Genomic DNA, 57671 nt, shown 5'->3' with positions numbered 1-57671 from the left:
ATCGGGACCGGTAAACACGGGCGTAAAGGCCCCAGTCCAACCGTATTTCCTACCTGATCTTTTTCCCCGCGAGGAGCCCGGCCACAATGTGTTCCAGCGCGCTCTTCTTGGGCTCGACGATGGGCTTCACCTCTTTTTGGCTCCACACCGTTTCAGGCCGGCCCTGGAGAATGAACACCTCCCCTTTGTACGGGAGTGATTTTTCCGTAGCCCATTCGATGTCCATGGGCTTTCCGTAGTGCTTCTCTATCCGTTTGGCCAGCTTGGCCAGATCCAAGATCTCCGCGTCCAGGAGGCTTTGCTGCACCCGGCGCTCAGCGTCGACTTCCAGTTTTTTCACCTCATCCGTCTCTGGATCGGTAGTGTAGTAGACCGCCTTGTCAGACACGGTCTTCTTTGTGATTTCCATTGTGATCTTGTTAACCTGGAACTGATCCGGAGTGACCTCTCCGGACACCACGCTCTCCCCATAGCCCCAGTTGGAATCGATAACCACGGTTGCAGGGTCGCCTGTCGAGGGGTTCAGAGTGAACATCACCCCTGCGGTAAAAGACCTGACCATCTTCTGGACGGCCACACTTATCAGGACCTTGGAGTGATCGAAGCCCATCTTGATCCGGTACGAGATGGCCCGAGGCGTGAACAGGCTCGACCAGCACTTGCGTATCTTGTCGAGCAGATCGTCCACTCCTCTCACCCAAAGGTATGTATCCTGCTGGCCGGCAAAGCTCGCGTTGGGAAGGTCTTCCGCAGTGGCCGACGATCGGACCGCGACTGGAGCCGCTGGGGTTCTGGCCCTTCGAGACAGCAGTCGGTAGTGCTCAGCTACAATGTCCTCCATTGGCAGGCTGATGGTCCCGGCTTCTATCCAGGATCTAATGTCGGCCGAGGCGCTATTGACTTCATTGATGTTGAGTTCATCCAGATTGTCCAATCTTGCCAATACCTTCCGCGAAAGGCCGTTTTCCTCCAGGAAATGCTCATAAGCGTCGGTGGTGATCGCATAGCCTGGAGGAACGGGGATCTGTGCTCTTAGCAGTTCGCCGAGGCTGGCGCACTTCCCTCCGACCCTGTTCACCATGGTCAGATCGCATGCCTCGAAAGGGAGCACGCATTCGCGGATTTCCATGGATAGATCCTCCGCCCTTGAAGGCTCACGAGATGATGTCTATTTCCCCTGTGGCCCCATCTACCCTGATCCTCTGGCCGGTCTTGATCCTCGATGTCGCCGAGCCCGTCCCCACCACCGCGGGGAGGCCGTATTCACGACATACGATGGCGGCATGACACATGACACCGCCCACATCGGTCACCGCTGCCTTGATCTTCTGGAACGCGGGCGCCCAGCTCGGCGAGGTCGTGGTAGCCACAAGGATCTCTCCTTCTTGGAGTTCTGCAATTTCCCTGACATTACGGCAAACGCGAGCCGGACCCTCAACGGTCCCCGGTGAGCCGGCGAACCCGACGATCTTCGAGACGTCCCCTTCCTTTATCGCTTTTAGCTTGGCCCAATTGGCCATGGACTCGGAAGTGATTCCCCAGAGCAGAATGGTGAAGGGCTCGTTAATCATTTCAGGAACCGTGCCCATAGCAGAAGGCGGAGTCCATTCCCGGAACCTTTCCATGCACTGTTTACGCCAGGCAATTTCTTTGGGCCAAACGAGAGGTCCGCGTGGTTTGCAGCCTGTGGCCCATGATGTGACCACGTCCCAGAGTGCGTCCTTGATCTCTGCACGGGTCATGAACCACATGTCCTCGACATCCGTGATGAACTGGAATTCCAAAAGGATCTTGGCCACGTCTCGCATCTTGTTCCAGAAGATGCTGTGGAACCAATGCTCCACGTAAAACAGGTGGTTCTCGACGTAAGGGAAAACGGTCCTGGCTTGAGTCAGCATCTGATCGAAAGTAGCCCGGTCCTCGTCTGTCTTGAGCAGCGCCCGATAGCCTTCAGTCAACCTATCGCGTTCCTCCTGCACTTTCCGCATGGGACGCTCGATAGACTCTCCAGCCTTGAGCTTATCGATGTAGATGTTCATGAAGGAGAGAGGCAGGTTCAAGTCGTCGTTCCAGGAAAAATCGGTGTGATACCACCCGGTGCCGGAAGACACATAGAACCACGGATCACGAGCCTTCTCGAAAGCCTCCAGCCACTTCTTGCCGTTATCCGAACCCTGCATTGCCTTCAGCACGGTCTCGCAATCGCCTTTCCGGCAGAGGTCGTCCACGCCTAATTCAACGGCAAGTTTTGCCAGTTTCTTCAGTTCATCGTCCGGCCTGTACATAATCACGTCGATTCCACTCACCATCTGGGTAAGCTTCTGCGGGGGCGTGTCCGGGAAGGCCTTCTGGCAAAAATCCATAAAGAAAACGTACGCCGCATACCCCAGGTTCAGGAACTCGAAGTGGTACTGCCAGCAGAGGATGCCGAGGTCTATGAGCTTGTCGTAGGCATTGAGCAACCTGTAGCCGGTTGAAATCCCCTTGCCCTCGAAAACCACCGATTCCTCTTCCATTTCGGGTAGGGTCGGGATCTCGATGTCGACGAGTTGCTGAATAATCCCTCGCATCTTTCCTTCCCAGGCTTTCTCGAGATCAACCCAGTTCTGGTAGTAGTAACCAGCGCGTTTCATGAACTCTTCCACGCGCTTGGGGATCTCTTCCTGGTTGGTCACCGGCAGAGGCGTGATGTAGATGTAGCCGTTGACAATGCGGTGATCGATACCCTTTGCCGGCGGCACAATGAAAATACGGTTGTTGTACTGTGACAATGCCAGGAACCAAGCCTCGTCCCAGATAATGTCAAAGGGATACATGGGTTCCGGATAGTGCAGCCCGTCGTAGAACCAGAACATGCCCTCTTCGTAACTCTTTCGTTCCAGGTTCTCGGTGCTGAACTGATAGTGATTCGGGTACATCCGCTCCCATCCGTCGGTTCCTGGAAGTCTTTCCACCTCATGAGGACTAGGGAACTTTAGGTCAGCCATCTCTCCTCCTCCTGTTGGTTGGGGCGGGTGTCAGGCTGCCATCGCGAAGAGTGAAACCCCGCGTTTCGCGGAAATTCGGGCTTCCGCCCTCGCAATGACATTCTTTCGCCACCCATGATGGGATCGTTACAGGGCCGCACGCATCGACTGCGCTTTCACCAATCTCAAGCCAAAGTCGGTTCTCCGACTGATTGCCCTTCCCGAACTTCCAGTTGCCATCTGGTTCCGAAGCCGGCTTCATTGTTAACGTAAAGGATTCGCTCCGGCCGGAAGAGGTAGAGTTCGATTTTTGACATCTTCTTGGCCACGCTCACGCCAACGGACAGAGGGGACGAGAAGAACTCGCTGACAAAGGGATAGCGTTTCAAATAAAGCGATAGAGCACGACCGCGGGCTGATCTGCCGGAAACCGGCTCCACGCGGCCGTTCATTTGTAATCCTTTAATCTCCTTCCATCCTCGATAGTCGCCATGTATGGTCGCGGCTGCGGTGGGTTTTTCCGAAATGGCCTTGGAGTGCCTCGATGTCCGTGATGAGAAGAAAATCAAATCCAAACCGTCGCGGGCGTAGAAAACAGCTGCCGCCCAAGGTTGGCCCTCGGAAGTGCACGCCAAAGTCATCGTAGTGTAAGAGTCCATATAGCCGGTCACTATCTGCTCCAGCTCTTGCCTGTTCATCCGCCTCCCCAACGATCGAAAAGCTCGTGGTTCACACCGACCTGGTCCAGGGCTTTGCCCACAGTCTGATTTATGATGTCGTCAATGTTTCGCGGATGATGGTAGAAGGACGGGACCGGAGGCAAAATCACGCCGCCCATCTCCGTGACGGCCGTCATGGCCCTGAGGTGTCCCAAATGAAGAGGGGTCTCTCTCGGCATGAGAACCAACCTGCGCCGCTCTTTGAGGGTCACATCCGCGGCTCGGACAAGCAAATTGTCGTTGAGCGACATTGCGATCATGGAGAGGCTTTTCATGGAACACGGAGCGACGATCATTCCCTCTGTTCTAAAAGACCCGCTGGACAGCGGAGCAGCGAGGTCCTCCGGAGGATAGGCCTTGTCGGCCAGCCCTTCCACCTGCTCCGGGCTCATGGATGTCTCAAGCTCCATTGTGATGCGTGCCCCGCGGCTGATAATCAGATGAGTCTCTATCTCCTCGATGTCCTTGAGGACTTCCAGGACGCGGACGCCGTAAATTACTCCGCTGGCGCCGCTGATTGCGACAATGATTCTTCTCAAGCAAATCCCTTTCTGCTATTCCGAGGCCGGTTTGAGCTTTCATTTATCCTACGGCCCGGAACAGCCACCAAAAAGAGTTGATGGTACCCCGTCAAGCGGACACCGTCTTACTCTCCTAATGGGAAGACGGTACGGTCATACGAGGACATGCCCGTACTTTTAGCACAGAGACCCAGTGAAATTGCGGATTATGATAAGTTGCTAAAAAAGTCGCCCAAGAACCTGCTTCTTAATACTGCCGAAGGCGTTCAGCCTTGATTGCTCGCATCGAAACAGAACGGGACCGGAGGATTGAAATTCTATTCATGAGAATCCGGGAAGTAGCGACCCGAAGGTGGGCCACAAGTCTGCAATAAATAAAATTCTCAAGTAATCTTGTATAGAAGTCAAGTCATAAAAAGTTATGGATCTATTAGATTAACTTATACTACAATGGTATCATCCTTCTTTTCCAGGTCACCCATGAACCTCAATCATCTGGAGACATTCCACCACTTCTGCCGATACCTGAACATGAGCCGGACCGCGGACCACCTTCATATCACGCAACCGGCAGTGTCTCAGCAGCTTCGCTCTTTTCAGGCTGAATGCGGGGTTCAACTGTTTTACCGCCAGGCCCAGGAGTACAAGCTGACGGAAACAGGAGAGGCCCTGTACTTGCTGACCAAGCGGATCTTCCTGCGAATCGGGCAGATGGAGGACTTGCTGGCGAAAAGAAGGGAAGACACTTCCGAGACGCTTAGAATCGGCATTACCAAGGCTTACGCGCGCATCATCATGCCGGACATCATTGCCAAGTTTCAGCAGAAATACCCGAGAACACACGTTAGCCTCAGTGAAGGGAATTCCGCCGATCTCCTGAACAGGCTGCGCAGCAGGAAGGAAGATCTGGTCGTGGTGGCTCGCCAAGAATACGGTTCGCAGCTTAAGGCTGTTCCGTTTGGCAAGGCTGTGTTTATGCTTGTGGCCAGACCGGATCATCCTCTGGCGCTTCAGGGAACTGTATCCATTCAGGCGCTGAATGGGGAATCCATGATCACCCGGGAACCCGGCTCAGGGTCCCGCAACGCGATCATCCAGACGCTTAAACGCTATAACGTTACCCCTTCGGTCCTGGTGGATTCCGAAAGCCTCAGCTTCATACTCAGTTACATAGAGCGGCGTATGGGCGTTTCATTCATCCTGTCCCACGAGATAGACCAGGAGCTGGCTCAAGGAGTGCTCAAGCAAATACACCTTGTGGAAGGCGAAATAGCCTTCCAGTCCGACATTGTAATGCGCCGCGATGAGCCGGTCTCTCTGCCCCTGGGCTATTTTCTGGAAATCCTGAAGAAACACGGGGAAGGGTTTCTGCCTCAATAAAAGCCCGTGCAGGACGTGGTGACCCCGTGCGGAAGCCGGGGCAACCGCATCGGTTTTGCGAAAGAGGCTGCCGAGGGAAAGCGAACAAAAATGAAAGACAATGACAAACCGGAAAGTAAGTCAGATGACGAGCCATTGTTTGTCTTGAGGTACCGAAAGTTCCATGTGCTCTTAAGAGCATTTTGCTTTGCCGTACTCGCTCTATTTTTGGGTGGAATGTCTTTCATTCCGCCATACACCGGCCCGCTGGACTTACTTTTTAGACCTTTTTCTGTCTTTCTGTTTCTTGTATTCATTCTTTCACTTATCGATCTGCTGCTCTTTAAGGAAGTGCGGCTCCACAAGGACAGGATCGTCCTAGTTCGGAGATTCACGGGGCAAATCGGAATAGATCTTGGGAAATTAAGGTTGGTGAACACTTCCACTGGAATGGCTAGGAAAAGTTTCTTCAAACAGGATGCCAGTTATCTCTTGGCCTGGATTTTCAGCGTATTTCTTTTCAGAGGTTTCTCTTACTACGAAGATTTGGCGGACCCGCAGGATGCAAGAAAACTTAATGCCTTTCTGGCATTAATGTCAGGGAGAAAGAGCACAGAACTCAATCAACCGGGGATGATGTTCAGATTTATTAAGGAGGGGGCCAAACCACTAGTTGTAGACCTACACGCGCTCGATGATGCTTTGTTTCAGGACGCGGAGCCGACTGACTTCGACCGGATAGCAAATATAGGACTTCTAATAGTAGGCCTGCTGATAATGCTGGGAAACGCGATACTCCTGTGGCCTTTCATCCGGTCCGCCTTTCGATAGCCGCGTAGGATGCGGTGAGCGAAGCGAACCGCATCGCTCGCGCAAAAAAAGAACCCCCAAGAGAGGTTCGCCGATGACCGAATACCGCCGTGCCTGGCTGCCCGGAGGCACATGGTTCTTCACAGTCAATCTTGCCGAACGGCTGGGGAATCGACTTTTGGTCGAGCGGATCGACTTATTGCGGGCAGCATTTCGAAGCGTTCGGCTGCGACTCCCCTTTCAACTGGAAGCGGTCGTCGTTCTGCCGGACCATCTACATTGCATATGGACGTTGCCGCCTGAAGATACAGATTTTTCGAGCCGCTGGAGCTTGATCAAAGGCCAGTTCTCCCGTGCAATTGACAAAGGGGAACGTATCTCTCAAAGCCGATCTCAAAGAGGTGAACGCGGCATTTGGCAGCGCCGCTTTTGGGAACACCTGATTCGGGACGATGAGGATTTTAACCGGCATGTGGATTATATCCATTGGAATCCGGTCAAACACGGATGGGTTCGCCGCGTGGGTGATTGGCCACATTCCAGTTTCCATGATTATGTGCGGCGTGGTTTGTATCCGGAAGACTGGGGTGGTGAGGATATTGCTAGCCTTGAAGCTGCGGAGTGACTCGAACGATGCGGTTCCCGCTGGTCACCGCATCCTACGGGAGCTAATCCTTCACCGGTGATGCTGTCTCATCCGCTTTTGTTAGGGGAAGAGAAGCCTGGCACAAGGAACCCACCCTGGGGGAAAGGCACCCCCGCGGGTGAAAGCCCATGTAGGATGTGGTGAGCGAAGCGAACCGCATCGCTCACGAGAGCCCCGCAACGGAACGACATGGTTCCCGCTGGTCACCGCATCCTACGTGCGGTTTCCTGATCGCCTCCTCGCGCCCTTTACCTTCTTTCTCCCGGTGTTGCCAGGGCCTTTATACCCATTATGTCAATGAGTTTGTTGATATCCGTGGTCTTTAGGTTCATGCCGCCTTCTGACATTGGCAGCAACACAATTTTCTTGTCCTGGAGGGCCTCCGCAATTCTCAGCTTTACCAGGGCCTCGCCTCCCGAGCCGATAAGGGCTTTGTTCATTTGCCGGATGCCTTCGGCCTCTGCGACACCTTCTGCCCTGGTTGCCTGAGCCAAGAGCGATTGTTTTTCAAAGTAAGCGTCAGCCTCGATCTTGGCTCTCCGAAACTCGCCATCGACGTTGGCCACCAGCTTGTTGACTTCACCCTTGGCGTCTTCAAGCTTTCGCTTGTATTCCTCGAAGGCCACGTGCTGGGCCGACCTGTTCTTTTCGACCCTCTGGTCCGCAATCTTCTTGTCCTCAATGGCCTTCTGGTATTCCTTATTGAACCGGTAGTCTTTAGTAAGAACCCGCTCCACGATAATACCCATAGGGCCGAGGATCTCCTGCATCACCTCTTTGGCAACCTGTGCCTTGGCTTCCCTTTTCGCGGCCACGTAAAATTCCTCGGTCTTCAGCTCTCCGAAGATGTCTCTCGGCTTGCTCCTTGCCACCGTCCTCACGACCTTCTCCCGAAGAGTTCGGTTGTCTTTGGCCACGTACTGAAGGATATACGGCGCCTTGCTGGGATCGATCCGGTAAGCGATGATCACGTCCAGGCCGATGTCGTTCCCATCAACGGTCTTGAAGAGCAGATCATCCCGCGCTTTTCGATCTCCCGTGGCCGGGTTCATCGTCATCTCCAGGTTCTGGAGTTTGGTGTCGAAGGTGTGCCAATCGTTTACAAAGGGCAGGAATAAATAGGTAGAACCCGGCGCATACACCTTGTCTTCAACGCCTTTTTTGGCGAATACCCCCAATTTGATCGTCCTTACTCCGACTTCGGTCCCACCTGTGGTTCGCGGAACGCACCCTGCGAACACCATGCAAGCCAGGAGGAGTGCCGACAGCAGCAAGCGCTTCATTTGGCACCTCCTTTGCGTACATCAAACAGGTTCAAGGTCTTGCCGAGGCTCAGCGGGTTAACGCCGTTCGGCCCATCGCTTGGCAGAATAATCGTATGCAACCCTTTATACACGTCGGCCATTTTCAGCCCAACCATGCGCTCCGCGCCCTCGCCTTCCAAGGCCTCATTCTTGAGTTTGACCCGCTCGGCCTCCGCGATCCTCACCAGCAGGTCGGCTTCGGCCTTTTTCTTGCGGACATAAAGGTCTTTTTCAGCCCTCTTCCTGGTGACGTAAGCCTGCCCTTCCTCCATCTTTACCGCTACCGTGGCTTCGCCTTCCTGGGTGATCTTCTTTATGATTGCCTCTTCCGTGGCAGCCCGTGCTTCAGCCTGGTTCTTGAACACAAGCTGGTCTTTGAGCTTCTTTTCCTCAATGTTCTTTTGAATTTCGTTACTGTATTTGAAATAGCGCACCATGACCTGTTCGACCTTGATCCCCTTCGGATTCAGCTCCCGGTTCAAGATCTCCTTGGCGGCATTGGTTCTCTTCACACGAAGCGGGCTGTTGTAAAACTCCTCGGTGGTAAGCTCACCCAGGGTTGCCTTCAGGATCGGCTCGGCCTTGGGGATGATTCCATTGTCCTCGTACAGGGTCCCGGGGCCTATCATGGTGAAAACCAAGTACGGATCGGCAATTCGGTACAGGATCGACACATCGACATCAACGAAAAAGCCGTCCGAGGTTTGGATGTGGGCCGCTTTTTCTTGCCGCGAGGCGAGAGCCGCTGTCTGCGGAGTATTAGTGAGTTCCAGCACCTGGACTCCCATGGGTAGGCGGTGCATCTCGTGCATGCCCGGAACCACCGCGTAAAACCCCGGACCGTAAACCTCCTTATGTACACCACGGTCAGCCCCGAGTCGCACCACCTTGATGCCGAACTCTTCGGGTTGAACATAGACCAGACAGACTCCGTACAAGATGATTACGAGGATCAGGATTGCGATCAAAAACTTTCCCTTGTTCGGGAATTTCGGGACCGTGTAACGGTTCTTGAGTTGCTCCAACCGAAGCGCTATTGCCTTTTGCGGTTCCTCCATCAGTTTCCCCTCCACTAGCGGGTCTTTGTGGGCCTAAGCCTTCCAGCTCATGGTATTCGGCCGGTTCGGGGGCGTAACCCCTCAGTTATGTGCAAGAATTGGAATCGTATATTAGGAATCAGCTGCAGTTGCCCGTGCGGTCTACACCCAACTAAACCATTACCTCATCCGCGGTTCGCGCGCAAGCGGGAATCCGGAAGGAATTGTGGTGGGTAAAGAGTTCGATGCCTACATTTCGATGAGGTCAGTACAGCGGAACTTTCCATCATGACCCGGCCTGCCAAGCCCGGGTGGGATGCGGCGAATGAAGCGAACCGCATCCTACGGGTTCTCCGTTCGACGATCGTTGGTTCATTCAAGTCGCTCCAATTTGACTGGATGGACTCTCACCTCTTGGGGTCCCAAGCTTTAATAGCTTTCTCAACACCTTCCGGACCGAGAGGTGCGGCTAATGACTCAAAAATAGATGCGAATTCTGCGACTTTCCCTGAGGTTTCCAGCGGGTCCGGTTGACCGAGGATGAATTGTACATTGACCATTAGCGTTGTTCCAATTTTGGCGTAGGTGGCGCGTTCGTCTTTGCCCTCACCTTCAATATAAGCTTTAATGGCTTTCTCAACGCCTTCCGGACCGAGCGGTTCAGCTATCCGCCGAAAAGCGGCCGCAATTTGTACTAAGTCGGCTGAATGGTCTTTCCATGAATTCGCTTGATTCATGGAATCTATGAGGTGCGTTAACACTGCTCCAATCCAGGAATACCCTTTAGAATCTGGCATTTCTTCATCTCCTTGGAAGCTTACCGGTCTTTGGAACATCCGACACTGAAATATTTTATACGTGTCGGTTGCAAGGCGCTAGGATTTTAAGAAGGGGTTGGAACTGCGCTTCTCCTTGCGGTCTCGCCAACACGCAACATTTCCCTACAAGGAGGGGCGCGGAGCACTCAGGCACAAACCCACCAAATCATCTATCACTGCCGTTCCCATGCAAACTACGGTATCGGCCCCACCCCAATAGATCTTCACAGTGCCGTCGTCTTCGGGGATCGCTCCACACGTGAAGACCACATTGTGTACATAGCCCGTCACCTCCCACGGGTCCTCGGGTTGAAGAATCCACTCGTCGGCAACTCCCAGAATCTTTGCCGGATCTTCAAGATCGTGCAGAGCCGCGCCCAGTCTATAAATTGCTCCATCCATGGTTTCGAACACTCCGTGATAGATATGAAGCCACCCTTTGGATGTCCGAAAAGGCGGCGCTCCCGGGCCGATTTTCATTTGATCCCAATGGTACGGGGCCGGCTGCATGATCCGGCGAGAATCCCCCCAGTGGATGAGGTCGGGAGAATACGAAATCCAGATGGACCATGGCGCTATCTGCGTGTGCGGACGGTCAAGACGAGCAAATCGTCCTTGAAACTTCGCTGGGAAAAGCGCCACATTGCGATAATCCGCTTGCGTGATCAGAGCTACTCGTTCAACGGACCTAAAATCCGAAGTCTTGGCAAGCCCTATTCGTACGCCATGCCGGGAATAAGCGCTGTAAGTGACCAGAAAATCACTGTCAATTTGACATATACGAGGATCTTCAATTCCGAATTCTTCGTACTGAGCGAAAAGGCCTTTTGTAGCGGGAACCATAAAGGGCTCGGGGGCGACAACAAAATTACAGCCGTCTTTGCTAGTCGCTAATCCAAGTATGGAACGGCCATTTCTGAGATGCGAACGGAATACCAACATGTATTCACCACGGAATTTGACTGCCGCTGCATTATGAACTGTCTCAACCGGGTATGGGACATGCCCCTTGGTGAGGATCGGGTTCCCTTCGAAGCGACTCACCATGGGCTTTTGGGGGTACATGGCCATTGGCTACTCCCGGCCGAAGTCGTCTTCAAAACGTTCTATGTCATCTTCGCCGAAGTAATCACCTGTTTGTACCTCGATGAAGACCACATCGCTGGTGCCTGGATTGAAGATGCGGTGTCTCGCATCCATGGAAATCCGTATAGAATCACCCGGACTTAACGGAATCTGTTCATCGCCGCGTGTAACAATTGCTCGGCCTTGTACCATTGTCCAATTCTCCCGCCGGCGTTGATGGCTTTGTAAACTGAGTCTCTTGCCCGGATAGACGACAATGCGTTTAACCTTGTGATCCGGAAAGTCGGAAAGAACCTCATAGTATCCCCATGGACGACGATCTTCTGTCAAAGTTTCTTGGAGGATCCGATCGTACACTTTCAAGTAATCCTCGACCATGCGATCTCGCGAAAATCGCCTCTCTGCGACTTCCCGGCAATCAGGACGGGATATGGTGTGGATCCTCTTTACTGCGTCGGCCGCCTCGGTAGGGCTCGATACAAGGAAACCATTAACCCCGTCCGTTATGATTTCCGGCATGGAACCCTTTGAGAAGGCTATTACCGGTGTGCCACATGCGTTGGCCTCGACAACGGACAAGCCGAAGGGCTCATCAAAGCTAATCGGGTGCAAAAGGCACGCCGCCCCGCCAAGAAGGTCATCCCTGCGGTCTGGGCCTACGCTTCCTATATATTTTACATGGTTGCCATCCAGGTGCGGCTTAACCTCAGCTTCAAAGTATTGCTCGTCCTGAATTATTCCCGCGATCAACAAATCCTTGTTCGCCAGTCGCGCTATCTCAATGGCTTCCCGAGCGCCTTTGTCAGGATGAATTCGGCCAAAGAACAGAAGGTATTTTCCACCGGATGGGTTGAAAGTAAACTCCTCCACGTCTATTCCATGGTGAATGGTTGCAATATAGGTAAGTTCCGGTGACCGATCTGCATCGCTGATAGACACATAATAACTTTTCCCGTCGTATTTTTTGTAAACGGGCAGAATCTTTGCAGAGGAGAAGCCGTGGATGGTGGTGAGGACCGGCCTTGTCACAACACCCGAGTAGGTGAGAGGCAGGAAATCAAAGTGATTGTGGATCAAGTCAAAATCTTGAGCTTTCTCGAAAACCTCGCTGATATGAAGAGATTCCCAAACCTTCGGAATCAGTTCCTTGTCTTCCTCGTAAGGTCTTGGAACAATTGCGTGAAGTTTGCCACCTGTTTTCGAATCTGCCGTGGCAAAAAGTGTGACGTCAATCCCTCTCGCAACAAGACCTTCCGTAAGAAGGGAAACAACTTGTTCCCATGGTCCGTAGTGTCGGGGAGGAGTTCGCCACGCTATCGAAGACAACATAGCAATACGCATACCGAAAACCTCCTTGAGCAGGCGGCTTTGTCATTATGTTACCGTTTTGTTTATCACAAACAACAGATAAGCACTTCTGGTACAAATTGGCGCATTTGTTATCTATTAAGTTAGTATTGGCCGAAAGCCGCGGAATGTCAAGCTCCCTGTCTGAGCTGACTGCGCTCACGCCCCTCAGCTATCCGCCCTGACGTTGGGTCATTGTCTCCTCCAGGACTCTGGGACTTGACAAAAGCTGTCAAATGCTTGAACAATGTACCATCTTCAAGTGCGGATCACCCGGCAAGATCACTTAATTCATGAATTGAACCATGGACCAAAGGGGCTTTCTAAGCAGGCGATCAAAGCGTTCAGGGGCAGACGTGGCAAGAATCCAACTGGAAAACCCTATCTTGGTATCAGACCTCGACGTAGTTTACGTGGGGACATTCGTTCCCAAAACATGTGGAATTGCGACATTCGCCAACGACCTGGGTACTTCCATCAAGCAAGAAATGGGAGGCAAACCATATCGCGTCGTTGCCATTAGCGATCGAGCAGGAGGGTACGATTACCCGTCTGAGGTTACGTTTGAGATCCGAAAAAACGTAATTCGTGATTATGCTCGTGCAGCCGAATATCTTAACGGTTCCTCGGCCCAGATAGTCAGCCTTCAGCACGAATTCGGCATCTTCGGGGGCGACGCCGGCAAGTACCTTTCAGTGCTGCTGTGCCATCTAAAAAAGCCGGTAATAACCACCGTACACACAATCTTGGAAAATCCTCCGACAGACTATCGGGAGGCCTTTGAGGATGTCATAAATTGCTCTCAGCGACTGGTCACCATGAGTCAAAAGGGGGCCAGGATGCTCCAGGAGATATATGCCGTCCCTCGAGACAAGATCTCAGTAATACATCATGGTGTTCATGACGTTCCTTTTGTTGATTCTAACTTCTACAAGGAAAAGTTCAATGTGGAAGGCCTGACGGTTCTTCTTACATTCGGGTTGCTCAGTCCCAATAAGGGCATAGAAACTGCTCTGGAAGCACTACCTCATGTTGTAGAGAAACACCCGGATACTGTCTACATCATTCTCGGCGCAACGCATCCTGAAGTTAAAAAGGTTCACGGCGAGCAGTATCGCTTATCATTGGAACGAAAAGTCATCGACCTGAACCTAGCGGACAATGTGGTGTTCCACAACAGATTTGTCGATCTGCAGGAATTAACCGAATACATGTCTTGTTGTGATGTTTATTTGACTCCATATTTGGCCAAAGAACAAATAACCTCGGGCACACTTGCCTACGCTGTGGGAATGGGCAAGGCCGTAGTGTCTACACCCTACTGGTACGCGGAGGAATTGCTCTCTGATTCACGGGGAGTGCTGGTAGATTTCCGCGACGTGAAAGGTATGGCCAAAGCTCTGAACGACTTGATCGGCGATTCCATACGGCGGAACAAGATGCGGAAGGCGGCTTACGAGTACGGGCGCACAATGGTGTGGCGAGAGGTAGGGCGCCAGTACGTGGAAATGTTTGTGCAAATGCTCGGCGAGCGGAAGGACTTGGAAGTAAAATCTTCCTGGAAGCAAAAGATGCTGCCCGTGATTACCCTCCCGGAGATCAACCTCGACCATTTGATCTCTTTATCAGACAGTGTCGGGCTGTTGCAACACGCGTGCTTTGGCATACCGGATCGTGATAATGGGTACAGCGCCGACGATGTCGGTCGGGGACTTGCCGCGCTGATGACCTGTTATGAACAACAAAAGGACGAGCAGATCCTGCCTTTGATCAGGACCTACATCAGCTTTCTGAATCACTCCCAGACGGAAACAGGCCATTTCCACAATTTCATGTCATACGATCGAAGATTTCAGGATCAGCAGGGGAGCGATGATACCTTGGGCAGAGTCCTATGGGGACTTGGAACCGTTGTGAGATGGGGCACAAAAGAGCAAATACGGGCTCTGGCCCAAAACATCATGGCGAAGGCCGCGCCGAGAATACTCGAACTTCAAGCGCCGAGGGCCAAGGCCTATGCCATTATAGGTATGTTCCATCTCTTGCAAAAATTCGAAGGAGCGAGCCAATTTAAAAGACTTCTGATCCAGTTGGCTGATGATCTGGTCAGCCTGTACAAAGAGAACCAGAGTGAGGACTGGCAGTGGTTCGAGGATGTGATAGCCTACGGAAACGCCAAAATCCCTGAGGCATTGCTGCGTGCTTACCAGGTAACACAAAGCGAAGAATACATGAAGGTTGCGCTGGAATCGCTGGATTTTCTTACCAAACAGCAGTGGAATGGAGTCTATTTCGAGCTTGTCGGCAATGAAGGTTGGTACCCCAAAGGTGGGGAAAGAGCCCTCTTTGGACAACAGCCCATAGATGCAGGCTACCTGGTGGAAGCATACGTCGCAGCTTCAGAGGTAACTAACAGTTACAAGTACCTCGAACTCGCTCGGCTTGCTTTTGACTGGTTCCTGGGCCGAAACAGGCTCAATACTGCGCTCTATGATTTTGCTGACGGCTCGGTGGCCGACGGGATCGACTCCAACGGAATCAGCGCCAATCAGGGGGCGGAATCCGTGGTGTGCTACCTTCTTGCAGTCCTCGGCCTTTCCGAACTCAAGGCTCAAAGAATTCAGGCATCCAAATGAGAACCTTCCCATTTCCACGCTGTCTTATGGATCTATAGCGAAGGTATCTAAACGGCAACTCCTGGAGCCTCAGAACCGCCCCTACCTTCTCCTCTCAGTCACCAACTAATGATTTTTTTTGCGATCTTTGCGGGTTGCAAAGGGAGACTGTTTGATGTAGAAGCGCCCTGAGCGGACAAGTTTGGACGGCAGCCGGTATACTACGACGAAGAAGACAGCGGGAAAGAATCGGCATACGCTGGTCCAACACAGTCACGTTCACTTGGGCAACCGGTGAGCCCCGGTCGTAAAGAAAAGGACTTTCCATGAGCAATTCAGACCCCATAGTCATAATTTCGAGCTATCCTCCGCGCCTGTGCGGAATCGCGACTTTCGCTGAAGAAGCAAGGGAATTCATCCAGAAGGCCAATCCGGACAGGGATATCCTGGTAATAAGCCACACAGACGGCCAAGGAGAAGGCGTATTTCCTATCCTTGACATGTCCAGGAGGGATTGGTGGAAGACCGTGGCCGGAAAAGTGTCTCAGCTGCGCCCGTACGCAGTCCATCTGCAACATGAATACGGCCTGTACGAATACCATGACTCGAGGGGCGAGGGAGATGGAAATGAAGGGTTTCTGGATTTGCTCGAGGCAATCAATGAATTCCCCACTATTGTCGAGCCTCATACCGTCCACGGTAGACTAACTGATTTTGAGGCAAATTTCGTGTACCAGATGTGCGAACGGGCAAGGGTAGTGCTGTTCAAGTGCCATTATCAAAAATGGCGCCTGGAATGGAATTTCGTTGGCCGACATTGGCGAACCCCCAAAAACGTCATGGTGGTCCCTCATGGATCCAGGCCCGATCGACGCTGGGGAATCAAGGACGTCCGGGCTCTCAAGGAAGAGTTGGGCTTGGACAAGGTCCCGTACCTGGGTGAGCACCTCGTGGGCATGGTCGGATGGATACAGTCAAATAAACGCTGGGATATCTTAACTTCCATGTGGGAAGATATTCATGCAGAAATACTGGAACGGTCCGGCGAAAATTGGGACCTCTTAGCAGCCGGAAAAATGAGAGATCCAAACCACTTGACGGACTACAATCATTATCGACAGCAACTCGAAGTCCTGGAAAAAAAAGGACTGGCCCACTATTTCGAGTTTGTTCCACGGGGAGAAAGATATTACAAAGTTATGGCGATCTGTGACTTCATAGTCTTGCCTTCCACCGATGAAACCCAATCCGGAACGCTTGCACGAATAATTGCATTGAATAAGCCATTTATAACTACTGCCCCCATGGAAGGACTCACTGCTCAGACGCTCGAAAGCGAAGGCGGATTGCTTTTTACCACCAAGCAAAGATTGAGGGACCAGGTAATCACGATGGCCTGTGACGAAAAACTCCGGTTGCAACTCGGAGAGAACCTCAAGAAATATCTTGATCAGGTAGTTTCCTGGGAACTGGTAGCCAAACAGTACAACGAAGCTTACGAGTTGGCGCGACAATCCGTTGCGAGCGGACAAGCGGTTGAACTCCCGCTTGAATTCTGAGCGATAGACACGAGGACAGTCGGACACATGAGATACGCAACGGACAACGGCTATTGCGAACTGTTTAGAAGGTATGAGGCGAACCCCATCCTCACCTATCGCGACTGGCCCTATCAAGTGAATTCAGTGTTCAATCCAGGCGCTACAATGGTTAATGGCCGGTACCTGCTGTTGGTGAGAGTGGAAGATCGCCGGGGATTCTCACATTTGTGCGTCGCGCGCAGCCCTAACGGACTTACAGACTGGGAAATTGATCCTCGGCCTACACTTGTGCCGCAGCCTGAAGGTTATCCCGAAGAAACTTGGGGAATAGAAGATCCTCGACTTACGTGGATAGAGGACCTTGGAATGTGGGTTGTCGCCTATACTGCCTATTCAGAGGTCGGGCCTCTGGTGTCCCTTGCGACTACCGAGGATTTTGTCGACTTTCATAGGCTGGGTCCTGTCACGCCTCCCGAGGACAAAGACGCCGCGCTTTTCCCTGTCAAGTTCAAAGGCAGATATGCAATGATCCACAGGCCTGTGACAGCGTTTAGAGACGTTGGAAGGCACATCTGGATATCTTTCTCACCCGATCTGAAGCACTGGGGAGATCATCAGGTTCTACTGCCTGCTAGGAGAGGCGGCTGGTGGGATGCAAACAAGATTGGACTCTCACCACCGCCGCTTGAAACTTCTGACGGCTGGCTTATTCTGTATCACGGCGTGAGGGAAACTGTTGCGGGCGGCATTTACCGACTTGGGCTCGCGCTGCTGGATAAGGAAGATCCGACCCATGTGCTGAGACGCACCGATCACTGGATATTTGGTCCTGAAGAGCCTTTTGAAAAGAGCGGTGACGTTGGCAATGTTGTCTTCGCCTGTGGCTGGATCCTGCAGGGTGATGAGCTGCGCGTCTATTATGGAGGTGCAGATAGTTGCGTTGCAGTCGCCACGGGGAGTTTGAAGGAGGTTATGGACTTCCTTAAACAATGCCCTAAAGGATAACACTTGAACCAACGGCTTCTGGCCAGACGCTGGTTGCCCTATTGGGAAATTGTCCAGGATCAAGCTAGACGTATGAATTTCGCTCCTTCAGTGGCCCGCGAAAGGGAATGGGTCTTGCGAATTCAGGAGGCGAGATACTTAAAGAGTCTTCCCCGTAGATCCCACGTTTGAAAGCACATTCGTATGAGTCCCGCATGCCTTGACGGCAGCCCTAGATTTTCTCCTCGGTTTGACATCCAGGAGAAAACCCAATAACTTCCCTCGAAGCCCGTTTGCAAGATCAGCCCAGAAGCGCTGCCATCCTGAGAGGTCTCCATGCCCGCCCCTGTAGCCATCGTCGGAACCCTCGACACCAAGGGAGAAGAGGTCGGATATTTAAGGCATATAATAGAAGAATCCGGCTGTTCCACGATCGTCATGGATGTGGGGACCCTCAGTCCACCAATGATTGAGCCTGACATCTCACGGGAAGAAGTCACTGACGCGGCCGGCGTCACTGCCGAGGAATTACGGAAAAGGGCTGATCGAAGATCGGCCGTGCAGACTATGATCGACGGCGGGGCAATTGTAATAAGTCGCCTATTTGAATCCGGTAGGTTGTCGGGCATCATAAGCATTGGAGGAGGCACCGGGACTCATATCGGCACCGGGATCATGCGCTCCCTGCCCCTGGGTGTGCCCAAGTTGATGGTCTCCACGGTGGCCTCCCGGGACATGAGCCAACTCATTGGGACAAAAGACATCATCATGATGCATTCGGTCGTGGATATCCTGGGACTGAATGCCATCAGCAGGAGAATACTCGCCAACGCGGCATCGGCCATGGTGGGAATGGTTCGCAGCACAGTTCAGATCCGTTCCGACAAGCCGCTGATCGGTCTGACATCATTCGGTTTCATAACCAAAGGTGCGATGCGGGTCAAAGGGTTGCTCGAAGAACATGGATACGAAGTGGCTCCTTTTCACGCCAACGGCACCGGAGGCATGGCAATGGAGGACCTGATCGACCAGGGATTGATAAGCGGGGTGGTAGACTTCGCCCTGCATGAATTCGCCGACCAGATGTACGGCGGGTATTGCGGAGCAATAGGCCCGGAGCGACTCGAGTCTGCGGGACGGCGGGGAATTCCGCAGGTCGTGGTTCCGGGAGGACTGGATTGCATCGTGCTGGAATTTGACTCCCTGGAGACAATGCCGGAAGAGGTCAGAGGCCGCAAGGTATTCTGGTACGATTTCAGATCAGGGGTTCGCACCAGCCGCGACGACGTACTCCGGTTGTCCGGGATAATAGCTGAGAAGCTCAACCGAGCCAAAGGCCCGGTGAAGGTTGCGATACCCCTCAAGGGTTGGTCCGAAGCGGACGCGCTGGATGGCCCATTGCACGACTCTGAAACGAACAAGGCTTTCACCGCTGAGCTACGAGCCGCCCTGGCCGGACAAATTGAGGTCATAGAGGTTAATGCTCACATCAACGACGCGGAGTTCGCGGAAGTTGTGGTCTCAGAGTTGGATACCATGATGAAGCCTTGAGATTGACCAGTTGCACCAGCATGTCGTGTAGATAGTCATGGATTTACAATCATTTGGGAGATGGATCATTTTCGCCGGCCTGATTGTGGCCGCCTTGGGTCTGATTGTCTGGCTGGCGGGGAAGTCAGGGCTGCCGTTCGGTAGTCTTCCCGGTGACATCAGCGTGGACCGGCCCGGGTTTTCATTCCGGTTTCCGCTGATGACCTCAATTGTGTTGAGTATAGTGATTACAATTGTGCTGAATTTCTTGCTGTGGTTCTTCCGGAAATAGTCGGCAACTATTAGTCATGCCAAAGGTTGGAGGACAGAAGATGGATCTAGGCCCGGCCGCGGGCGTTATCAGCTATCACAGTCGGCGGGCACGGCCCGCCCTACGAATCTGCGAGGCGCCTCCTGTAGGGCGGGCCGTGCCCGCCATGCCCGGGTGTCGCTGAAACGTAACAAGGTGTCACTCGTTCCCAGGCTCCAGCCTGGGAACGAGAAACTCTATCCCTTACGTGCATGGTGGTTCCCGCTGGCCGCGGGAACCACCATGCACGTAAGAATATGAGAGTTTTTGGGGAGGGGTGCAGGGGAACCCCTTTTTTGCAAAAAGGGGTTCCCCTGCAATTCCCTTCTTCGAGCCACCCTGTTAGACCTGGCCTGATTCTTCAGGAGGCTTGCCTGCTTCATCCCAGCCTCTGGCCTTGTAGTAATCTGCCAGAAGTTGCTGCATCTGTTCTTCAGGAATTATCTTGCCGGTCTCAGGGAGCACTTCGTTGCAGAAGCGCTTGGGAAGCTTGTCGTCTTCCGGTGTCAGACCTTCCCTGATGTTGAAGCGCCGTGTGTTATCGGAAATGCCTGTTGCTATGGATTTAAGGGACTCCCTGTCAAGATCGAGCCCCGTTATGCCCTTGAGCATTTCCGCAAGATCGCCCCACTGGTACAAATCACGGTAAAAACGGCAAAGGACCAGTGAATCAAAAATGGTCAGCCGATCTTCCCACTCGATGAACATTTCCGCCTTGCCCGCGATCTGGTCGGGGTCGATCATTTTGGCCAACTCGGGCTTGTAAAAGGTAGCTCTTAAGTGGCACGCGCCGCGATCCGAGGTTCCGTAAGCCAAGCCCATGCCTTTGAGCACGCGAGGGTCATAACCCGCGGGCTCCAAACCTTTCACGTGGATGGCCTGATCAGCCATTCCCATGGCTTCAGCGGCGACTTTGATCCCCTTGGCGAGTGTATCCCCGATTCCTCTACGAAAAGCGATCTCTTCTATGAGGGTAGCGATTTGGTCAACCTGGCCATAGTCGATCCGGTAGTCGATCTTACCCTGCCGCGAGGCCTCTATCGTAAGTGCGGCCAAATTGCCGGCGCTGATGGTGTCTACGCCGACCCGATCGCACAGATCGTTCAGGTACGCGATCTCCTCTATGGATTGAACCTCACACAGGCCGCCGAAAGAGTAGATAGTCTCGTACTCGGGCCCTTCTATCTTGAGCCCCTTGTGCCGGCCTTCTTTGACGGTAGACATCCTTCCGCAGGCGATGAAGCATTTCAGGCAGGCATGCGGGCTGACTTCACAGCGTTCGTGAAGGGCCGCAGCATTGATCTGCGCCTGATGTTCCGCTTGACCTTTCTGCCAATAGCGTGTGGGGAAGCTCCCCACCTTGCTCATGATGTCAACCATCATGGGGGTGCCCAGGCTCTTGTACGCCTTAACTCCCGCATCTTCCTTGGCCCGTTGAGCTAGATCCTTTGAAAACCGCCTCACAAGTTCGGGATCGGCAAGTTCCTTGGTTTTGTTTCCCCAGAAAGCAATGGCTTTGATTTTTTTTGAACCCATCACCGCGCCTACGCCGGTGCGTCCCGCGCTTCGCCATCGGTCGTTCTCGATGACTGAGAAGGTGACTCCATTCTCACCTGCCGGGCCGATGACAACCACCCCGCAGTTTTTTCCGGGGCCACGCTTCTCCTTGAGCCAGGCTTTAACGCGATCTTCCGTTTCATAGGTATCGAGGCCCCAGATATCACCGGCAGGATGAAAATGTGCCCCTTCGTGGGAAACCTCCAGCCACACCGGCTCCTCGGCGGCGCCGTGAATCAGCACCGCGTCGAACCCGGTTTTAGCCATGTACTCGGCAACCGTACCGCCGGAATATGATTCGGAATAGAAACCCGTTTGTGGGGACTTGCTGTAAACGCCGTAGCGGCATGAACCCCATATCGCGGTGCCTGTGGTAGGTCCGATTGCGAAGACAAGGTGGTTATCGGGACTCATGGGGTCCACGCCCGGAGGATTATGCTTGAGAAGCAGATGCGTGGCCAGCCCTTTACCTCCCAGAGTCCGAGTCATAACCTCGTCAGAAATCATATTAAGATCATAGGATTTCTGGGAGGCGTTAACTCTGAGCACCATATTGTACAAACCAAACATGGCTCACGTTCCTTTTTTTGCGGCAGGTTGATGTTGCACTGGATTGTGGCTTTGGCCCGCAGATTTGGCCGATGCCGCGGGCACATGATACCAGCCTTTGCCCCAGGATAAGGCACAGACTGTCATTGCGAGGAGTGAAATCCCGCGTTCCGCGGGAAAGCAATCTTATCTTCGGTGGGACAGGCATCTTGCCTGTCATCCCAACAGACAGGCGAGACGCCTGTCCCACCAATGCAGATTGCTTCGGGCTTCGGCCTCGCAATGACACCTTAATGGCATTCCGCCTCGTTACGCTGAGCTAAAGGCATAATCTAAAAGAATATAACATCGTCTGTTAGAGCACGCTCCTGTAAATCTCCTCAGCATCTCCGAGTTTCAGCTCCCGCGGGTTGTTGGCAAGAAGCCTTGTCACCTTCATCACACCTCGTGCGAGGGAAGGAATGTCTTCCGCCTTAACCCCGAACTCACTCAACCGATTGGGAACCTTGAGATCGCTTGCCAGCGTCCGGAGCGCTTCCACAGCCATCTGTGCGGCTCGGCGTTCGCTCAAGCCGTAAATTTCTTCTCCAAAGACCTCCGCCATGCGCGCGAACTTGGGCAAGTTGCCCAGCATGTTGAATTCCATTACAGCCGTGAGCATGATGCTGTTGGCCACACCATGCGGAATGTGGAATTCCGCTCCTATGGGGTAAGCAAATGCGTGAACCGCTGTCACTCCCGCGTTGGCAAAAGCCATTCCTGCCAGCATACTGCCTTCGAGCATGTTCGACCTGGCCTGGAGGTCAGATCCGTTCGCGAAAGCGGTGCGTATGTTTCGGAAAATAAGGCCCATAGCGTCCAAGGCCAGCAGGTCCGTAAACCGCGTGGCATTCCTCGAAGTATAAGCCTCAACCGCGTGAATCAAAGCATCCATGCCCGTGGCCGCGGTCATCGCCGCGGGCAGCCCCAGAGTCAGCTCAGGGTCCAAAATGGCGCATGCCGGGAACAGATGCGGGCTTACTATGCCCTTTTTAAGCTTCTCCTGATGGTCGGAGAGGATGACGATGGGGGTGACTTCGCTGCCCGTGCCGGCTGTGGTAGGAACCACAATCGTCGGCAGCCCCCGGCTTTTAACCATGTCTATTCCAAAGAGAGAGCTGATCGGCTCTTGGTTGGTCACAAGTATGGAGGCAGCTTTGGCTATGTCCAGAGAGGAACCTCCGCCAATCGCGACAATGAGTTCCGCAGCGGCCTCTCTGGTTCGCTCCGCGGCTTGGGTAGCGACTTCGTGGCGTGGGTCAGGTTCCACATCGGCAAACCTTTCCACCGAACAACCTGCCGTTTTCAACAGTTCTTCGAACCTGCCGACGATTCCAGTTTGGACCAGGCCAGGATCGGTAATTATCATTATTTTCTTCGCGGCCAGCCGCGCTGCTTCCTCGGCAATCCGCTCCGCTGAGCCGGGTCCCATGACTATGCGCGGTGTTGTTTGAAAAATACTTACACGATTCATTGAGGTCTCACCTTCCTGGATTAGTGTCTCCGGCGGCCCGCCTACACGGCTAGATATTTCTTTTGCACGCTCTCGTCCTTCTGGAATTCGCCCACCGTCCCCGTGTACACGACCTGGCCCCTGTCGATAACCACGACACGATCAGCAACCGCCAGAGTGAAGCGCATATTTTGCTCCGACATTAGAATGGTCGTCTGCGCGCTCTTCAGGCTCATTATGAGGTCCCTAAGCACAGAGACGACCACAGGCGCCAGACCTTCAGTCGGCTCATCGAGAACCAGCACGTCAGGGTTGCCCATTAACGCCCTGGCAATCGTGAGCATTTGTTGCTCTCCGCCGGAAAGAGTCCCGCCGAGGCGATCCTGCATATGCACCAACAGAGGGAATTGGTCCAAAACGCTCTCAAGGTTCCAGCGACCTTTGCGGCGCGGGATCTTGCCCAATTCGAGGTTCTCCCGGACGGTCAAGGGTCCGAATATCCTTCGGTCTTCGGGAACGAACCCAAGCCCCATTTTTGCTATCTTATATGCAGGGAGCCGCGTGCAATCCGTGCCCTTGAACACCACTTTTCCGCTTCGAGCCGGAGTAAGTCCCATAATAGACCTGAACGTGGTGGTCTTGCCCGCGCCATTGCGGCCCATGAGGCACACGGTTTCGCCGACAGCCACGGAGAGCCCGACGTCAAACAGTATGTGGCTGTGACCGTAAAAGGTGTTGAGGCCCGAAGCCTCCAGAATAGGGGTCATGCGAGATCCTCGCCAAGATAAGCGGTAACCACTTCCGGATTGTTTCTGATTTCGTCGGGCGTGCCTTCGGCCAGGAGCCTACCCTGTTGCAGGACCCGGACAGTTTGAGCTATGCCGAAGACCGTGTCCATATCGTGTTCGATGAACACAAGGGTCAAATCGAATTCCTTCCACAATCTGGCAATCAAGTTCCGAGTAAGCTGACGTTCCTCAGGCGACATGCCCGAGGTCGGCTCGTCTAGGAGCAGCAATTTCGGTTCGAGTCCCAGTGCGATTCCAATGTCCAGGAGTTTCTGGTCCCCGTGAGACAACTCCAGAGCGGGCCGGCCGGAATGCTCCTTCAGGCCTATGCTTTCCAGAATAGAGTAAGCCTTTTCCGTGGCCTCCTCGAAGCTTTCAACGGTCCCGATCGGTTTTTGGCTCTGGCCGAGTTTGGAGAGGCAGGCCAAACGCACGTTGTCCAAGACGGTCTCTTCTGGGAAAATGGATGTGATTTGAAACGCCCGTCCCATGCCACGCTGCACGATTTCCTGCGTGGACAGACCAGTAATCTCTTGACCCTGAAAAACGATTCGCCCTCGATCCGGCATCAGATAGCCCGTGATCTGGTTAAAGAGCGTCGTCTTCCCTGCACCGTTGGGCCCGATGATGGCGGAGATGCTGCCGGCTTCCACGGAAAAACTTACCCCTGAGGTTACCCTCAGACCTCCAAAGGATTTGTCGACGTTATCCAAAACCAAGATGGGTTCCATCTCAACCTCTTGCAGGCGCGCGGCTCCTGAAACGGTCCACGAGCTTCCTGACCTCACCTACCAGACCTTTGGGAAAGAGCAGAACCATCACCATCATAATGGTTCCCACGATCAGCGGCCAATACTCGGTCCGCGCTCCCACCATGTCTTCGAGGACTATAAGCACTCCCGCCCCGATAAATGGCCCAAAGAACTGACCGATTCCACCGAGGACCGACATGAGGATGACCTCTCCCGAGGTGGTCCAATAGAGCATATTCGGGTGGATGGAATTGTCCACCCCGGCCATGAGACCGCCTGCCAGGGCAGTAAAGGCCGACGAAATCATGTAAATGGTGAGCTGGTTGCGCTTGACGCTCTGCCCCAGAAAGCGCACCCGGTCCGGGTTTTGTCGTACGCATCTCAAGGTCAGTCCCATGGGCGACCCCGAGATCCGCTTCAACACTAAGATGGAGAGAGCCACCACCACCAGAGTGAAATAGTAGTAGAAAATGCGGTCACCCAAGATTCCCGGAGGTATCACCCCCTGAATGCCGTCATCCCCACCGGTGACGCCATACCACCTGAAGGTGATCTGCCAGGCTAGCTGTCCGAAAGCCAGAGTCATCACGGTAAAGAACACGCCACTGACACGGATGATCAGGAGCCCTATCAAAATGGATAGGACCACTGAACATACGATCCCAAGGACGATGGAAGGAAGGAACCAAGCGTCTCCCCAATACTTGAATGTCATACCTACGGCATAGGCTCCCAGCCCGTAATAGAGAGCCTGACCAAAGGAAAGCATGCCCGTGCCGCCCCACAGCATATTGAAGGAGACCGCAAACAGACCCCACACGAGAATGTGGCTGGCTAACATTATCTCGTAGCTTGAAGCTCTCAATAACGGCACCATAGCGAAGGCCATGAAGAGCACAGCCCAGAAAGCGGCTTCCTTGTATCTCTTGATGCTCTCCATTACTACACCTTCCTGAGCGGACTGTGGGAAAACAGGCCTTCGGGTTTGAAGATCAAAGTGAGCACCATGACAACGTAACTCACGACAACAGCCCATTCCGGCACCAAGATGACAGCGAAAGCAGTAACCTCCCCAAGAATGAGCGCACCCAGCCACGCGCCCCAGAAATTACCCATTCCCCCTATGACCACCACAATGAGAGAGTCAATGATCACCTCAATCCCCGCTCCGGGGGTCACGGACCGCAGCGGCGCAGCCAACGCACCGGCAAAGCCACCCAGCGCCGTGGCAATGCCGAACACCAATGTCATAGTCAGAGGCACGTTCACTCCCATCGCCGAGAGCATTTCACGGTCCAGGGCAGAGGCCCGTGCGACTTTTCCCGCGCGAGTGCGGGTAAGAACAAGCCAGGCCACTACCACCACCGCAAGCCCGATTCCTATAATGGCCAGGTTGTACGTCGGTGTGGTCTCGCCCAGAATCTGGACCGAGCCCCTGAGGCCGGCCGGTCTCAACAACGACTTGTACTCGGTGCCCCAAATAATCTTCACCATGTCGTCTATGACGAGGATAAACGAGTACGTTAACAGAATCTGGAACCCGGCTTCCTCGGCTCGGCCATAGATCCGCCGCAAGAACAGGGACTCGGCAAGCATTCCCAACACGCCTGCGCCAAGGGCCGCGGCAACGGTCGCGGTCCAGAAATCGGTGTGCCATACCGTCGCGGCCTGATAAGCCAGGTAAGCGCCCAGCATGTAGAAAGATCCATGAGCGAAATTGAACACGTTCCCGACGCCAAAGATCAGCGTAAGCCCGCTGGCCACGAGGAACAGCAGGGTCGCCATGGTCAATCCGCTCAGGAGCTGTACCAGTATAAATGACAGGTCCATTCGGAACCTTCTTCCGCCGTAGGATCACTCGGCTATTGAGCCGCTTTCAAACTCGTTGCCTAAAGCTTTTTCCGATTGCAGGTAGTCTGATACCGTCATTCCGGCGCAAGCCGGAATCTAGTTTCTTCAATAGGGCCTGGACCCCGGCTTTCGCCGGGGTGACGGCAAGTGAACAAGTCACTACTTTCGGCAAAGGCCACAAACCGGTAATCCGCGGGGGAAACCTTCATACAAAAAGGTTTCCCCGGATCTTTCCTCTTCGACAGCGAATCAGCGTCACTTCTTGCGCCTGGGCTCTATGTATTCTTTCGGCGGCAACAGATCTTCCGCCTTGTAGATCTTCCAGTTGCCGAGCATACGTTTGGCCGGCGGGAACTGGTCGTTGGCGACCGTCACGCCGATAGCCTGCACCTGGACTATCTGATGGGTCTCCGGATCGATGTACGACGTGAAGCCTTCCGGATCTTCCGGCAGACTGATCTTCATGCCTTCCAGCGCCTTCACCAACGCCTCGGTGTCATTGGGATTCCCCACTTTTTCCACTGCCTGAGCAATGGCCAGGATGCCCGTATAAGCGCCTTCGGCCGCGTACGTAGGATATCTGCCCGTCTTCTTGAAGAACTTCGCGACATAGTCCTTATTGGCCGGTGTTTCAGGCCAGTTATTGTGATGGCGAGCGCTCAGCACCAGACCGAGAGGCAATTCGGCTCCGGTGGTGCTCATGACCTCATAGTTGCCGCCCGCGTCAGGCGAGCAGAACAGCGTCTTTTCGAACAGGCCGTACGGTGTGGCCTGCTTGATAAAAGCCACTGAATCACCGCCCCACAGACCGCAAATCAGCACGTCGGGCTTGTCTTTGAGGATCGAGGTTATGAACGGCGTGTATTCCGGTGCAAAGAGCTTGGGCCAGTATTCCCCCACCACTTTGTATTTTATCCCGAACCGATCGAGATTGTACTTGAGTTCGTTCCACTGGTCGTGGCCGTACGCATAGTCCGGTCCGATGTACGCCATGGTTTGCCACGGTTTGGTCTGCATCATCTCTTTGAGATACAAAGCCCCCGCGGCCATGGACTGGAAAGTGTTGTTGGAGACACGGAAATAGTACGGTTGAAATTTATCCACCGTAAGCTGCGTGGAAGCGTGGTCCGTCCCGATGAAGATCTTCTTGTTCTGCTTGGACACCTCGGTCAGCGCAAGTCCTACTGCCGAGCTGACCACTCCGAAGAGGAAATGCACCTTGTCCTGGTCAATGTAACGTTTCGCGACCATCACCGAGTAGTCGGGTTTGGCCTTGGAATCGGTGTTGATCAGCTCCAGCTTGTACCCGGCGACCCCGCCTTTACCGTTTATTTCCTCGACCGCCATCTCCGCAGCATCCACGGAATCCAAACCGTAAATGCCGGCTCGACCGGTCATGGGGTACAGGGCTCCGATCTTGACCACCTTTTCTTGCGCCAACGCGCAGATTGGTGCCAGGGCCATAGCCAGAACAACCATGAGGATTACCGCAACCGACTTGTGCTTCACCATGCTTGTCTCCTTTACTTTTCGAAGATTCGTGAAAGCCGACATTGTCCGGGCCCAATGGGGCGCCTCCGTAATGTCAGGACTTGAAGGTTTTAGGCGCGAGCGGTTGGTTTTTCCAGTAATCGGGATCATGGGAAGGGACGACCTCCGCGCCGACATACTTCATGGCCTTGAACACGTACAGGGCCTGCAAGGACTGGGGGACGTCCCACGCCAGGCCGGGAGGTATTGCCTCCTGCATGTTCTCTAAAGTGTACATGGCGTCCGCGGCCAAGATCAGACTTTTTCCACCGGTCTGTTTCACAAGCAAGGACTGATGTCCCTCAGTGTGGCCGGGGGTCGGAAACGCGACCACCGTCTGATCCCCGAACAGGTCAAAAACACCCTCGATAGGTTTGATGTTCAGTTGATCCATAACTTTAAAGTCTCCAGGAATATAGGCCGTCTTGGTGCCCGAGGCCACAGCTTTTTTGATCAACTCCAACTCTTTCTTCTGTAGGTAGATAGGAACATCGGTGCCCTTGAAATTGTCGATGGCTCCCGCGTGATCCAGGTGTCCGTGGCTGATTATCACAGCCTTGAGGTCTTTCGGGCCGATCCCCAGTTTCTTGATCTGGGCCTGAAACTCCTCGTAGTCCTTCATGACCGGATAGTAGGCCTTTGTGACAGGCTCGCCCCAGTAGGCGACCGGGTCTTTGGCCACCATGGCATTGTTGCCGGTATCGAAGGCCACCCAGTCCTTGCCATGTTTGATGACGAAGAACGTCACCGGGATGTCAAATGGTGTGCCCACACGGGTGTCCTTGAGCAATAACTGCGTCTGGGTCTTCAAAATGCCGCAGAGAAAGGCGTGAGCCTTGACCTCCGCGGCTGGACCCGCAGCCGGTTCTTTGGATTGGCCAAATGCTTCCGCGGTAATACCGACGGAGCCGACCGCGAGAGCAGTCGCTCCAGCGAACTTAAAGAACCCTCTTCTCGAGATTTCATCTGACATCGCGTTTCCCTCCCCTGTTTGTCACACGGATTCGCCTTCCGTTAAGGAGTATCCCCAAACACAGATAAGCCCTCTCAGCCCTTTCCTCGACCACGAACGGCACGACCTGCCTCTGGGCCACAGAACCGACACCTCTGCGACGGTCTTTATCGTTAAGGGCTACGCCGCTCTGACGGTTTCAACCTGCCGACTAGCGTCTTCACTATTGAGAGCACGGCGCTCAATGCTTCATACGGTTGATCAGCCCAACGAAGCTTTGTCGTTGCTTGGAAGCCTCGCCTAGGAACGTACCGCTTGGGCCAGCCACGGGGATTGTTGGCAATAACCATGCCACAGTGAGATTTCGTGACACAGGGGCCGGACTCGGTAGGGAGAGAGGAGGTTGTCGCCAGGGCGGAATGATTGCAGAACTGCAATCACCACGAATCTCTCATCACGGAGGTAACACTGGCTAGGCGCTTTAACGCAAGCGCTTATGACAACATTGCAGTTTTGCAGCTTCATTGCACATTCGCAGCCCGGCCCGGCATCCCATAACGCACCATCTTGCGCCACAAAGTCGTGGGGTGCACGCCAAGAGCCCGGGCTGCTAACATCACCCCCCCGCACCGCTTCAAGGCCCCCGCTATCATCCGCTCTTCTAATGCCTCGACTGCATCCTTCAAACTGCCCACCTCCATCAGGTCCTGAATCACGGTAGAGGATTCTTTTAGTTCCCCGGGCAGATCTGCCAGTGAAATGACATCCCCGTCGCTTATCACGACGATGCGTTCGACGATGTTAATGAGTTCTCGGACGTTTCCGGGATACGTATACCGCATCAGCCCGTCCAAGACCTCGGGATCTAACCTTTTGTTGACCTGCATACTGCCATTCAAGTGCTCCAGTATCCGCAGGGCCAGGGGGAGGATATCCTCTCGGCGTTGACGCAACGGAGGAATGTGGATCGGGACTACGTTGAGGCGATAATAGAGGTCCTCGCGAAACAGGCCCTTGCGGACCAAATCTTTCAAGTCATGATTGGTGGCTGCGATAATACGTACGTCCACCGAAGTGGGGCGAGTGCTTCCGACCCGCGTGAAGGTTTTTTCCTCTATCACTTGCAATAGCTTTACCTGCATGGCCGGTGTCAGGTCTCCCACCTCGTCCAGAAACACAGTCCCGGTCTCACCCGTTTCGATCAGTCCCGCTTTCCCTGTGGGGGCAGCACCGGTAAACGCTCCCTTGGTGTAACCGAACAGCTCGCTCTCCATGAGAGAGTCCGGGATGGTCCCGCAGTTGACTTTTACGAAAGGCCGCTCCTTCCTCGGGCTCATTAGATGGATGATTCGGGCCAGCATGCTTTTTCCTACCCCGGATTCGCCCAGGAGCAATACCGAACTGTGAACCCCGGCGACTTTCACTGCCTTTTGAACCACTTGGGTCATGGCGCTGCTCTTGACCACCATGCTGTCCAGTACATGCTCGAATCTCTCCTGCTCCAGCAAGGACTGATAGTAACGAGAACTCAGGCGCTTGCTCTTCTCAAGCTCCGCCCTCAGGTCGTTCAGATCGGTCATGTCCCTCACATTGGTTACCACGAGGGCGATCTTGCCGTCTTCATCGAAAATGGGCGTCCCGGTCACCAGGACTTGCTTGTTTACCTTGATGTTCTGCATCAGCGAGACTTGTGCGCCCTTCTTAAGCACCTCAAGCGTGACGGAATGGTCGAAGACCCCCTCGTTCACCAGATCCTGCATGTTTCGGCCGATCAGGTCCTCGCGTTTCATGCCTGCAATACGTTCGTAAGCGCTGTTCACTCGGATGGTATTTGCCCTGCCGTCAGTGATGTACAGGCCGTCGTAAGAAGATTCGAAAATTGCCTCAAGCTCGCGATGGAGCTTCTGATACCCTTGGAGTTCCGAAATGATGGCTTCGTATTCCGAGATGTCCTGGAACACGCTGATCACCCCGGCCACCTTTCCATCAACCAGGATCGGGTTCCTGTTTGCTATGATTGTGGCGCTGGGGAACACTATTCTTTTTCCGATCTGGGGACGGCCGGTTTTGAGTATCTCTTTGAGGTCCGGCCATGTATCAGGCCTGATTTCGGAGAAATGCCTTCCCACAGGAGAGGAACCCTCGTCACCCAGCATGCGCCTTGCCGCCTGGTTGTAGACTAGGATCACCCCATCACGATTGATTATGACTATTCCGTTGTGGGACGCGTCAAGTATGGATTCCCAAAGAGGGGGGTTGTTCTCCCTGGTTTCGGTGTTCAAGGTGGGAGGGATCATGGATCTTTCCGTCCTTTCAGGACAATTCTGCACGATGGAGCCGGCTTAGTCAAAAGGCAAATTTGCGCCCCATCGGAGTGCTTCATGGCCGCGGAGGGCACGGCATGGAGACTGGCTCAGAATTCATCGGAGCGGAGAAATAACGCTACGCTGGGTGGCCCGGAGGCCACTGCCTCCGGGTTCCGAAGGAACAGGAGGTGCCAGCTCATGAATAGGGGATCGTTGTAACTCCGCTGCTGAAACGGCGCGCAAAAAATACACCTCTTGTCGCTTCGCGACCCGCTGGTGGGACCGTCCCGCGCAGAACGCGGGATTGCCGGTCATCCCAATAGACAGGCTGGAAGCCTGTCCCACCACACCTCCGAGCCACCCAGGACTGACAAATGCCGCCCCCGTAACACGATTCCGCCGGATGGATGGGTTATGAGATAGTCTGCGGGGCCCTGCCCCTATGCAAGCTAACCGCATTCGGGCAAAGATTTTGCCAATCGGTATAGTCTTTGTAGGGCGGGCTGTGCCCGCGGCTGTTTGGATTTGGCGGCCAAAGGCCGCCCTACGCGCTCAAATGATACGGCTTCCCGGGCAGAGCCCGGGAGGTATTGGTTCGCAGGCAGAGCCTGGGAACCTGAAAAACCGCTATAGGGATGCCTGCCCGCGGATGGCTGAATGGATGCCGGGAGAGACAGAAACTCTTGACAACGCGCGAAGAGTATTTTACCATTTGGGTAAATGGTCAAAGAGAGGAATGCTCCATGACTCCCAGAGATAAAGAAAGGCTACGCTTGAAAGCAGAGGTGTTCAAGGCCCTGGGACATCCGATACGCCTCGGGATAGTCGAATTCCTCCACCAGGGTGAGGTGTGCGTGTGCGAAATCGTCGAGCGCGTCGGCACTGAGATGTCCAACGTATCAAAGCACCTGGGGATCCTCAAGAAAGCAGGAATCGTCGCGGACAGGCGGGACGGGCTCAAGATCATGTACAGCCTGACAATGCCGTGCGCGGTGGATTTTGCCCATTGTGTCGAAGGCGTGGTGATCAAGAGGCTCGAAGACCAGCGGTCGGTGATGGTGGCATGAGCAGACCATATCGTGAAAGGCTAATTGGATAGAAGTGGCTGTGGCTTCAAGATCCGTTAGCGCCTTGACCACGTGAATCTACGGTCCTGAGAGGAAGAAATGGACTCAGAAAAGAAACTGCCCGTTGTGGAAGCCCAGGCTGTTGCCGAACCGGTCATCGGCCCAACACGGTCGCTGGCAGACGTCCTGATGGAAAACAAGCTGTTATCCTATTGGCGGGAGGAGTGGAAGCCTCTGGCCGTAATCGCCGGCGTCTTCCTCGCCTGCTACTACATCCCCGTCGGCAGCATACGCTTTGACAACGCTGTTATGGAAGCTCTGTATCTTGTGAAATGGTATGCGCAGGAGCACGTCCTGCTATGCCTTGTGCCGGCGTTTTTCATAGCCGGGGCCATTGGGGTTTTTGTGAGCCAGGAAGGAGTCATGAAGTACCTCGGGCCGACTGCGTCCAAATGGATCGCTTACCCTGTGGCTTCCATATCGGGAACAGTGCTCGCAGTGTGTTCTTGCACGGTGTTGCCCCTCTTCGCGGGCATATGGACCCGTGGTGCGGGATTAGGACCGGCTTCCGCATTCCTCTATTCTGGACCTGCTATCAACGTTCTCGCGATCATTTTGACCGCTCGCATACTGGGAGTGGAATTGGGAGTAGCACGCGCTGTTGGTGCAGTTGTATTCAGTGTTGTCATCGGCTTGCTGATGCACGCGATCTTTCGCAAAGAGGAAGAGGAGCGAACCGAGGAGACGCTGGCGGCGATGGCGGGAAAGAGCCTTGACGGCCGACCGTTGTGGCAGACCACAATATATTTCGCCTTCATGATCGGGGTTCTCGTGTTCGCCAACTGGGGGAAGCCAGACCTGGATACGGGCCTTTGGTACAGCATTTACTCGTCAAAGTGGATCGTCACGGGACTTCTCTCAATCGGTTTTGCAGCGGTCCTGGTGCTGTGGTTCGAGGTTCCTTTATGGAAAATGGTGATTTCCGCTGTGGCTGTGGCAGTTGTGGGATGGTTTTTTCCCCACGATCCACTGGTCCCGTTCACGGCCGGAGTTATTGCGCTGTCGGTGATGGCGACCACGTCGGAAGGTGAAACTCAGGATTGGTTTAACGAGTCCTGGGGGTTCGCGAAGCAAATTCTACCCTTGCTTCTTATGGGCGTGTTGTTTGCCGGATTCTTGCTGGGTCGCCCCGACAAAGAGGGACTCATACCCAATGAGTGGATCGCCTGGGCCCTGGGTGGGAACTCGCTATGGGCCAATGCGCTTGCTTCGGTTGCCGGTGCGTTCATGTACTTTGCCACTCTGACGGAAGTGCCGATAGTCCAAGGCCTTATCGGCAGCGGCATGGGTAAAGGTCCGGCTTTGGCCTTACTGCTGGCCGGTCCTGCGCTGTCGTTACCAAGTATGCTGGTGATAAACAGCATCATGGGTCCCAAGAAGACCGTGGTCTTTGTGGGTCTCGTCTGCACATTGTCAACCGTCGCGGGGTTGATTTTCGGCGTGATAGTTGATTGAGCCGCGAGTTTTGCGATTCGCTGCGGTAGGTTCTCTTAAGGGCTGAAGCAAGTCGTGAAACCTGAAAGGAGTTCTCATAAAGTGCCGAACAAGCTTTCCCGAGGAGAATCACAGCGACCAAGATCCTTCATTAAATTTGAGGTATTAGCGGTCCTTGCCTGCCTTGGACTGCTCCTCCTTGCCGCATACGGATTTTGGCAGGAAAACCTTGCCGACACATTCACTTACGCTGCAAGCGCCGGTGATGTGACTCAAGTAACAACGCTGCTGGAGCGCGGGGTGCAAGCCTCGGTTAAGGACAGCGAGGGCAAAACAGCGTTGGGGAGGGCTTCGGGCAAGGGGCACAAGGGGATCGTGAAACTGCTCCTAACAAAGGGAGCAGATGCAAACACCAGGGGCAAATATGGCAAGACTGCGTTGATGCCGGCATCGTCCCAGGGCCGCCCGGAAGTGGTGAAGACGCTTCTGGCCGCGGGGGCCGACGTCGATGCGAGGGACGACTATGGCCAGACCGCGCTGATGTGCGCGGCGCTCAAGGGCCACAAGGATGTCGTGAAGTTGCTTTTGGAGAGCGGCGCGGATGTCAATGCAAGATCGAAGAGCGGGTTTACGGCACTGAGCATCGCCACGGATCGAGGGCATGTCGATGTGGGAGACCTCATTCTTGAACAGAAGCCCGATCTCACAGTCTCTGCCAGCCAATCAGGCCGTTCAAGATACTATTAAGACATAGAGGAACCGTGGCGCTCCTCAATTTCAGAAATCACAGTGGTCGCTCAACAAGCGATCTAATAAACGGGAGGATTCGATGAAAGTGGAAATCCTGGGCGTAGGCTGCGCCAAATGCAACAAGCTCTACGACATGGTGAGCGGGCTTGTGAAGGCCAAGGGAATCGACGCGCAAGTGGTCAAAGTGGAAGACATCAAAGTGTTCGCACAATACGGCGTGTTCATGACGCCGGCGCTGGTTGTGGACGGTGAGGTCAAAATAGCCGGAAAGCTGCCCAAAGAGGCTGACGTCCTGCAGTGGATGTCAGACTGAAAGCAATTCCTTCTGCGAGGCATATTTGTTGAAGTGCGACGGTCTTACGGGCTGCGCAACCCAAGTGAAATGGAGGAAATATGGAGACAAAACAGCATATTGGGGCTGCTCCAATAATTCTGGTGGCTCTGTTCTTTTGCCATATTCTGGTATCTTCAGCTCCGGCCATTGAAAATGGCGGATATTCCAACGGAGATCTTCTTGTAACAACCCAGTGGGTCGCAGACCACTTGAATGATCCAAACGTAAGAATCCTTGACCGGCAAGATGTTGAGCCTGGGGAAGAATTCTATTCTAAAGGTCACATTCCCAATGCCATTCGGATGCCTACTGATGCGATCAAGGGTATGAGGTTGGGTATCCAAGAGATGTTGGTGGTCAAGGATCTGATACGGTTTCTCGAAGAGAACGGCATATCGCCTGATCATCATGTTGTCCTAGTGAGCCGGTCAGACCGTTTTCCGGCAGCGACGCGGGTTTTCTGGGCCCTGGAACTTCTCGGGCACAAAAAAACTTCCGTCCTTGATGGAGGCATCGATAAATGGGCAGCTGAAAAAAGACCGATGACATCCGAGGTACCGCTTTTCGATAGGACTTCTTATAAGGTTAATCTGAAGCGCGATCGCCTCATGACTGGGGATGAGTTGGCCGGATATGTGGGCAGTTTCAAGGAACTCGGAATTGTGGTGGTAGATTCCAGGAGACCCGACGAGTACTCGGGAGCCAAGATGAGCCGTGCTTCGGACAAACTGGGACGCATTCCTGATGCCAACAACGTGTTTTTCATGAAAATCCTGACCGGGGAAACCTTCAAGGAATTCAAAGCCGCCGAGGAGATCAAGAAGACGTTCGCCTCGGAGGGCATAACCCCTGACAAGAATGCGATTTTCTCCTGTGTAAGCGGCTGCTTCGGTACAGTGCTCTACTTTGGGGCCCGTTTACTGGACTTTCCCAAAGCGGCGGTTTACGACGGCGGATGGATTGAGTGGAGTAGGAAGGACTATCCGGTTGAAGCCGGTTCGAGTTCAGGGGGAGCAGGCGCGGTCCAGGAGCCCCCTGTAAAAGCCGCTCCTCCGTCCTCGGCCCCGCGTGTGCCGCAACAAGGATGCTAAACGTAACTGGTGCCAGGCATTCGGGCGCCAAGATTGAAGAATGCAAGTAATCAGTGACCACACAGAAGGAGGTTTTTTCTAAATGCGAAGAATAGTGACTTTTTTTATTGTTTGCGCCCTTGCGATAGCAATGTTTGGCCTTCTCTCCCAGGCTTCCGCCGCGGAACCGAAAATAAACCTTCAGGCGCTCCTGTCCAAGCGCGCGCCGATTCTGCTTGAATTCGGCAGAGGCTGGTGTATTCCGTGCAAGTATATGAAGCCGATTCTGGAGGATATGTCCAAGGCTTATGCGGGCAAGGCAATTGTTATGACCGTTGACATGGATGCGAATAAGGACCTGGTGAGGGATTTCAGGATCAGAATGATGCCTACACAGGTTTTTCTCACACCCGACGGCAAGGAGTTTCGCAGGAATGAGGGCACGCTTGAGCGAGAGCAAATAATGCAGTTGTTCAGCCAAATGGGGGTGCCCGCGCCAGGGCAACCGGGAGCAGCGCAGGTTCCGGTCCCTCAAGCCGCGACCCCTCAAGGTCAACCGCCCCTCCCTGCCGGGGCCGCCCGGCGGTAGTTGACTGCAAGGAGACATTTCGGCGCAACGCGATAAGCAATACAACTGAGATCTTGGATCGGAGAAAAAGCAGAGGAGCAGGAGAATGGAATCGATATTTGCAGTGGTTCAGCAGTGGGTGTCTTCCGGCAGCATCTGGCTTGCCGCAGGAGGAGCGTTTGTAGGTGGGGCGCTCACAGCTATGAACCCGTGTGTTCTTGTCATGGTTCCGCTGCTGATTGGCTTTATCGGGGGCATGGATGAAGACATGACCGTGTGGAAGTCATTTCTCTTCACGCTGGTCTTTATTTTCGGATTCAGTGTGGAGTTGGCGATACTTTTTACGGTTGGTATGGCTGCCGCACCGTTCCTGCAATCCGAGTTCATGGTTTACGTGGTGGCTGCCATTTGTGTCGTTATGGGGCTCCACTTTATGGATATTTTTCATATCCCTCTTCCTATCTCCCAGGACAAACTGCCCAAGCATACAGGATTCCTCGGCGCGGCCTTGTTTGGTTTCATGTTCGGGCTTGTGTCGCTTCCATGCACCGGGCCTGCCCTTCTGCTTATAGTGAGCGTCATCCCTCTGAAAGGAGCGCTCTTTGGCGGGACCATGATGCTGTTCTACGGGATCGGCCACTGCTTGTTGATCCTGGCTGTCGGGACTTCCGCAGGGGCTGCCAAGCACCTGTTGGGCTCCAAGAGGATGCACTCGACGAATTTGGTCGTAAAGAAAGCTGCCGGTGCTCTTCTCGCAGTTGTGGGCCTGTACATTGGTGTCGGAGCGATCTTTCCCAGCCTTGGTTTTGCATTTTAGCGAACAGCTCAAAGCGGGGTCTTGGGATGGCGGACGATCACAGCCGAATAAGGATTGGTGACAACGAAATAGGACTCATGGGATTGAAAAGCGCATTTGAGGAAATCGCCCATTCCCATGCCGACGCTAGTGACGAAGAAATCCGGAATGTCCTCATCGAGAGATTGGCCAGAAACAACTACATACCGTGTTCCGTGAGAAATGAGTACGGCAAAGCCTTTGTTAGAGAGTTTCGAAAATTCCTCGGCCAACCGTACGAAGCCCCCCACGACGGACCCGTGAGAGTGGCCGTGCTCGGGCCCGGCTGTTCACAATGCAACCACCTGGAGCAAATAGTGATGCAGGTGTTGAACGAGATGAAGCTGCCGGCAGCTCTGGAACATGTGACGGACATCAAAGAAATGGCTAGTTACGGACTTGTCCGAACGCCGGCGCTGGCGATCAACGGGAAGATAATGGCCATGGGCACGGTTCCATCCCCGAAGAAGATCAGGACCTGGCTGGCTGAGCTGACTGATCCCAACACCACCCTCGCCTAACGCAAGCGTTTGAGGATCACCTATGACTTTGTTCCGCCGTCGGAGAATTGGCTTGAAATGGGCATTAGGCTTGTCCGTCGTTTTCTTGACGCTGGTCTATAGTTCCGCTGTTCGGGCGGCTTCGGAGCAGGCTTCCACAGTTAATGAATTAGTAGCCATGTTCGACTCCTCCACTTGCAAGGAATGCCACGAGAAAATCTATGGCCAATGGGAGAAATCTCACCACGCCAGGCCCTTGATGGGCATGGATGGTCCGATGCTGTTGACCCCATACCTCAAGAGGATATCCACGCCGGAGATGCCTGCCGAGAAGGCCATCAAGAGCGATTTTCCTTGCTTCAAGTGTCATCTCCCGCAAATGAAGTATGCGACGGATGCCGTGGCCGGAGAGATAGCCAGGGCCATGCTTAGCGACGATAAGGCTACCGTACGGAATCTGAACATAACCTGTCTGGTGTGCCACAACGAAAAGGCCGTTGTCCACGGCCTACCTGAGAAGAGTACCGTCTACGGCAACAAGGACCTGCCTGAACATAAGGGCTACCCTGTAAAGAAGAGTCCACTTCTCAAGGACTCGCTAATGTGCGGTCAGTGCCACGGGCTAGGCCCTGTTTTGGACTCTGCGATGCCTGTTCAGTGCGCCACACTTTACGGCAGTTATCTCCACGCCTACATTCCATCAGGCGGCTCGCAAACCTGCCAGGAATGTCACATGAAGAATGGCGACCACTACATGCCGCCGGATTTTAACCAAAGAGAGGAGCTGTCCGCTCGGTTGCGCGAGTCATTGCCTATGGAAGTTCAAACCTTGGCATACACCTTTCATCCAACGGAGGAAAAATTCTTTCCGATGGTCGTGGTGAAGACCAAGATCACCAGCAAGGCTGGACACCGTATCCCAGACGGTTGACCGTCCAAGACTCAGGTGGTCCTGGATGTGACCGCCAACAGTTCCGATGGCAAGAAGTTTTTTCAAACTTCGAGAATCTACGCGACCCAGGCAACCGATTCCCGCTCGACACAGACAGTCCTAGGCCCTGAAAACAAATTGGGCCTAATAAGAGACACAAGCATTCAACCGTTTGCCCCCAAAGAGGAAAGTATTGAGGTGCAGTTGCCGCCGGGCGTCACAGATGCCATAATTGAGGTAAACCTTAGCTACAGGCCTCGACCTGGCAATGTGTATCCCATTCACGAGGTGGTAAGGAAAGTGAGTCTCGGTGCGAAGAAATAAGATGGAAGGACAGACAGAGCGATGAAATGGTTTTGGCCTTTGATAGTGCTTTTGGCCTTGGCAACGTCGGCCTCGGCGGCAACAGGACCGAGAATTCATTTTGAGGCCCCGATTCAGGATTGCGGGAAAGTCCTCTCGGGCGGTACCGCCCAAGCGCGGTTCGTCTTCACCAACAAGGGCGATGAGACCTTGGTGATTAAGAGCATTGAAGCGGATTGCGGATGCACGAAAATGCTGACAGGGGCACGCGAAGTGCCGCCGAACGGCTCCAGCGAAATCACCGCTTCCTTCGATACCAGCGGACTCAAATCAGGCACCAAACAGCACCACGTTTCCGTGCGATCCAACGATCTCAACAAGCCGGAAGTCAAGCTCACCATCAAGGCCGAGGTGATCCGAGAACTGGATACGGACCAGTCCACCATAACGCGGAAACTTGACAGCTTCGAAGAGCATTTGTCTTTGCCAATCAAAGTGACCAACTCTTCTAAAGCGGCCAGAAACATTACAGCCCTGCGGGTCGAAGACAAGAACCTCCAAGCCGCCTTGCAACCGAACAAAGTGGTCCTCGATCCGGGACAGACCGCGACGTTCAACATTCTGTTGACCTTGAACCCTGACGTTCCGCGGCCCTTTTTTCTGGGCAAGATCATACTCGAGACCGATCATCCGACAGAAAAGGAGATCGAGTTGAGATACCTGATCCAGATAGGGAAGCGGAAATGAACATCTCTTGCATCCAAGCAGCAATCTCAGATCCGAAAACCCGGTAGCATTCAGAAAAGTGCAGCAGTGCGTCTGAAATAGGGAGGTGGCTCATGTTGCTCAACGAATTCACACGAGAGTTCTTCCGGCCGAAATGCAACCCCAACTTTCAGTCGGTGCACTGCGTCGCGCACCTTGGGGATGATATCGGCGAAGTCCTACCTTACCTCAACACCACGCTTGGAGGCGGCGACTACGTGAAGTCCCCTCCTTCACTGAGACTGAGCGTCCACGGAAAGCTCATTGCGGTTCATGCCCGGGAAATATTTATCAATGCTCTGAAAGACGAAACAGAGGCGGACCGCATACTTGAATGGTTGAAAAAGGAGATAAACGAGGCCTGGGAAAGACGGGGCGAAATCGAACCCACTTTTGAAGCCGAACCCGCGCCGCAGATGATTCAGATTTTGAAACTCCTGCCGCGGACCAATTGCAAAAAATGCAACGAACCTACCTGCATGGTCTTTGCCTTGCGAGCGGCCGAAGGGATAAAAGGCGCCGACGACTGCCCCGCGCTCGACGAGGAAGGCAGATTGCGGCTTCAGGAATACCTCGGCCAATTTCGCTTTGACATCTGAAGGGGACCGTCTTTCCCGGCTCCCCTCGTGAAAATACTTCGAGGTCTGTTGATTCCATATCGAGAGAAAGGCCAACGTTATGACGGCTCAGAAGCAGCTCTCATTCCTGGATCGATTTCTTACGCTCTGGATATTTGTGGCTATTGCGGTAGGCATCGGCATCGGATATCTCGCGCCCGCGGTCACCGCGTTCATCGCAGGGCTTCAGGTAGGGACCACTTCGGTTCCCATTGCAGCCGGCTTGATACTGATGATGTATCCCCCTCTGGCCAAGGTAAAATACGAGGAAATGGGAAAGGTCTTCAGCCACAAGAGTCTTCTGGCCGTATCGCTGCTGCAGAACTGGATAATCGGACCTGTGGTCATGTTCGTCTTGGCTGTAATATTCCTCCACAATTACCCGGAATACATGATTGGCGTGATTCTGGTCGGACTCGCACGGTGCATCGCGATGGTAATAGTTTGGAACGAGCTTGCCGAAGGCGACAGAGAGCTGGCAGTTGGCCTAGTGGCCTTCAACGCAGTGTTTCAGGTGTTGTTCTACGCCGTGTACATGTTTGTTTTCATAACCGTTTTCTTATCCTGGCTCGGGCTGGCCAAAGGTGTCAACGTAGATATCTCAATGTTGGAAGCGGCGAAAACCGTGTTCATATACCTGGGGATACCCTTTATCGCCGGGATAGTGACTCGCTTCAGTCTGATAAGCGCTAAAGGCAAAGGCTGGTATGAAACTGCTTTTCTTCCCAGGATAAGCCCAATTACGCTGATTGCGCTTCTGTTCACCATTGTTGTCATGTTTTCATTGAAGGGCGAAGTAATCATAGAGCTGCCGTGGCATGTGGTCCTGATAGCTATTCCTCTGGTCTGTTACTTTTTCATAATGTGGTTGAGCACTTTTTTTGTGGCCCATAGACTTGGGGCTAATTACGGGCAGGCAACAGCGGTGTCGTTCACTGCTGCGAGCAATGATTTCGAGCTTGCCATAGCAGTAGCAATTGCGATCTTTGGCATTTCTTCCAATCAGGCTTTTGCAACCGTTATTGGGCCGCTTTTGGAAGTCCCTGTGCTGATAAGCTTGGTGAACGTGGCCCTCAGGTTTAGAGAAAAATATTTCAGGCAGCCGGCTGTCTAATCATTGGATGAACCGGGTTCAGCCCCCGCGTCGACAGTCTCCAAATGAAATTATAATCGGGCCGGAGGAGAAGGATCGGATCGTGGGCATCGGGTCAAGATTACAATGACCAGTGGCAGAAAGGCGATGAACAACGGTGAAGGGGAGAATAGATGTCGAAAAAAGATCCGGTTTCTTCAGAGGAACCGGTTGCAGTTGAGGCTGTGAATGCCCAGCCAAACAGCAGCTCCGGAACTCCCGACACTTTCATCCGGAGAGTATTCAGAAGAGTTGGACGACTTCTGTGGTACTCAACCAAGAAAATTGCCTATATCGCGTTCTTAATTGCCGTTGTCGTGCTTATCTTCGTGGGACTGGACAAGCTTTCGGAATTGGCTCTCAAGAAGACCCATCTTGCCCACATCTACACGGAAAACTTTCCCATGGTCAAACGGGATCTCACCGAGCCCGTGTCCCATTATGATTATGATCTCACCCCGGGGGTGTGCATCATGCAAAACCAGCCGAAGGGGAACCGCTACGAATATACGAATAACGCGGGCTTTCGCGACCCTCGGCCCATTTCCCTGAAAAAACCCGACGATGAATTCAGGATTTTTCTCACTGGCGGATCGACCGCTTTTGGTCTCGGCGCTTCCGGGCAGGCTGCCCCCCTCACGAATTTCTACTACTTAGAGCATAGAGAAACCATTTCACACGCGCTGGAGAAAATTCTCAATGCCACGGCGCCAGTTCCGGGAAAGAAAATCCGAGTCTACAACACGGCGGTTTGGGGATATTCGTATCAGCACCTCCTCTTCAGATATGTGACCAAACTCCGCCAGTACAAACCTGACCTTGTGGTGTCGCTAGATGGGGCCAACGAACTGCTTCCATTAAGCGCTCCGACAAAGGATTGGAACTATTTCCGCGAAGGTCAGTACAACGGCATTCTGCGGCAGATCTTTGCTTACGAACGCCAGGGATTGGCTTCGTACCTCACCTTGTGGCTCAAGAACAATACATTCCTCATGACTCTCATCTGGAACGGGGCTGATCCGTTTCTCACCATGGCGGGCGAGATGAGAACCCACCGAGGTGCCGTTCCAGGCCAAGATGCAAAAGATCCCAATCCGGAGTTAACTGAGGAAGAAAGATCACAAATGATGGCCGAGCGTGTTGCCGCTGTGGTCCGGGTTGTCGAAGATTATCACAGCGTCCTGAAAAACGACAAGGTTCCTCACATCGTTGCCCTACAGCCACTTCTTTATCTCAGCAAGAAGCCCCGACATGAATGGGAAAAGAAGGTGGAATCCCTTGAGGAGCACAAGCAATACTACGACGTGCCATCGGACGAACTCTACAGGTTCATGATTGACCGCGTCAACCAGAGTGCACGGACGAGGCAATATCTCCTCGCTGATTTTGCTAACTATTTTGATGACACTTCCGAATGGGTCTTTACTGATTGGTGTCACCTTACTGCCGGGGCGAATTACCTCATAGCGAAGGAGCTTGCCAATATCATCAAAGAGCATTTCTTCGAAAGAGCCCTGACCGAAGGAGACAAAATCGAACGGGACAAAAACAGCTTCTTCTGGAATGTGGGCCACAGAGCGAAGGTTGTGTACGCCCCACCGGCCGATGATCCGGAGAATGAGCCCAAGAATATGTTAATTGGTTTTCCTGGGCCCGCGGTGTATTCCTCGAAAGAGGTGCCAGCCGCGGAGAAGCTGGCAATAGTCTTGGACTTGGGTCGAGAGTTTACGCTGAGCCGACTCCGGCTGGTGTGGGATGATGACTCGGTTCCCGCAGAATGGGCCGTGGATATTTCATCGGACGGTGAAACTTGGAATCCATGGATACATGGAACTAACAAGGATTTGGACGATTTCTCCTGGTGGCCCGGATACGAGCATTACGCCGCGGAGCCGGTCCAAGCCCGCTATTTACGTTATCAGCCGATCAAGTCTGATGTTCGCAAGATAAGACTGCGTTCCTGGAGCGTACATCGTTAAGGCACAGGAACTTCGCCTTTTAGGAAGTCTCCGTGCCGATTAGTCTTGTCAATGTGGCCCTGAAATTCAGAAAGAAATAGTTCGATGATTAGAATACGCGTGAAGTAGGAACGGCTTTTCGGGCATAGTCCCCTGCCTCTCCCCTCAGGCGTTCTCTCGTTGTGTATCCCCTCCGCGAAGAGGCTTCAAATCCGCTTCGATTCCTTCGCGTTTCAGCCAATCACGAGCAAGTTCCATATAGCCCTTCTTTTCAAAAGCAAACCATGCGTCTCGTGTATCCGGATAGTCAAACAACACATCCTTGAACCTGCGAAATGGACTCCTGCCTTCAATCGCCCTCGCTAGTCGGTCTCGGATCTTGCCGGGCCGCAAGCTCTCCACAAAGTCACTCATTACTTCCCAGCCGACATGCGAAGGCAAACGGTCAATTAGGACGTAGCGTTCCGGATCGCTCTCAACTTTTTCTAGGAGGTCATCCTCCATATCTCCATAATCCTCTGATAGAAGATAATCTATCTCACCGGTTTGAAGATCCAGATAGTGGCGAAGATCCGGCCCACTGCCCTCCAGAGCCATGATCAAGTCCTCAGCATTGATGACTAAACCAGCCATAGTGCGCCTCTAGAGGTAGATCAATCCCGCAGTTCGTGCAGGTGTTACTCGCGCGTGTATGTTTCTGTAATCTCGTAATGCCTGACCTGCCTGTCATAATCAACCATCATGTCCTGAACCACTTGGGGAACCACCGCAACGTCTGCTTTCTCGCCTGCAAAAGCCTTAATGGCCTCAATCGACTCCCACTCCGTTACGATCAGAAACTCCGTGCCTTGCTCCACCGGCCTTGTCAGGATGGATGCTTTGACGAACCCGTCAATTCCTAACAGCTTCGGAAACGTGTCGGTCTTGAGATGGTGAATATAATTGTCAGCTTGGCCGGGCTTGGCAACGCCTTTCCAATGCCTCGATATCATGATGGATCAAACCCTGCTTTTTATTGGTTGCATACTTTATTTCCGGTTCTCTATCCGGCCGCGGAGTTTCCCTAGAGACAAGAGGTTGCTCTGATGAGACTTGTAGCCCTTGATACGCCTGTCCAATTCATCGATGTGGCTCTGGGGTACAGGCACACTGGATTCGTTAGCTGCGATGCTGTCCCATAGATCTTCAACCAACAGGATCTTCTCCGGTGTACTTGGTCGGTCAATTTCAGGAATATCGCTCACGCGCATGGTTCATCCCCTTGCCGGTTTATGCCTCACTCAATGAGGCGCTGTCGCCTGTGCTTTAACGCTTTATGTTTACTTGGCATTTTCATTATGTCAAGGATGATTTTTCGATGTCGGTAATCTTCACGTAGGACGGAATACCATCCATGCCCTGACGGGGCAACCCAACAGTAGCCGTGGGTGTAAGCCCACGGAAAAGGGCACATCGACGGCCTAAGAGACCCCGGAGGGGTCACCGCATCTTCCTCGAATCGTTGCATGTCTCTTGACCCCTTCGGGGTCGGGGACGAAAGATTATGGGAGCACCCCTGTTCCACGGGCTTACGAAACTGTCCCAGAATCAAAGATCTCACGGCGCCGTCGGTAGGGGCGGTTCGTGAACCGCCCGAAATCAGGGCGCTTCTCGAAGCGCCCCTACAGGAGATTCTCCCCACTGTCAGGTTTTTGAGACGGTTTCTTACACCCGTGGCTACGTTTGGTACGCCCCTTCGGGGCTCAGATTCTCCTCTCCTCCACGTAAGTGAAAGATTGGCCGTGTTGCTTAGATCCGAAGTAACCCCAAGCCACATACGGTCCGGTCTTGTTCATTTTCCTGATGCGCTCTTGTGACGGAAAATAGTAAACTCTCGGGAATTCTCATTTGCGGACTCGAGGGGGACATATGGCTCAGCGAAGTGTGTCGGCACAGGAAGCTATCACGCTCCTGCAGGAGGGAAATTCCCGGTTTGCCATGGGCTGGCCCCAACGGCCAAACCAGCAAGCGGAAAGACGATTCGAGACCAGCGAAAAGGGACAACATCCCGTAGCCGGGATCATTACGTGCACCGACTCCAGAGTTCCCCCTGAGATTCTTTTTGATCGAGGAATCGGGGACTTATTCGTGGTACGAGTGGCAGGGAATGTCGCGGGCGTTAGTGAAATGGGTTCCATAGAGTATGCCATCGAACACCTGGGCGTTCCTCTCGTAATTGTCATGGGCCATTCGCAGTGCGGAGCAGTGACTGCGGTAGCGGAAAATCACGAGGTGCACGGAAGCATCGCGGAACTTGCCAAGAAGATATCACCGGCAGTCGCAAAGACCAAAAACGACCATCCTGCCCTGACAGGAAAGGCCCTGGTAGAAGAAGCCGCGCACGCGAACGTCTGGCAGACCATCGAAGACCTGTTCCGCCACAGCCTTGCGATAAAACACGCAGTGAAGGAAGGCTCTGTGGAAGTTGTCGCCGCGTACTACGACATCAGAGACGGGAAGGTCACGTGGATGGGAAAACACCCGCAACAGGACCGCCTGTTGGGAGGGGAATGATGCGGGGAGAACCTTTTTGTAAAAAGGTTCCTCCCCACACCCCTCTCCAAAAACTTCTATATCATGGCCTTTGGGCCGCTTCCGCTGCCGGTGGAAGCTACCCAGAGGCGAGATATGGAGTTCTTTAAAGGGGGCCTGAGACAATTTCTTTTCGCAACGGAGTTGACACGGCCACGTCCCCGCGGATACCCAAGGAGCAAACAGCATGTCGGAAAAAGAAGCCCCGTGGAGTGAAGATATTCTAAACAGCATGAAACCCGGCGCGGTCACCTTCGCATGGGATGACGGCGAAATTAGAACAATCCCTGCGCCTGAAAAGGCCCTTGACACTATGGCCGATGCCTGGAAATGGATCGACGAAAAGCTTAAGGAACTGGGACTGGAAAAGGGAAAGCCTCGATCCGTATGCTTCCGATTGACCAACGGCCAGTTCCGAGGCCTAAAATTCCCGGACGTGCAACCAGGGGCTATTTAAGAGTGTGGGGAGGACCTTTTTGAAAAAAGGTCCTCCCCACGCCCCTCTCCAAAAACTTTTGCATCATGTCCGCTGGAGCTATATTGCGGGATGTTTCCGTGCAAGCTGTTTATAGCTGTGACAGCGGCGTAGGTGAGACTGGAGGCTTTGATTCACGGGAGGCACATATTCTTTATCAACTCACTCATAACGGCTAAGCTGACGATTGTTTGCCCATTACCGTGACCAAAGGGATTGAGAGTCTGCGGGAAATGCCGTCAACTATTCTTTGCCAGACCTTCCCTTCTGCTGAATTTCCTCTTGCCCTGGGTGAGTCATAGATTACCAAAAACACTTCCTTGTGCCGATTCGCGTAGTCGTACAGCAGTTGGTTGGCATCGCCGGTACGAATTGCGGTCTTGAACGGAATACCCTCACGTTCCATTTGCTTTGATAGTTCCTGGATTCTTTCCGCGGCTCGCTCATCGGCCGGACCGGACGACCCGGAGCGGCTCTTCTTCTTGGGTCCGGCTATGACGTGAAGGATTTCCATCTCCAGGCTCATCCTTTTGCACAGGCTTACCGCGTAACCAATGGCATTCGAGTCCGGAGCGTCGCCATCGATAACTAAAAGCACTGATTGCGGCTTTGGCTCGGCATGGACCATACTCTCTGCCACGCGGGTCTCACCCGCTTCCGCAAACGCCACAGCGGCCATGTGATCTCGAACCTTCTCGCTGAGGCCCTTTTTATGCACCTGTGCAGAGGCGCCGGTGCGAATCTCTCCTGGCTCGCCTTCTGCCGATTCAGACAGTTCCTGAAGATACTCTCTTGCAGTTTCATGGTCTCCGGCTTCCGCGAAAGTTATTGCATTCAGCAGCGCTGTGATTTTACGCTTCGTACGCTTCATCGCGACCTCCTTACCAATGCACAAACATCTGAACAAATTCCATGCCAACTTTACATTAACCGACTAACTCGTTGATTCAGCGGGGTATGAGCGGCATTGCCTAAAACGGCGAGCCTGGGATCTGTTGCAGATAGAGACGGAGCGATGTGCATGTTGGAAATAGTCAAAGTTAATAGGCTAGTTAGCAGCCCGTTGCATGGGAGACAATGTGATGCGTTTTGCAACAAACACGTAAAACGAGCAGTTGCCGATTTTTAATGGACGTCGAATAGTTGTTTCAGTCAGACAACAATAGCCCCATGTCCAACAAACATTTCGACGCTTCCGTCAGGCTGTATCTCGTGGGGTCTGTTGCATAGTGCAACTCTCGGGTTTTCCTGCATGGAAGAGCGAATTCATTGTAATCCCATGCTGAAGATGACAAAATAACTGCAATACGTTGCGTTGTGTAACGTCACTTTTGACAAGACCGCCTAAGGGACGAAAAAAAAATGACGGCGCTAAATCCCGGAGACCACGCGCAGGATGCGATGACGCTTGCTTGCCGCTTCCTCCTTAGAAAAAAACTCCCGTTTGGAACGGAAATTGCTCCTACGAGAGTCCGAGTCAGTTTCACGACCGACTCAGTGCCCTTTTCAAACCAGGAACGTTTATGCGAGCGACCCGTTTCAGCATCAGGCACAAGGTGATCATCGGCGTCGCGGCCGTCTATCTTTTGATGGCAGCCGCGATAACCGGCAGCTATTACTTTATGCGCCTGTTGGAAGACAAAATCGGCTACCTCGAAGACGTCAGCAAACTGGAGGAGTCTGTCCTTGAAATGCGCCGCTTTGAAAAGAACTTCTTTCTATACGGAGATAGCCAATCCCTCCGCACGGCTCTTTACCATCTGGAGAGAGTCAAGGGCCTGTTGGCCAAAAACGTTAACAAAATCATTGGACTTTCGTCTCCGGAAATGACCTCGGAGTTTGCCCGAGAGTTGGATGATTACCAACGCCTGTTGCAGGAATGCTCGAATCTTGCCGGTGAAGCGACATGCCCTCCCGAAGCTCGATCGGGATACGAGACGAAGATAAGAACGACAGGATCTTCGATCGCACAGTTTTCTGAAACCGTGGCCAAACGAAAACGGGATTCCATCAAGCAGACGATGAGCACCACCGTGCAGCTTCTTTGGCTGGGCTTTGCCGTGGTTGGGATCGGACTTGCGGCGGTGGGGAGCTTCCTCTTGGTGAAGGTTACCAAGCCCTTGAAACTACTGGAGAACAGCACTGAAAAGATAGCCAGAGGCGATTTTGAGCCTATTGAAAGTCTGCCCCCCGAAAAGGAAATCCGTGACATCTTCCATTCCTTTAACAGGATGGCGGTTCAACTGAGAGACCGCGAAGAGCAACTCGTCCAGTCCAAGAAGCTTGCCGCGCTTGGAACCATGCTCGCCGGAGTTGCCCATGAGGTGAACAATCCGCTCTCCAACATCTCGTCCTCGTGCGAAATCCTCTTGGAAGAGCTGGACGAAGCGGACCGGGAATGGCAGAGAAGCCTTCTGAAAAAAGTGCTGGAACAGGTTGAAAAGGCACGCAACATTGTTTTGAACCTTCTGGAGTTCTCAAGAAGCAAGGAGTTCAACAAAGAGCGCTCGAACCTCAAACAGCTCGTAGACAAGACAGTCAGCCTCCTCCAAGCGCAAATCCCCGCGGGAGTACTCGTTGAAACCCAGGCGGACGAAAAGGTGTGGGTCGATGCCGACCGGCAGAGGCTGGAGCAGGTTTTCATGAATTTGATCTTGAACGCTGTTCAGGCCATCGAAGGCGAAGGAACGGTCAAGGTCAGGGTCTTGGCCGCCAAAGACGGCATGGTGAGCGTACGAATAAAGGATACCGGCAAAGGGATTGCCGAGGAGGACCTTCCCAGAATATTCGACCCATTTTTCACTACCAAGGACGTGGGCAAGGGAACCGGATTGGGTCTCTTCATCGCCCATGACATAGTCGTCAGACATAAAGGCACGATTCGAGTGGAAAGCGCGCAGGGAAAAGGAACCACCTTCTTGGTCAACATACCGACCTCGGAGTCTGCCGCATGAACAACCCGCCAAGAATACTCATAATCGACGATGAAGAAATGGCCCTCATGAACCTGGACCATATACTCAAGAAACAGGGATATGAGATCGTTACAGCGGACACAGGCCCCAAAGGGCTGAATATTCTAAAAAACGATCGCTTCGACGTGGTGCTCACCGACCTGAAGATGGAAAAAGTTGACGGCATGAGAATTCTCGAAGAATGCCGCCAGAGCCACCCACACTGTGAAGTGATAATGATAACGGGTTATGCAACGGTGGATTCTGCAATCGAAGCAATGAAGAAAGGGGCTTATCACTACGTGTCAAAGCCCTACCGAATAGACGCGGTGCGCAAGATCGTGGCCGAAGCACTGGAAAAGATCCGCTTAAGGCAAGAAAATGTGCAGTTGAAGCAGGATTTGAAACGGTTTCAAGAAGCAGGACAGGTTAAGATTATCACGAAAGATCCGGCCCTGATGAGGATCTTGGAAACCGCGAAACAAATCGCGCCGACGGACTGTAACGTTCTCATTACCGGAGAATCCGGTACCGGCAAGGAGCTGCTGGCCAGGTTCGTCCACGAACACAGCCGCCGCGGCGACGGGCCTCTGATGGCTGTCAATTGCGGGACCTTCAACGAGGAATTGCTATCCAACGAACTGTTCGGACATGAGAAAGGGGCGTACACGGGAGCAGTAGTCGGCAAGCCGGGAATCATCGAGCTGGCAAGCCGAGGCACCTTGTTCCTGGATGAAATCACGGAGATGTCCACCAACATGCAGGCGAAACTTCTCAGGGTCATCCAGGAGAGGCAGCTCATGAAAGTTGGAGGGACCGCTACCATCACCGTGGACGTTCGGTTCATCGCCGCGACGAACCGCAATATCTACGAAGCCATCCACGCTAACGAATTCCGCAAAGACCTGTATTACAGGCTCAACGTGGTGTCTCTGGATCTCCCTCCTCTCGCGATGCGCAAAAGCGACATACCGCTGCTGGCACAATTCTTTCTGGAGAAGCACTCCAAACTCATGCGGCGGACTACACCGACCTTGTCGCGAGAAGTCTCCGAGATCCTGAAACACTACGATTTCCCCGGAAACGTGAGAGAGCTGGAGAACATCATCGAACGCGGCATAGCCCTGGCTACCGACGATGTGATCGAACCGAGGCATCTACCGGATGACATAAAGGATTTCAGAATTACCACATTCAGGCGCAAAGACGGGGGCCTGCCGACTCTTGAGGAGCAGGAAATACGTTACATCAAACAGGTTTTGGAAGAAACCGGAGGAAACAAGACCGCCGCAGCGGACACACTCGGTATAGACAGAGTTTCATTGTGGCGAAAGATCAAGCGCTACGGATTGGAATAGGCCCCGCAGGGAGAAGTTCCTTCCCTCAATGGGCTGTCTGGCAATCTGTCCACCAATTGCGCGCTATTCTTCCTCGCTTGAGCCGTTGTCTCTGAATACAAGCACGGGCCTAGTCGTGGACCGGACGAGGTTCAGTGCCTCATCGCTTATCAGTTGCAGGATCTTTGGCCTTTTGTGCCCGTAGGCCCCGAGAACTATCAAATCGTAAAGCGACCCCCTGGCCTCCTTCAGAACTTCCTCTACAAATTCACCTTTGACTGTCTTGGTGACCGGCACGTGGCCGAACTCTTTCAAAGTCTCACCCCCGTTCAGGAGGCAGGCTTGGGCGGCTTCATCGGTCTCGCCGCGGCCGGCTTCCTGGACATGCAGGATTGTAATCGGGGGTTTTTTTCTGGCAAAAAGCGGGGCAATGAACTTCAAGGCAGCTTGATCGCAATTAGTTCCTCTGTAAGCCACCAACACGCGGTTGATCTCGCGGAAGTCGCGCACGATCAACACAGGCCTTTTCGCGTGGTGGAGGATCTTGGAATGGACCGTACCCAACAAGAAGCCTCTGAGCGAGGAACGCCCATGGGACCCAAGGACGATCATGTCGTAATCGCCCTCGTAGGCGTATTCCAGTATCTTATCTACCGGGTCACCCGTATCGATGGTCGGGTGGCATGGCACTTTTCCCGCCAGGCAATATTCACACTGTTCCAGAGCCTCTTTTTGTATTTGAAGCGCCTCGGAGTCTATCCAGTTTTCCAGGCCGTCTTTTGCGAAAAAGGGGGCGTAAAAACTCTCCGCCGCGATTTGTGCCTCATCCGGCTTGACGTAAAGTGCGCGAACCGCGGCATTAAAGTGTTCGAGCAGATGACACGCATATGCCAAGGCAATGTGTGACTCCTGGCTCTTGTCAATTCCGACCAGAACTTTCATCTTATTCTCCTGCTGATCAAAGAACAAAAAGGACTGCCGGCATCCCACATATTAACTGTACGCACTCTGTCGGTTGTCAGTTTCTTGTTATCAATATTGGACACGGGGCATTGCCAATAACGCGCTCTGTAACGCTTCCCATGAGAAGGCGCTTGAAACGAGTGTGCCCGTGTGATCCCACGATGACCATTCCCACGGTCATCTTCGTAGCGATTTCAGTAATTATTCTTGCAGGGTCGCCTTCGTGCAATAGCATTTCGGCCTTGGCTGCAACTGAATCAGCTTCCTTTCCAACATCTTCCAGGTTCTTGCGAGCCCTGTCAATCATTCCCTGAGCTACACCGGCGTCCAACCCGTAAAGGTGTTCGGGAACATCTGCCACGGATATGACCAGAACTCTGCTTCCATAGGATTTCTGCAAATCGAATGCTCGTTTCGCCGCGACTTTGCCGAACTCGGAGCCGTCAACCGCCACAAGGATGCTGTCCGTCGCGATTTGTTTGTCTCCAGGGACCACCAGGACATCAATGTGGCTGCACCCTATGACTCTTGCCGTCATGCTCCCCATCAGCAGCTTCTCCGCCGGGTTGCATCCTCTGACACCCACGACTATCAAATCGCATCCCAGGGACTCGGCGGCATTGACAATTTGCTCGTGAGGTTCGCCCTGTTCAAGAACGGTCTGAACTGAAATCCCAAGAGAGTCGGCTATCTCAACCGACTTGGCGAGGGCCTTTTTGTAAGGCTCGCTTACCATTTCCGCCACGTGCTGCCGAACTCCAACAAGTCGAAGTTCCCCTTCGTACGGAGGCGTCACCGCTATCACTCTGATGGCGCCTCCCTCGGCACGAGCAAGCCGGCAGGCTTGCCTCAAGGCATGATAAGATGATTCAGAGCCGTCAACCGCCACGATTATCCGGCTAAACATGCTCATAATTTTCCACAGTCGGTGGGGTCGCCGCGTAGGTCGCTCTTTTGGCCTTCACCATGCTCCCCAGGATTATGAAAGCCCCTACGGCCAGCCCTAGACACATAGTTGCGAAGCTGACCACGTTGAGGACGGTCAAAGTCGACTTTTCCATGGACATAAGGCCCAATTGGGTCAAGTATTCCGGCACCGCCAGCGCTCGACTGATTGCCACTATGAGCATGATGGTACCCATGACCATTTTGATCATGTGCTCTTTCACATAAGTGGTTCCTATGGCCCCTAACTGAACACCAAGAAGAGACCCGGCAAGAATGATCAAAGTGAGCCTGATGTCCACCATGCCGTGCACCGCCCACTTTACGGTTCCACCGAATCCCATGATGAAGGCTATTACCAGCTCCGAGGCCGATGATACCAACCCCGAAGCGCCGACCACATAGATCATCCCCGGCACTCCGACGAATCCGCCCACGGCTATAGTGGCCGCAAGCAAACCCGTGGCAAAACCTACCGGAACGGTGAACCACAAGGAGATCCTCACACCGGCCGTTTTAAAATAGATCATGGGGGGAAGATTAATGTGTTGAAGTTTCTTGGCCAGGGCCGGCACTATTTCTTCGCCCCCTGACTTGGAGGCCTTTTGCGCGTCCCAGAACACGTACCCGCCGACCACAACCAACACCGCCACAAATGACAAGCTGACGTACAGGTTTGATCCGGCTTCTCCCCATCGGGCAAGGATCATCTCTTGTATTTTTATACCTGCCTGAACGCCTACCGTGGCCGAAGCGGCCATGACGATGCCCAGTTTCAGGTCCACTTGTCCGTATTTAAACCTTTTGTACGCGCCAACCATGGCTTTCGGGAACTTGTGACACATGTTGCTCGCTACGGCAACAGCAGCCGGGACCCCGAGGCTCATCATTCCCGGGGTCAAAACAAACGCTCCGCCTGATCCGATGAAGCCGCTGACGAGACCTCCGACAAATCCCACTGTAAACAGGAAGGCCACATTGACCCAGGTAAGGTCGATGAATTTGGCTCCTTCCAACGCTAAATCGTGCATGCTCTTCTCCTATCAAGTAATCGTATTGAACTTTTCTTACAGGCTCATACGCAAGCGCGGACGGGGTCTTTGGGCAGGCCTCGGAGCTGTGACTTCAGGCCGCTCGGCCGCTTGCTTGATCTCCGCGTGGACTCCCAGCACCGACCAGAGATTGCTGGCGAATGCCCCGTGCGCGAAGGAGAAGACAAATACCGTCGCTATCGGAAAGACCGCATAATAGCCGCCCCTGGCAAAGTATTCCGCCACGGCATCCGGTTTGTAGAAAGCCGCGGCGTACAAAACTGCCGTGATTGCAGCGTAGATCAACGTCTGCGCTATAAGTTTCGTCCGTTTATGGCTCTGAGCCCTACTCATATTCTGACTCCTTAAGATAACAACTATGACGTGGGAAAAAATGTCCGCTCTTGCTGAGGCACGTATTTTTGTGAGGATCGACGCGTACCGGTGTTTAGAGGCGGTAAGATTGCTCACGGACCCTGGGGCGAGGTGCTTTCTTCAGCTCCGGCTCTTTCCGGCCCCTTAGACGGTCAGCTTCTTCCAGCACTGTGCGGGCCGTTTGCCACTCACCTGCTTCAGCAAAAGCCACCGCCGCTGCCATGGCCTCCAGCTTCTTTCTCCAGCTTTTCATCAGACTACTCCTGTGAAGTGTGGACTCCTTGTCCTTCACCTGTTTAGTAGTCAAGTTCCGTGCCAGCTGCATGAAATGACGATAGGGTATATAAATGATGGAAGAAATTCGCGTGAGCCATCATGGAAACCGTCGATCGGGCTGTTGCATTTGGTAACACAAGAGATTAAAATACGACAATGTTCAGTGATTTACGGTACATAATAGTCATTACACCACGCTAACAAAGTGTTGCGTGTCGCAACGAATAAGAGTGCGGCAAGAGGGGGACGCGCTGGTGGGAACGGCATTTGGCACGATACGCGCTATCACGACGAAATGGAGCAGATGCTGTCGGAAGTCTAGGTTGCTGTTCCTGCTCCTTAGCTCTATAATTCGGTCCGAAACCCTTATGCAGGAATAGGCGGGAAAGCTCAAGAAAGGGACCCGTAAGTTGCCGCGTTTACCGTCTCGATCGACCAGGAGTTCAGGACCATGGCTTTTTTCCGAAAACAACAGGAAGAGAGGCCCTCAATGCCTCAGGAGCTTATCGATCTGAGGGCGTCGATTGATGAGGCTCGGCTCCCTGAAAACGTCGCTGCTGTGGCCGTAAAAGAGCTGGAACGCCTCGAAAAGACAGACCCTTCTGCTGCGGAGTACGCGGTGGGCCTGAACTACATTGACTATCTGATTTCTCTTCCCTGGAATCGCCACACCGACGACAACTTGGACCTGAACAGGGCGGAACAAATATTGGACCGGCACCACTACGGGTTGCGCCACGCAAAACAGCGAGTGCTGGAGTATCTTGCCGTTCGAGCATTGAGGAATATGAGGCAATTCAGAGTCCTGGTGGTCGATGACGAAGAAATATCCCGCGCCAACATCGAACACATCATGCGCAAGGAGGGGTACCAGGTCTCCACAGCAGGCAACGGAGCTGAGGCGCTGGAGCAGGTGAAAAAGGAGCAGTTCGATCTCATCGTTACAGATTTGAAAATGGAAAAAGTGGATGGGATGCAGCTCTTGGAATCTATTAAGCAACTGTCTCCTAGTACCGCAATTATCATGGTCACGGGCTACGCCACGGTGGACTCAGCCGTGGATGCGCTTACAAAAGGCGCTGCTTACTACCTTACCAAACCTTTCAAGCTGGATGAGCTGCGCTCGACGGTCAACAAGGTCCTTGAGAAGAAACGGCATGCTCTGTTTACCAGAGGACCCATTCTATGTTTCGCCGGTCCCCCCGGCACCGGCAAGACTTCCATCGGACAGGCCATTGCCGAAGCTATGGAACGGAAATTCGCTCGGTTCTCGCTCGCAGGTCTCAGAGACGAAGCGGAACTGCGCGGCCACCGAAGGACCTACGTGGGAGCCATGCCTGGGCGCATAATCAGTGAAATCAGAAAACTGTCTCTAAGGAATCCGGTTTTCATGTTGGATGAGATCGACAAGATCGGCCAGGATTTCAGAGGCGATCCCGCGTCGGTACTCCTTGAGATACTGGACCCGGAGCAGAACCGGTATTTTACCGACCATTACCTCGATGTTCCGTTTGATCTGTCAGCCGTAATGTTCATCGCAACCGCCAACATGGTACAGAGTCTTCCCGCAGCGCTGCTCGACCGGCTGGAAATTATTAATTTTCCGGGGTACACGGAAGCGGAGAAGAGCCGGATTGCAGCAGACTACCTGATACCTCGCCAACTGAGAGAGAGCGGATTGCACGATCAGGGCATAACTTTCACGGATGAAGCCGTGACCAGGATTATAAGGGATTACACCGCAGAAGCCGGGTTGCGCAACCTGGAGCGGGAGATTGCAAACGTCTGCAGAAAGTTGGCTTTGATTCAGTTGAAACAGGGGGCCGCATCCTGCCCTGTCAGCGTGGATGAAAAGCTGGTCGCTCATTTCCTGGGACCGCGGAAATTCCGTCATGAAGTCGCCGAGGCCGACAATCAAATCGGGGTAGTTACCGGCCTGGTTTGGACGGAATTCGGTGGTGAAATTATTTTTGTTGAAGCAAGCCGCATGAAGGGGAGCCAACAGCTAATCCTGACGGGCTCCTTGGGCGATGTGCTCAGGGAATCGGCTCAGACTGCGCTAAGTTACATTCGAGGCCATGCAGATCGTTTTGAGATCGATCCTGATTTTTTTTCCAACAGTGACATCCACGTGCATATTCCTGCCGGGGCCATACCCAAAGACGGTCCTTCCGCGGGGGTAACAATCGCTTTGGCCCTCATTTCGCTGCTTACCAGGCGGCCGGCTCGCCGCGACGTGGCGCTCAGCGGCGAGATCACTTTAAGCGGGCGTGTTTTGCCTGTAAGCGGCATTCGAGAAAAGGTGCTGGCTGCGCAAAGGGCCGGGGTCAGGGTTGTGGTATTTCCCGGCAAAAACGAGGCGGACATAGCCGACGTGCCTGACCAAGCTAAAGAAGGTCTGAAAATAATAATGTCCGAGGATATCGCGGGGCTGGTGGAGCTGGTGCTACTGCCTCATGGAGCGTCTTCTGCCAAGCCCGATGCCTAGGTGACAACGATCGGGGGTTCCCCGGATGAAAGCAAGAGGATGCATGCCGGGGAACCCCGCGAAACGGGGACTATACCTATTCTCGAAGGTAATCACGAATTGGCTAGCGGATGCCTCTGCCGGCTTCATCTTGACCCGCCCCCTTGTAATTTGCGGCGGCCAATAGGCCGCCCTACGTTTGTAGTCCAAGGCTTGCTGTGATTCCCCGTAGGGCGGCCTATTGGCCGCCGTTGCCCCAGGCACCAGTGTGGCGTCATAGCGCGAAGACTTTTGAGAATCACTTTAGGACAAGCCTGTGGTTGCACCCGAGTAATGAGTCCCACCTGCGCGAACGAAGGACTAGGACAGAGCTTCTGACCCCGCCTGTTCGAGGCATCGCGGTTATACCGATTCGCCATAAAAAATACAACATTCCCGACCGTTGTCATTGCTGTACGTGTCAAGTAATTCGTGGACAAGACTCGAGGAATTCTAGGGGAGTTTTCCCCCCTAGGGCTTGATGCGGTCTTAGGTTGTTGTAGTAGTAGATGTACTGTTCGAGTTCCTTTTTGAACTCTTCTTC

55 protein-coding genes are annotated in these 57671 nt (G+C 53.5%); 27 read left to right on the top strand and 28 right to left on the bottom strand.

Annotation, left to right across the window (positions count from 1 at the left end):
- Positions 1-49 precede the first annotated feature (49 nt).
- The 4 genes from HY913_12500 to HY913_12485 form a co-directional block, all read right to left on the bottom strand.
- Positions 50-1129, bottom strand: a complete 1080-nt coding sequence (locus tag HY913_12500; protein MBI4964091.1) for a phenylphosphate synthase subunit beta — start codon at positions 1127-1129, stop codon at positions 50-52.
- 25 nt (positions 1130-1154) lie between these two features.
- Complete coding sequence (locus HY913_12495; GenBank protein MBI4964090.1) at positions 1155-2987, bottom strand: PEP-utilizing enzyme, mobile region; 1833 nt, start codon at positions 2985-2987, stop codon at positions 1155-1157.
- 164 nt (positions 2988-3151) lie between these two features.
- Positions 3152-3664, bottom strand: a complete 513-nt coding sequence (locus HY913_12490) for a pyridoxamine 5'-phosphate oxidase family protein (protein ID MBI4964089.1) — start codon at positions 3662-3664, stop codon at positions 3152-3154.
- Complete coding sequence (locus HY913_12485; GenBank protein MBI4964088.1) at positions 3661-4224, bottom strand: UbiX family flavin prenyltransferase; 564 nt, start codon at positions 4222-4224, stop codon at positions 3661-3663. The genes HY913_12490 and HY913_12485 overlap by 4 nt, the downstream gene beginning before the upstream one ends.
- 462 nt (positions 4225-4686) lie before the next feature.
- Between HY913_12485 and HY913_12480 the strand changes: the two genes are divergently transcribed.
- From HY913_12480 to HY913_12470, 3 genes are all read left to right on the top strand, one after another.
- Positions 4687-5586, top strand: coding sequence for a LysR family transcriptional regulator (locus HY913_12480; GenBank protein MBI4964087.1), 900 nt, complete (start codon positions 4687-4689; stop codon positions 5584-5586).
- A 90-nt stretch (positions 5587-5676) separates the two neighbouring features.
- A complete protein-coding gene (locus tag HY913_12475) occupies positions 5677-6396 on the top strand; it encodes a hypothetical protein (GenBank protein MBI4964086.1) in 720 nt (239 codons plus the stop codon).
- A 73-nt stretch (positions 6397-6469) separates the two neighbouring features.
- Positions 6470-7000: a transposase gene (locus HY913_12470; GenBank protein ID MBI4964085.1), complete on the top strand. Its 531-nt coding sequence runs from the start codon at positions 6470-6472 to the stop codon at positions 6998-7000.
- 269 nt (positions 7001-7269) lie between these two features.
- On the opposite strand, the gene HY913_12465 is transcribed toward HY913_12470, so the two are convergent.
- The 5 genes from HY913_12465 to HY913_12445 form a co-directional block, all read right to left on the bottom strand.
- Complete coding sequence (locus tag HY913_12465) at positions 7270-8304, bottom strand: prohibitin family protein (protein ID MBI4964084.1); 1035 nt, start codon at positions 8302-8304, stop codon at positions 7270-7272.
- Positions 8301-9383, bottom strand: a complete 1083-nt coding sequence (locus HY913_12460) for an SPFH domain-containing protein (protein MBI4964083.1) — start codon at positions 9381-9383, stop codon at positions 8301-8303. The genes HY913_12465 and HY913_12460 overlap by 4 nt, the downstream gene beginning before the upstream one ends.
- Positions 9384-9769: 386 nt before the next feature.
- Entirely contained in the window at positions 9770-10159 is a 390-nt protein-coding gene (locus tag HY913_12455; protein ID MBI4964082.1) for a hypothetical protein, read from the bottom strand.
- A 144-nt stretch (positions 10160-10303) separates the two neighbouring features.
- Positions 10304-11245: a glycoside hydrolase family 130 protein gene (locus HY913_12450; GenBank protein ID MBI4964081.1), complete on the bottom strand. Its 942-nt coding sequence runs from the start codon at positions 11243-11245 to the stop codon at positions 10304-10306.
- A 9-nt stretch (positions 11246-11254) separates the two neighbouring features.
- Positions 11255-12607 carry a glycosyltransferase gene (locus tag HY913_12445; protein ID MBI4964080.1) on the bottom strand — a complete coding sequence of 451 codons (1353 nt, stop codon included), beginning with the start codon at positions 12605-12607 and terminating at the stop codon, positions 11255-11257.
- A gap of 362 nt (positions 12608-12969) precedes the next feature.
- On the opposite strand from HY913_12445, the gene HY913_12440 reads away from it, so the two are divergent.
- The 5 genes from HY913_12440 to HY913_12420 all read left to right on the top strand — a co-directional run bounded on the left by HY913_12440 (position 12970) and on the right by HY913_12420 (position 19575).
- Positions 12970-15249, top strand: a complete 2280-nt coding sequence (locus HY913_12440) for a glycosyltransferase (GenBank protein MBI4964079.1) — start codon at positions 12970-12972, stop codon at positions 15247-15249.
- A 305-nt stretch (positions 15250-15554) separates the two neighbouring features.
- A complete protein-coding gene (locus tag HY913_12435; GenBank protein ID MBI4964078.1) occupies positions 15555-16787 on the top strand; it encodes a glycosyltransferase in 1233 nt (410 codons plus the stop codon).
- Between the two features lie 27 nt (positions 16788-16814).
- Complete coding sequence (locus HY913_12430) at positions 16815-17774, top strand: glycosidase (protein ID MBI4964077.1); 960 nt, start codon at positions 16815-16817, stop codon at positions 17772-17774.
- A gap of 315 nt (positions 17775-18089) precedes the next feature.
- Positions 18090-19304: a Tm-1-like ATP-binding domain-containing protein gene (locus HY913_12425; GenBank protein ID MBI4964076.1), complete on the top strand. Its 1215-nt coding sequence runs from the start codon at positions 18090-18092 to the stop codon at positions 19302-19304.
- A 37-nt stretch (positions 19305-19341) separates the two neighbouring features.
- Complete coding sequence (locus HY913_12420) at positions 19342-19575, top strand: DUF2905 domain-containing protein (GenBank protein MBI4964075.1); 234 nt, start codon at positions 19342-19344, stop codon at positions 19573-19575.
- A gap of 360 nt (positions 19576-19935) precedes the next feature.
- Here HY913_12420 and HY913_12415 read toward each other — a convergent pair whose 3' ends face one another.
- The 9 genes from HY913_12415 to HY913_12375 form a co-directional block, all read right to left on the bottom strand.
- A complete protein-coding gene (locus HY913_12415; GenBank protein ID MBI4964074.1) occupies positions 19936-21720 on the bottom strand; it encodes an aldehyde ferredoxin oxidoreductase family protein in 1785 nt (594 codons plus the stop codon).
- Positions 21721-22054: 334 nt separating this feature from the next.
- Positions 22055-23212 (bottom strand): iron-containing alcohol dehydrogenase, encoded by a 1158-nt coding sequence (locus tag HY913_12410; GenBank protein ID MBI4964073.1) that lies wholly within the window; start codon positions 23210-23212, stop codon positions 22055-22057.
- A 41-nt stretch (positions 23213-23253) separates the two neighbouring features.
- Entirely contained in the window at positions 23254-23958 is a 705-nt protein-coding gene (locus HY913_12405) for an ABC transporter ATP-binding protein (GenBank protein MBI4964072.1), read from the bottom strand.
- Positions 23955-24710, bottom strand: coding sequence for an ABC transporter ATP-binding protein (locus HY913_12400; protein ID MBI4964071.1), 756 nt, complete (start codon positions 24708-24710; stop codon positions 23955-23957). The genes HY913_12405 and HY913_12400 overlap by 4 nt, the downstream gene beginning before the upstream one ends.
- A 1-nt stretch (position 24711) precedes the next feature.
- Positions 24712-25671, bottom strand: a complete 960-nt coding sequence (locus HY913_12395) for a branched-chain amino acid ABC transporter permease (GenBank protein MBI4964070.1) — start codon at positions 25669-25671, stop codon at positions 24712-24714.
- A gap of 2 nt (positions 25672-25673) precedes the next feature.
- Positions 25674-26561, bottom strand: a complete 888-nt coding sequence (locus HY913_12390) for a branched-chain amino acid ABC transporter permease (protein MBI4964069.1) — start codon at positions 26559-26561, stop codon at positions 25674-25676.
- 276 nt (positions 26562-26837) lie between these two features.
- Complete coding sequence (locus HY913_12385; GenBank protein MBI4964068.1) at positions 26838-28094, bottom strand: ABC transporter substrate-binding protein; 1257 nt, start codon at positions 28092-28094, stop codon at positions 26838-26840.
- A gap of 73 nt (positions 28095-28167) precedes the next feature.
- On the bottom strand, positions 28168-29085 hold the full coding sequence (locus HY913_12380; GenBank protein ID MBI4964067.1) for an MBL fold metallo-hydrolase: 918 nt from the start codon (positions 29083-29085) through the stop codon (positions 28168-28170).
- A 500-nt stretch (positions 29086-29585) separates the two neighbouring features.
- On the bottom strand, positions 29586-31361 hold the full coding sequence (locus HY913_12375) for a sigma 54-interacting transcriptional regulator (protein MBI4964066.1): 1776 nt from the start codon (positions 31359-31361) through the stop codon (positions 29586-29588).
- 752 nt (positions 31362-32113) lie between these two features.
- Between HY913_12375 and HY913_12370 the strand changes: the two genes are divergently transcribed.
- The 14 genes from HY913_12370 (at position 32114) to HY913_12305 (ending at position 43715) form a co-directional block, all read left to right on the top strand.
- A complete protein-coding gene (locus tag HY913_12370) occupies positions 32114-32437 on the top strand; it encodes a winged helix-turn-helix transcriptional regulator (GenBank protein ID MBI4964065.1) in 324 nt (107 codons plus the stop codon).
- A gap of 99 nt (positions 32438-32536) precedes the next feature.
- The gene (locus HY913_12365; protein MBI4964064.1) at positions 32537-33952 is read left to right on the top strand and encodes a permease; all 1416 of its coding nucleotides are present in this window, start codon (positions 32537-32539) and stop codon (positions 33950-33952) included.
- 81 nt (positions 33953-34033) lie between these two features.
- Positions 34034-34678, top strand: a complete 645-nt coding sequence (locus HY913_12360; protein MBI4964063.1) for an ankyrin repeat domain-containing protein — start codon at positions 34034-34036, stop codon at positions 34676-34678.
- Positions 34679-34760: 82 nt separating this feature from the next.
- Complete coding sequence (locus tag HY913_12355) at positions 34761-34994, top strand: TM0996/MTH895 family glutaredoxin-like protein (GenBank protein MBI4964062.1); 234 nt, start codon at positions 34761-34763, stop codon at positions 34992-34994.
- A gap of 80 nt (positions 34995-35074) precedes the next feature.
- Positions 35075-36106 (top strand): sulfurtransferase, encoded by a 1032-nt coding sequence (locus HY913_12350; GenBank protein MBI4964061.1) that lies wholly within the window; start codon positions 35075-35077, stop codon positions 36104-36106.
- Positions 36107-36188: 82 nt separating this feature from the next.
- Complete coding sequence (locus tag HY913_12345) at positions 36189-36674, top strand: thioredoxin family protein (protein MBI4964060.1); 486 nt, start codon at positions 36189-36191, stop codon at positions 36672-36674.
- Between the two features lie 85 nt (positions 36675-36759).
- A complete protein-coding gene (locus HY913_12340) occupies positions 36760-37470 on the top strand; it encodes a hypothetical protein (GenBank protein MBI4964059.1) in 711 nt (236 codons plus the stop codon).
- Between the two features lie 26 nt (positions 37471-37496).
- A complete protein-coding gene (locus HY913_12335) occupies positions 37497-38009 on the top strand; it encodes a thioredoxin family protein (GenBank protein MBI4964058.1) in 513 nt (170 codons plus the stop codon).
- Between the two features lie 22 nt (positions 38010-38031).
- Entirely contained in the window at positions 38032-38919 is an 888-nt protein-coding gene (locus HY913_12330; protein MBI4964057.1) for a cytochrome C, read from the top strand.
- Between the two features lie 27 nt (positions 38920-38946).
- A complete protein-coding gene (locus HY913_12325) occupies positions 38947-39243 on the top strand; it encodes a hypothetical protein (GenBank protein MBI4964056.1) in 297 nt (98 codons plus the stop codon).
- A 21-nt stretch (positions 39244-39264) separates the two neighbouring features.
- Positions 39265-39969 carry a DUF1573 domain-containing protein gene (locus HY913_12320; protein MBI4964055.1) on the top strand — a complete coding sequence of 235 codons (705 nt, stop codon included), beginning with the start codon at positions 39265-39267 and terminating at the stop codon, positions 39967-39969.
- Between the two features lie 92 nt (positions 39970-40061).
- Positions 40062-40586 carry a Fe-S cluster protein gene (locus tag HY913_12315; GenBank protein ID MBI4964054.1) on the top strand — a complete coding sequence of 175 codons (525 nt, stop codon included), beginning with the start codon at positions 40062-40064 and terminating at the stop codon, positions 40584-40586.
- Between the two features lie 79 nt (positions 40587-40665).
- Positions 40666-41718, top strand: a complete 1053-nt coding sequence (arsB, locus tag HY913_12310) for an ACR3 family arsenite efflux transporter (protein ID MBI4964053.1) — start codon at positions 40666-40668, stop codon at positions 41716-41718.
- 152 nt (positions 41719-41870) lie between these two features.
- Entirely contained in the window at positions 41871-43715 is a 1845-nt protein-coding gene (locus HY913_12305; GenBank protein ID MBI4964052.1) for a hypothetical protein, read from the top strand.
- A gap of 144 nt (positions 43716-43859) precedes the next feature.
- On the opposite strand, the gene HY913_12300 is transcribed toward HY913_12305, so the two are convergent.
- The 3 genes from HY913_12300 to HY913_12290 are packed head-to-tail and all read right to left on the bottom strand — an operon-like array spanning position 43860 to position 44944.
- Entirely contained in the window at positions 43860-44327 is a 468-nt protein-coding gene (locus HY913_12300) for a hypothetical protein (protein MBI4964051.1), read from the bottom strand.
- A 44-nt stretch (positions 44328-44371) separates the two neighbouring features.
- Complete coding sequence (locus tag HY913_12295; GenBank protein MBI4964050.1) at positions 44372-44686, bottom strand: antibiotic biosynthesis monooxygenase; 315 nt, start codon at positions 44684-44686, stop codon at positions 44372-44374.
- Positions 44687-44722: 36 nt separating this feature from the next.
- Entirely contained in the window at positions 44723-44944 is a 222-nt protein-coding gene (locus HY913_12290; GenBank protein ID MBI4964049.1) for an addiction module protein, read from the bottom strand.
- A gap of 658 nt (positions 44945-45602) precedes the next feature.
- Here HY913_12290 and HY913_12285 point away from each other — a divergent pair.
- Together HY913_12285 and HY913_12280 are read left to right on the top strand one after the other, a co-directional pair.
- A complete protein-coding gene (locus HY913_12285) occupies positions 45603-46247 on the top strand; it encodes a carbonic anhydrase (GenBank protein ID MBI4964048.1) in 645 nt (214 codons plus the stop codon).
- Between the two features lie 205 nt (positions 46248-46452).
- The gene (locus HY913_12280) at positions 46453-46722 is read left to right on the top strand and encodes a hypothetical protein (GenBank protein MBI4964047.1); all 270 of its coding nucleotides are present in this window, start codon (positions 46453-46455) and stop codon (positions 46720-46722) included.
- 193 nt (positions 46723-46915) lie between these two features.
- Here HY913_12280 and HY913_12275 read toward each other — a convergent pair whose 3' ends face one another.
- Positions 46916-47611, bottom strand: a complete 696-nt coding sequence (locus HY913_12275; protein MBI4964046.1) for a universal stress protein — start codon at positions 47609-47611, stop codon at positions 46916-46918.
- Between the two features lie 652 nt (positions 47612-48263).
- Here HY913_12275 and HY913_12270 point away from each other — a divergent pair.
- The gene (locus HY913_12270) at positions 48264-49694 is read left to right on the top strand and encodes a HAMP domain-containing protein (protein ID MBI4964045.1); all 1431 of its coding nucleotides are present in this window, start codon (positions 48264-48266) and stop codon (positions 49692-49694) included.
- On the top strand, positions 49691-51052 hold the full coding sequence (locus HY913_12265; GenBank protein ID MBI4964044.1) for a sigma-54-dependent Fis family transcriptional regulator: 1362 nt from the start codon (positions 49691-49693) through the stop codon (positions 51050-51052). The genes HY913_12270 and HY913_12265 overlap by 4 nt, the downstream gene beginning before the upstream one ends.
- A gap of 63 nt (positions 51053-51115) precedes the next feature.
- Here HY913_12265 and HY913_12260 read toward each other — a convergent pair whose 3' ends face one another.
- From HY913_12260 to HY913_12240, 5 genes are all read right to left on the bottom strand, one after another.
- The gene (locus HY913_12260) at positions 51116-51973 is read right to left on the bottom strand and encodes a universal stress protein (protein MBI4964043.1); all 858 of its coding nucleotides are present in this window, start codon (positions 51971-51973) and stop codon (positions 51116-51118) included.
- A 76-nt stretch (positions 51974-52049) separates the two neighbouring features.
- A complete protein-coding gene (locus tag HY913_12255; protein MBI4964042.1) occupies positions 52050-52901 on the bottom strand; it encodes a universal stress protein in 852 nt (283 codons plus the stop codon).
- Positions 52894-53970 carry a sulfite exporter TauE/SafE family protein gene (locus HY913_12250; protein MBI4964041.1) on the bottom strand — a complete coding sequence of 359 codons (1077 nt, stop codon included), beginning with the start codon at positions 53968-53970 and terminating at the stop codon, positions 52894-52896. Before HY913_12250 ends, HY913_12255 begins: the two co-directional genes overlap by 8 nt.
- Positions 53971-54006: 36 nt before the next feature.
- On the bottom strand, positions 54007-54324 hold the full coding sequence (locus HY913_12245; protein MBI4964040.1) for a hypothetical protein: 318 nt from the start codon (positions 54322-54324) through the stop codon (positions 54007-54009).
- A gap of 94 nt (positions 54325-54418) precedes the next feature.
- Complete coding sequence (locus HY913_12240) at positions 54419-54598, bottom strand: hypothetical protein (protein MBI4964039.1); 180 nt, start codon at positions 54596-54598, stop codon at positions 54419-54421.
- A 474-nt stretch (positions 54599-55072) separates the two neighbouring features.
- Between HY913_12240 and lon the strand changes: the two genes are divergently transcribed.
- Positions 55073-57109, top strand: a complete 2037-nt coding sequence (gene lon, locus HY913_12235) for an endopeptidase La (protein MBI4964038.1) — start codon at positions 55073-55075, stop codon at positions 57107-57109.
- A gap of 439 nt (positions 57110-57548) precedes the next feature.
- On the opposite strand, the gene HY913_12230 is transcribed toward lon, so the two are convergent.
- On the bottom strand, positions 57549-57671 hold a 123-nt coding region (locus HY913_12230; GenBank protein MBI4964037.1), incomplete at its 5' end, for a transposase.

Origin of the sequence: Desulfomonile tiedjei, from assembly GCA_016212925.1 — a bacterium.
GTDB lineage: Bacteria > Desulfobacterota > Desulfomonilia > Desulfomonilales > Desulfomonilaceae > JACRDF01.
Note: the sequence above shows the minus strand (reverse complement) of the source record. Positions and strands in the feature narration are given on the sequence as shown.

Excerpts from the sequence above, each read along its gene's own strand:
- HY913_12500 (MBI4964091.1), bottom strand. The coding sequence starts at position 1,129 with ATGGAAATCCGCGAATGCGTGCTCCCTTTCGAGGCATGCGATCTGACC.
- HY913_12495 (MBI4964090.1), bottom strand. The coding sequence starts at position 2,987 with ATGGCTGACCTAAAGTTCCCTAGTCCTCATGAGGTGGAAAGACTTCCA.
- HY913_12490 (MBI4964089.1), bottom strand. The coding sequence starts at position 3,664 with ATGAACAGGCAAGAGCTGGAGCAGATAGTGACCGGCTATATGGACTCT.
- HY913_12480 (MBI4964087.1), top strand. The coding sequence starts at position 4,687 with ATGAACCTCAATCATCTGGAGACATTCCACCACTTCTGCCGATACCTG.
- HY913_12475 (MBI4964086.1), top strand. The coding sequence starts at position 5,677 with ATGAAAGACAATGACAAACCGGAAAGTAAGTCAGATGACGAGCCATTG.
- HY913_12470 (MBI4964085.1), top strand. The coding sequence starts at position 6,470 with ATGACCGAATACCGCCGTGCCTGGCTGCCCGGAGGCACATGGTTCTTC.
- HY913_12465 (MBI4964084.1), bottom strand. The coding sequence starts at position 8,304 with ATGAAGCGCTTGCTGCTGTCGGCACTCCTCCTGGCTTGCATGGTGTTC.
- HY913_12460 (MBI4964083.1), bottom strand. The coding sequence starts at position 9,383 with ATGGAGGAACCGCAAAAGGCAATAGCGCTTCGGTTGGAGCAACTCAAG.
- HY913_12455 (MBI4964082.1), bottom strand. The coding sequence starts at position 10,159 with ATGCCAGATTCTAAAGGGTATTCCTGGATTGGAGCAGTGTTAACGCAC.
- HY913_12450 (MBI4964081.1), bottom strand. The coding sequence starts at position 11,245 with ATGTACCCCCAAAAGCCCATGGTGAGTCGCTTCGAAGGGAACCCGATC.
- HY913_12445 (MBI4964080.1), bottom strand. The coding sequence starts at position 12,607 with ATGCGTATTGCTATGTTGTCTTCGATAGCGTGGCGAACTCCTCCCCGA.
- HY913_12435 (MBI4964078.1), top strand. The coding sequence starts at position 15,555 with ATGAGCAATTCAGACCCCATAGTCATAATTTCGAGCTATCCTCCGCGC.
- HY913_12430 (MBI4964077.1), top strand. The coding sequence starts at position 16,815 with ATGAGATACGCAACGGACAACGGCTATTGCGAACTGTTTAGAAGGTAT.
- HY913_12425 (MBI4964076.1), top strand. The coding sequence starts at position 18,090 with ATGCCCGCCCCTGTAGCCATCGTCGGAACCCTCGACACCAAGGGAGAA.
- HY913_12420 (MBI4964075.1), top strand. The coding sequence starts at position 19,342 with ATGGATTTACAATCATTTGGGAGATGGATCATTTTCGCCGGCCTGATT.
- HY913_12415 (MBI4964074.1), bottom strand. The coding sequence starts at position 21,720 with ATGTTTGGTTTGTACAATATGGTGCTCAGAGTTAACGCCTCCCAGAAA.
- HY913_12410 (MBI4964073.1), bottom strand. The coding sequence starts at position 23,212 with ATGAATCGTGTAAGTATTTTTCAAACAACACCGCGCATAGTCATGGGA.
- HY913_12405 (MBI4964072.1), bottom strand. The coding sequence starts at position 23,958 with ATGACCCCTATTCTGGAGGCTTCGGGCCTCAACACCTTTTACGGTCAC.
- HY913_12400 (MBI4964071.1), bottom strand. The coding sequence starts at position 24,710 with ATGGAACCCATCTTGGTTTTGGATAACGTCGACAAATCCTTTGGAGGT.
- HY913_12395 (MBI4964070.1), bottom strand. The coding sequence starts at position 25,671 with ATGGAGAGCATCAAGAGATACAAGGAAGCCGCTTTCTGGGCTGTGCTC.
- HY913_12390 (MBI4964069.1), bottom strand. The coding sequence starts at position 26,561 with ATGGACCTGTCATTTATACTGGTACAGCTCCTGAGCGGATTGACCATG.
- HY913_12385 (MBI4964068.1), bottom strand. The coding sequence starts at position 28,094 with ATGGTGAAGCACAAGTCGGTTGCGGTAATCCTCATGGTTGTTCTGGCT.
- HY913_12380 (MBI4964067.1), bottom strand. The coding sequence starts at position 29,085 with ATGTCAGATGAAATCTCGAGAAGAGGGTTCTTTAAGTTCGCTGGAGCG.
- HY913_12375 (MBI4964066.1), bottom strand. The coding sequence starts at position 31,361 with ATGATCCCTCCCACCTTGAACACCGAAACCAGGGAGAACAACCCCCCT.
- HY913_12370 (MBI4964065.1), top strand. The coding sequence starts at position 32,114 with ATGACTCCCAGAGATAAAGAAAGGCTACGCTTGAAAGCAGAGGTGTTC.
- HY913_12365 (MBI4964064.1), top strand. The coding sequence starts at position 32,537 with ATGGACTCAGAAAAGAAACTGCCCGTTGTGGAAGCCCAGGCTGTTGCC.
- HY913_12355 (MBI4964062.1), top strand. The coding sequence starts at position 34,761 with ATGAAAGTGGAAATCCTGGGCGTAGGCTGCGCCAAATGCAACAAGCTC.
- HY913_12350 (MBI4964061.1), top strand. The coding sequence starts at position 35,075 with ATGGAGACAAAACAGCATATTGGGGCTGCTCCAATAATTCTGGTGGCT.
- HY913_12345 (MBI4964060.1), top strand. The coding sequence starts at position 36,189 with ATGCGAAGAATAGTGACTTTTTTTATTGTTTGCGCCCTTGCGATAGCA.
- HY913_12340 (MBI4964059.1), top strand. The coding sequence starts at position 36,760 with ATGGAATCGATATTTGCAGTGGTTCAGCAGTGGGTGTCTTCCGGCAGC.
- HY913_12335 (MBI4964058.1), top strand. The coding sequence starts at position 37,497 with ATGGCGGACGATCACAGCCGAATAAGGATTGGTGACAACGAAATAGGA.
- HY913_12330 (MBI4964057.1), top strand. The coding sequence starts at position 38,032 with ATGACTTTGTTCCGCCGTCGGAGAATTGGCTTGAAATGGGCATTAGGC.
- HY913_12320 (MBI4964055.1), top strand. The coding sequence starts at position 39,265 with ATGAAATGGTTTTGGCCTTTGATAGTGCTTTTGGCCTTGGCAACGTCG.
- HY913_12315 (MBI4964054.1), top strand. The coding sequence starts at position 40,062 with ATGTTGCTCAACGAATTCACACGAGAGTTCTTCCGGCCGAAATGCAAC.
- arsB (MBI4964053.1), top strand. The coding sequence starts at position 40,666 with ATGACGGCTCAGAAGCAGCTCTCATTCCTGGATCGATTTCTTACGCTC.
- HY913_12305 (MBI4964052.1), top strand. The coding sequence starts at position 41,871 with ATGTCGAAAAAAGATCCGGTTTCTTCAGAGGAACCGGTTGCAGTTGAG.
- HY913_12300 (MBI4964051.1), bottom strand. The coding sequence starts at position 44,327 with ATGGCTGGTTTAGTCATCAATGCTGAGGACTTGATCATGGCTCTGGAG.
- HY913_12295 (MBI4964050.1), bottom strand. The coding sequence starts at position 44,686 with ATGATATCGAGGCATTGGAAAGGCGTTGCCAAGCCCGGCCAAGCTGAC.
- HY913_12290 (MBI4964049.1), bottom strand. The coding sequence starts at position 44,944 with ATGCGCGTGAGCGATATTCCTGAAATTGACCGACCAAGTACACCGGAG.
- HY913_12285 (MBI4964048.1), top strand. The coding sequence starts at position 45,603 with ATGGCTCAGCGAAGTGTGTCGGCACAGGAAGCTATCACGCTCCTGCAG.
- HY913_12280 (MBI4964047.1), top strand. The coding sequence starts at position 46,453 with ATGTCGGAAAAAGAAGCCCCGTGGAGTGAAGATATTCTAAACAGCATG.
- HY913_12275 (MBI4964046.1), bottom strand. The coding sequence starts at position 47,611 with ATGAAGCGTACGAAGCGTAAAATCACAGCGCTGCTGAATGCAATAACT.
- HY913_12270 (MBI4964045.1), top strand. The coding sequence starts at position 48,264 with ATGCGAGCGACCCGTTTCAGCATCAGGCACAAGGTGATCATCGGCGTC.
- HY913_12265 (MBI4964044.1), top strand. The coding sequence starts at position 49,691 with ATGAACAACCCGCCAAGAATACTCATAATCGACGATGAAGAAATGGCC.
- HY913_12260 (MBI4964043.1), bottom strand. The coding sequence starts at position 51,973 with ATGAAAGTTCTGGTCGGAATTGACAAGAGCCAGGAGTCACACATTGCC.
- HY913_12255 (MBI4964042.1), bottom strand. The coding sequence starts at position 52,901 with ATGTTTAGCCGGATAATCGTGGCGGTTGACGGCTCTGAATCATCTTAT.
- HY913_12250 (MBI4964041.1), bottom strand. The coding sequence starts at position 53,970 with ATGCACGATTTAGCGTTGGAAGGAGCCAAATTCATCGACCTTACCTGG.
- HY913_12245 (MBI4964040.1), bottom strand. The coding sequence starts at position 54,324 with ATGAGTAGGGCTCAGAGCCATAAACGGACGAAACTTATAGCGCAGACG.
- HY913_12240 (MBI4964039.1), bottom strand. The coding sequence starts at position 54,598 with ATGAAAAGCTGGAGAAAGAAGCTGGAGGCCATGGCAGCGGCGGTGGCT.
- lon (MBI4964038.1), top strand. The coding sequence starts at position 55,073 with ATGGCTTTTTTCCGAAAACAACAGGAAGAGAGGCCCTCAATGCCTCAG.